The organism is Blautia sp. TF10-30 (assembly GCF_003481245.1).
In the GTDB taxonomy this organism is placed as follows: domain Bacteria; phylum Bacillota; class Clostridia; order Lachnospirales; family Lachnospiraceae; genus Fusicatenibacter; species Fusicatenibacter saccharivorans.
In genome coordinates, this window is sequence record NZ_QUKM01000006.1 from 1 (window position 1) to 57671 (window position 57671).

Genomic DNA, 57671 nt, shown 5'->3' on the forward strand with positions numbered 1-57671 from the left:
GTCAGTGTCGCTATCATCTGCGCTGTGTAGGGGATATGCTCGTCAAGCTGCAATTTCCCGCCGTTTTTCAGCGATTTTAAGTACAGCTTCAAGAGGATATTGGAGTATAAAATCCCGTCTTTCATATCTTCCAGCAGCACAATGGAGTCGCTGTCAAAAAAGTTCTCTTTCAGCTTGAGGTAGTAATACTTGCGGTTATCTGCCATTGTCCCTGTCCTCCTTTTTCCGGCGTTTGGAGTAGTAGTGGGGGCAGAGTATGATAACCGCCCGGAAGCTCTGCTTGCAGCTATGGGTACAGCCCCGGCAGAGGTCATTGTATGTGATACGATCGCAGGTGGAATTCCCGACTTTCACTTGCCGCAGGAAAAAAGACCATTCCAGCCGCCGTTTCTTGCTCATTCTTGGCATGGGTGCGCTCCTTTCTGCCGTTTCCGCTGGTGTGGCGGTATCGGCGGTAATTCTGTATCATCTCGGTATCATTTTCGGGTTTTTTCTGCCCTATAAGCCCGTTAAAAAATCCTTTGGTATTTGCGGATAGGGTACGGGGCAGCCCCCTTGTTCTGTATAGGTTCGGGTACATTTTGGGGCGGTTTTTATCGTTCCTGTTCCTGCCTTTTCACAGGCTTGCGCTCCCGGTGTAAAATCTGGTCGATATTGCCCTTGACAGTCTGTAAGCGGCGGTATTCCTCCCGTTTTGCCCGGTAATCGTTGTAGCCGCTGTTTTTCTCTTGGATAAGGGTTTCAATCTCTGCTTGCAGGGCTTTATAGCTCGGCAGCTTGGAAATGCCGTTTTCCCTGAAATAGCGGGCGGCTGCGTCTGCTATGATAAAGTCGCTTTCGTACTTCTGACGGTAGGCTGCTTTTGCTTTGGCGTTTTTCTGCTGTTTCAGCCCGTCCCGGACAGGGCGGGTCTTGGAATAGGCAAGCACCTGCCGTTGCAGCTCCTTTTTCCCGTTCAGCGTCTTTTCCATCTGCTTCAGCTCTGTAAGGCTTTCCCGCATGGCGGTATAGGCGGCAGAACAGGCTTCGTCCAGTTCCTCCGGGGAAGAAAAGCCGTACTGCTGATAGGCGGTAACGGTAGCTGCCATTTGCTTTAGGTTGTGCTTTGCCGCCCAGCGGTCATAGCCCACGCCCTTGCCCTCGGCTCGCTTGGCTTCCCGGTCAACCATGCGCTGCAAGGTGTTGTCTGCCGGGGTGGTTTTTGTGGTTTTTTCCCCTTGTGACAGCTTTTTAACCGCGGCAGGGTATTCGAGTATGGCTTTGCTCTGTTCGGCGGCTCTGTGGGCGTTCTGCGTAAGCAGGACAAGGACAGCAGCCTTGTCAAAATCGTCCCCCAGCTTCCGGGCTGTGATAGGCTTTGTCCTGTCCGGCGTGAGGTAGGAAAGCCGCCCCCGGCTCTCCTTGACGGTCACACCCTCCCGCAGCAAAAGGGAAGAAAATTCGTCAAAGCTGCCAGCTTGGGAAAGTGCCTGCCGTATCGTCCGGCGCAGCTTCGCCTTGTCCGTTTCAAACTTGGTGGGCTTGGTCGGCTGTCCTGCGGCTTCTCTGACAGCGTTCTCTTTATCAAGGGCAAGCTGTCCTTTCTTTGCCGCCCAGTATTCCCGTTCGGTTATCCGTTCCTTGCTGCCGCTTAGGAGGTCGATTTGGTAAAGCCCCTCCCGGTGGCACATCTCCATGACTTCACTCTTGAAATATTCCATAGCGGCGTTGGTGCAGCGGTGCTTGCAGCCCTCCCGTGTGTCGGCTGGTCTGTCCATGTAGGGCAGAAGCGGGACTTCATAAATCCGCAGGGAGTTGATGACGATATGCACATGGATATTGCCGCTGTGGTTATGCCCGTCCGGGTGGGTGCAGACTAAGGCTTGGTGTCCGGGGAAATGCTCTTTACAGAACTGCTCGCCCAGCTCCTGCGCCCGGTCTACGGTCAAGCCGTTGTCTGTCCCGTCCCGTGGGTCAAAGCTGATGATATAGTGGTGGCTTTTCACATCTTCCCGTTTTTGGTTTTTCTCATAGCGGAGATTAGCCCGCATACAGGCAACAGCGAAATCCTCGCCCCCACAGTTGAGGGAAGAAATGCGGTAATCCTCCCTCGGTATCAGCCGCCCGTTTTCATCAAGGGTGGGCTTCATGGTAAACTCGTCATGCTCAAATGTGAGATAGGCTTCCGCTGCGCCATAGTCCGCATTTTTAGAGCTGATATGTTTGAATGTTGCCAACAGCGTCACCCACTTTCTGCAAGACTTCAAACTTTAGGGCAGCAAGGTCGGAAACCGCCGCCCGTACCTCCCCGGCAAGCTGCGGGTAGGGGCTGTGCCACTCGTTCAGCGTCCGGGCTATCTGGTTTAAGTTGCCGCCGATCCTGCCGTATTCGGCGGTCAGCTTCCCGACAGCGGCAAGCAACTCGTCATTGACGGGGGAAACGGTTATGATGGGGCGTATGGCTGCCCCGGTTATGGCTTGCCGGATAAACTCGGCTTGGCTCATGTTGTAAGCAGAAAGCCTTTCCGCAAACTCGGCGTATTCTTCCTCGGTCATGCGTGTCTTGACTACCCGGCTGCGGTGCGGCGTGTTATATCGTTTTCGCATGGTAAAACCTCCTTCGGCTGTGCGTGGTGTCCTCTCACTAATAGGAGAAAAACAGGGTGTAAAGCGGAACTGTTTTTGAAAAATCCGAAAAATTATTTTGAGGGATTTTCCAGCGGCGTAAGCCGCATAAGCAGGGTTTGGGGAAGGCACTCCCCAACAAGATTCCCGCAGGGGCAAAATGAGCGATAAGCGAATTTTGGTACTGCGGTAGAATCTTGCTCTGAAAAACTCCGGCGTTCCCCGGCTTCCGTACTTTCCGCTAACAAGACGTTTCAAAAGGGCTTTGCTACCCGCTATTCCGGCATATCTTGAAAATTTTCCTTTCACTACCTACAACACCACGCAAAGCAAAATGGACGGAGATTTTTAGAATTTCCCCTTATTCCCTACAACACCACGCAAGCCGAAAAAGGCGGACAATGGCAGTATTTTTTTCTTTGATACCCTCCACGGATAAGTAAGGGATTTTGCCAACTGCGGCGGCAATTTTCCCTTTTGTTTTTTCATACTGGGGATTTTCAAAAATGCCAAACAGGAACGAAAAAAAGCAGCAAATCTGTTGAATAGATTTACTGCTTTCTGGTTGCCGGCGAAGCGGCGGTTATTCAGTTGTAGGCGGTAGGGCTATCTCCCAAAGCGGAACTTGAAAATAGCTGTGAGAAGCGTCTGGGTGATGTAGTCCTCTGTATCTTGGTCTACCCGTCCATTCACACGGGCGGCACATTGTATGCGGCGGCGGTAATACTGCAATACAGTTCCCACCGCTTCCGGCTCCCCGCTGGTGGCTTGGACGATTGTTTCATAGGGGAGAAGCCTATTATTTCTCATATGCCATTCCCTCCATTTCCGCTTGGAGCTGCCGTAGGACTTTTCGGATATGGTAGCCCGCTGTGCTGCGGCTGCGCCCGTACTGTCTGCCAATTTCGTGCTGTGGAATACGCTTGAAAAAGGACAGGTAAATCATTTCCCGCTCCCGTTCGTCCAGCCGTGACAGGGCTTCCGCAAGTAAGCCGCTGCTGAAAATGACCGTATCGCCGCAAAGGGTAAGTATGTATTCCTCGTCCGGCTCCGGGGCTTGGAAATATTCATCTGTCGTGCCTAAAGGGTAGTGCTTTTCGTCTGTGAGGTATTCAAGGGATATTTCTCTTTTGTGCTTCCTGCTCCGTGTCCTCGCTGCGTTGATCGTTGCATTTCGGATAACGACTTTGCAAAAGGCATGGAAAGTGTACTCGATATGTTCCCGATATTCTTCTGTACAGGTCATGGAAAATCCCCCTTTCCTCCCAAAAGGGCTGTGGCTGGTTAGTAGTTGCTTTTTATGATAGTAAGGGGCGGCAGCACTTTAGGCTGTCGCTCCTTGACTGCCTAACTGCAAAACCGGGCGGGGCTGTCAACGGCGGGCGAAGCCCGTTCATCTTGACCGTTGACTGGCTCGGCCAGGTTTGCTATTTATCCGGCAAACTTGAATTTATTTTAAGCTATCACGTTTTACCTTTTTAAGCCTTACTATCATTACCATAGGAATTTCTTTGTTGTTTTTGAAACATTCTTCATAAAATCCATCAATGACAAATCCAGCTCTAAAACAAAGGTTAAAAATATCTTGTATGGAACGATGATAATAAATCTGCTCCTCCGGTTGCCCTTCAATCGCTATACCATAGTAACTGTGCGGTGTCATATATTTTTCAGTCAACGTGATAAAACAAGGGTGTTGCGTTGCAAAGACAAAAATTCCGCTTTCCTCCAACAGTTCATAAACAGCCATAAGAAGTGGTTCAATATCCGTAATATCCATAATTGCCATATTAGAAACTGCTTTCGTAAAGGCTCGATTTCTTTTTAATTCTAATATACTTTCTCTATTGGTCGCATCCGCTACACAAAATTCAATTTGTTTTGCATATTGTGATTGCCGTCTTTTAGCCAATTCTATCATTTTTTTGCTGTAATCAAAAGCGACAATCGAAGCGCCTCTTTGTGCAAGATACGAAGAATAATTTCCATTGCCACACGCAATATCCAAAATGTAATCCGCAGGATTAGGAGATAGAAGTTCCGTTACTTTGGGACGCACTACCTCTCTGTGAAATTCATTAGATTTGTCACCCATTGCATTATCCCAAAATTGTGCGTTTTTCTCCCAGATTTTTTTACTTTCCTCTGTTCCCATGTTCTCTCCCACTCCCAAAATTTGCCTTTTTGCTTCCATTAAATCTTCCTTACTATATTCCATTGTTACCCTCCATAACTTCTGATTGTTGCCGTCTTGACTATTATGTATCTTTTCTTTCCAAAATGGTATAGGCTTTTATTTTTATAATGCTGCAAAACTTTTCTTCTGTAAGGTATTCAAAGGATATTTCCCTTTGCCGCCGCTATTGGAAAGCCAAAAGCAGCGGCTTTTTTACGCGATATGACCGAAAAGTCTAGAAAGCAGGATATGTCATCATTTGTCATTTCTTCTCAATGTAATAACTGCATGGCATATCAAGCCAAATACAAGAGAAAAACAGCCACCGCCAAATAGTGATGCTCCCCACCCTGCACCCGACATTGTCATAAAACCGCCAACAAAGAAAATACCAATGCCAAGAAATATCCCGACACCATAAAAAAGTCCAATTGCCATATCATACTTATTAAATTGTCGTTTCTCTTTTTTTTCACATGTTTCCATTTTTGTTATTACCTCCTTCGCAAAATCGTCCATGTGGACTCCAAAAAGAAAACAAATTTTTTTCAACGTATTTAAATCGGGTTCATTAACATCTCTCTCCCAATTCGATAGCGCCTGCCGGGTAACATTCAATTCCCCAGCCAGTTCTTCCTGTGTCATTCCCGATTGTGTTCGCAGATGACGTATTTGCTTTCCTGTTGTAATATCCGTCTGTTTCTGGTTCAAAATGGTTCCTCCTCTCTGATGCTGATTTTATCAATATACGATACATTTATGCAGACAACACCACGGATCGGCTTTTGGCTGGACAATTCCAATCAAACACCACAGCAGACAGCAGAAACCATTCTGAACACCAGGAAGCCGGTATGATTGTTACATATAAGGGGAAGAAAAATTTCTTTTAAGTACTTGCTTTCCTAAAACTGATGTGATATAATAGCTTCATTCCAGAAAAGGAGTAAAAAATATGCGGCAAGGTATTCTTAAATAAAACTATAATCAAATAGTGGGAACAAAGAATTATGATAGCTCCTTTTGTGGGGGCTTGGTTTTTTGTACCCAATTTAAGAATACTTTTGCCTTATCAATTTTGACATATTCAAAAAACAGCAATCACAAATAGGTGTATGCTGTATATGTGTATGTCCGCAAATTAGAATCCCCAGTGGTAAAAGTATTTTACTGCTGGGGATTTTTATGCCCTTTGGGGCTGTAAAGGGAGGACAATCACATGAAAATAATCAATATCGGCATTCTGGCCCATGTAGACGCAGGAAAAACTACATTGACAGAAAGTCTGCTATACACCAGTGGAGCGATTGCGGAACAGGGAAACGTGGATAAAGGGACCACAAGAACAGACACTATGATTTTGGAACGGCAACGGGGAATTACCATTCAGACAGCGGTTACTTCTTTTTATTGGAATGATTATAAAATCAATATCGTGGACACTCCCGGTCATATGGATTTTTTAACCGAAGCATACCGCTCTTTATCTGTCCTTGACGGAGCTGTTTTAGTCATTTCAGCAAAAGACGGCGTACAGGCACAAACCCGTATATTATTCCATGCGCTTCAGAAAATGGACATTCCGACAATTATCTTTATAAATAAGATAGACCAAAATGGGATCGACCTGCAGTGTGTTTACCAAAGCATTAAAGATAAACTTACCAGTGATATGATTGTCATGCAGGAGGTTTCCCTGTCGCCAAAGATAACCATGACCGATATTTCTGATTTAGACAAATGGGATATGATTATTTCCGGAAGCGATGAACTATTAGAACGATATGTTGCAGAGGATTCTTTGGATATACAGGAATTACAATATGAAAAGTGCAAAAGAACCAGATGCTGCTCTTTGTTTCCTGTTTATCATGGGAGTGCAAAAGACAATTTAGGAACAGAAAAACTGATTGAAGCGATTATAGAAACTTTCATTACAGAAACGGACGATATTCAGTCTGAATTATGTGGATATGTTTTTAAGGTTGAGTATACAGAGCGGAAAAAACGGCTTTCTTATTTACGCCTGTATCATGGGACGCTCCATTTACGGGATACCCTGCTGCTGTCAAAAAAGGAAAAAATAAAGATTACAGAAATGTGTATTCCGTCAAATGGTGAAATCGTCCCGGCTGACCATGCCTGTCCGGGAGAAATTGTTATTTTAGCTGATGATACTTTGAAACTGAACGATATCCTGGGAAATGAAAAACTCCTGCCTCACAAAACACGGATTGATAATCCCATGCCATTACTTCGGACAACGGTAGAGCCGCAAAAGCCGGAGCAAAGGGAAGCCCTGTTAAATGCCCTCGCAGAGATTGCTGATACAGACCCTCTTTTGCATTTTGACATTGATACTGTTACCCATGAGATTATGTTATCTTTTTTGGGAAAAGTACAGTTAGAAGTTATTTGTTCGCTATTAGAAGAAAAATATCATGTGGGCGTGGCTATGAAAGAGCCTTCGGTTATTTATCTGGAAAGACCGCAAAAAAAAGCGAGCTGCACGATTCATATTGAAGTGCCGCCGAATCCGTTTTGGGCATCTATTGGTTTGACTGTAACACCGCTTCCTGTTGGAAGCGGAACACAATATAAAAGCGAGGTATCTCTCGGCTATTTAAACCAAAGTTTTCAAAATGCCGTCATGGAGGGTGTGCGTTATGGAATGGAGCAGGGCTTATATGGCTGGGGAGTGACAGACTGCCAAATTTGTTTTGATTATGGAGTTTATTACAGCCCGGTCAGCACCCCCGCTGATTTTCGTTTTCTTGCGCCTGTCGTGTTGGAGCAGGCATTGAAAAAAGCAGGGACACAACTGTTGGAACCATACCTTTCCTTTACCCTTTTTGCACCGCAGGAATATCTTTCACGGGCTTATAATGATGCACCAAAGTATTGCGCAATCATTGAATCAACCAGACTTGAAAAAGATGAAGTTATTTTTAAGGGTGAAATCCCTGCCCGTTGTATCGGTGAATATAGGAATGATCTGAATTTTTATACAAATGGAAGAAGTGTCTGCATTACAGAATTAAAAGGGTATCAGGAAACTTCCGGCGAGCCTGTATTTCAGCCACGCCGCCCGAACAGCCGTTTAGACAAGATCCGGCATATGTTTCAGAAGATAATGTAACGTCTTGCGCAATGCAAGCGTTCATTGCTGGCTATTGCGAAATATCCCAGAAGGCCGGCTCCCAAGGAGGAAACGTCAATGATCCTGCCTTCAGTGATTATACCTCTATATTTTGTCTGGTGCATTAAGGAAACCTCAGACACGGTAAATATGTCCTATAACTTCTGATGGAGGGGGAACTCCTCCTTCCGTTATATCTATATAGATTTATTAGATTGGACTTTGTAACTATTAACCAGTAGTCGTTCTTGACTACACCATTATTATACTAGGAGAATGTAACTTCATGTTTGCTAAAAATTCAAAGGCATATTCTGTCTACCTGCTGTTCCGATTTGTCTGTTCCCTGGCGGTTTCTATGTCCACAGTGCTTTCCATCGTGTACCACCTGGAGGTGGTGCAGCTGGATGCTTTCCAGCTTGTCCTGGTAGGGACGGTTCTGGAGACCTCCTGCTTTCTGTTCGAGATACCCACCGGTGTGGTGGCGGATTTGTATAGCCGTCGGCGCTCGGTGCTGATTGGAATGTTCCTCTACGGCCTGGGCTTTCTGATGGAGGGTGCGCTACCGTGGTTCGCGCCGGTTCTGCTGGCCCAGGTTGTCTGGGGTTGCGGTGATACCTTCATCACCGGCGCTCTGGAGGCGTGGATTGCCTCGGAGGAAGAGGACAAACCCATAGACAAGGTGTTCCTGCGGGGCAGTCAAATGGGGCAAATCGGCGGCGTTCTGGGCGTGGTGCTGGGCACACTGCTGGGAAACATAAACCTGCAAATGCCTGTCATCTTGGGGGGCAGTTTGTGCTTGTTGTTGGGGCTGGTGATGGTTCGCATCATGCCAGAAACCAACTTCTCCCCTGCTATTGAGGAACGGCAGGGCTTGCTTAAAGACTTTGTCTGCCTGTTCAAGCTCAACCTGGGCTTTGTGAAAGGCGCACCTGTGTTGCTGGCGCTCTTAGCAATCACACTATGCGGGGGACTTGCCAGTGAAGGCTTTGACCGGCTCTCCACCGCTCATTTTCTGGATGACACGGTAATACCCGTTATCGGGCCGCTGAACAGCGTCACTTGGTTCGGTGTTATCAGTCTTATCGGCAACGGCTTAGGTATTCTGGCTTCTCAGTTGCTCATCGCCCGCATGGAGAAAAAAGGGACTGTCAGCCGAACCAGTGTGGTCATGTCCACCAGCGCCGGGTATATCCTGTGCCTGGTTCTCTTCGCGGTGGGGCGGAGCTTTTGGTTCATGTTGTTGGTGTTCCTGCTGGCGGGGCTTATGCGCACCATCAAGGAGCCTGTGCTGGCCGCCTGGATGAACGACCATGTGGATGAGAAAATGCGCGCCACAGTCTTTTCCACCAGCGGACAGCTGGACTCTTTCGGGCAGATCATCGGCGGGCCTATTGTGGGGCTGGTAGCCCAGCAGGTGTCCATACCCTGGGGGCTGGTCTGTACCGCTTTCCTGCTGTTGCCCGCGCTGTTCTTAGTGCCGGTGGCGGGAAAGAAGCGGGATTGATATGGCATAGTTAAGTTTACTGACGAGCGGGAGATTACTTCCGCTCGTCTTCATTTAGTAGCGCAAAATTTGAGGACTCTTTATTTCCTTATTCGGTATAGCGGAGGCGGCTGTCAATTCGACATAATTTTCTTGTGATACTTTACCGTACATGAGCATTATGTCGAGGATTGTAACGGGAGACGGTATTGATATTACGAGCAGCCAGGATGTAGAGGTGAAAAATTGCTTTATCCGTTCCACAGACGACAGTATCTGCATCAAATCCCAAAGATTGTTTGAAGATCCGTCAACGGTACGTGATGTAACAAAAGTGCGTGTTCACAATAACGTAATCTGGAATGCAGAACCCGGTAATGCCATAGAGCTTGGTTATGCCCTTCAGAGCGAAATCCACGACCTGGTATTTGAAGACTGTGACATCATACACTGCCAGTATGAAGGAAACATGGGTGGTGCGGCGATTTCCATCCATCAGGCAGATGGCGGTCATGTTCATGATATACATTATAAAAATATCAGAGTAGAGCAGGCAGAACAGAAACTGTTCGATATTAAGGTTTTGCTTTGCAAATATACGGAACAGCTTGCCAAAGGAGAGATTAATGATATCTATTTTGATAATATCCAGGTGCTGAACGGAGATATCCCGGTTTCCGTGATCCGGGGGTACCAGACACCGACAGAAGAAGTACGTGTTCATGATGTCCATTTTGATAACATTACTTTTATGGGGAACAAGTGTGAAACCTGGCAGGATATGCGGCTAGTCACAGAACTGGCAAATGATATTTACGTCAACGGTGTCAGAACATGCAGACAGATGAAATTCTGAGAATATTACCATATAGGGAAGATTCAACTTCTTAAATGAATATAGTTTTTTCAATTATATTGAAAAAGCAGAAAAACAGTTCAGGTGCAGAAATGCACTTGAACTGTTTTGACGTTAGGCGTATCAATGACTAATCCAGCCGACCTGAATGGATCAAGGAAACGTTTACACTTGTTGATTTACCGTTCTTTCTTCATCTCAAACACCAACGCAATCGGTGCTGAGCCTCTTCGGTATCCTGCCGGAACGGTGATGCAAAGTCCGCCTTCCACTTCTCTGAAAGCAACCGTTTCCCCATTCTCCACCATGCAGATCTCAGAAATCTTCTCTTCTGTATACGGCACGAAAATCTCAGCCTCTACCGATTCCTGCACCGTCGGATACAGCCGGAATACATACACGGAGTCACCCTTCTGTGTGAACGAAAGGTTTCCGCTCTGGTACGGTGCGCAGACGCGGGTTCCGTAGATGGCGTCGCCGTAGGTTTTCATCCACTGTCCAAAGCCGTTCAGGCTGTCCCAGGCGTCGACCGGGATACGGCCGTCTGGCTGCGGGCTGACGTTCAGTGCCATGTTGCCGCCTTTGGCAACGATGTTAACCAGCAGGCCGACGAGTTCACGCGGGGATTTGTAGTGATCGCCGTATTCGTACGTAAAGTCTACGCCGAGTGTCAGGCAGCTCTCCCACGGAACGTTCAGCGGCTCTTCCGGAATGCAGAGCTCCGGGGTAACGTAGTTCTCATAAGCGCCGCCGATCGTACGGTCAACGGAGAGAACCCATGGCTGAATCTTACGCGCTTCGTCAACGATCCCGCCAAGATCGATATCCTGTCCGTTATGCTCGCACACCCAGCCGGCATCGAACCAGAGAATATCCAGCTTGCCGTAATTCTCGCAGAGCTCCAGCACCTGATTCTTTGTATATTCTTTAAAACGGTTCCACACTTCCGGGTACTCCTTCGGATCGTAGGATGGTCCGCGGGATGTCATGCCGTCTTTTCTAAGCTCCTCATTCCAGTAGTCCGGGCAGTGCCAGTCTGCTTTGGAAAAGTAAGCGCCGATGCCGATGCCTTTCTTACGGAATGCATCAAACATGGATTTCACGATATCCGCATTTTTGTGCTCATGGAACGGGCAGTCCTCTGCGGTTGTCTTATAATCGGTATATTTCGTATCCCAGAGGCAGAATCCGTCGTGATGCTTTGTGGTCAGAATCAGATATCGGAACCCGCAGTCCTCTGCCATCTGTGCCCACTCCTCCGGCTGGAAGCGGACTGGGTTGAACGAACGGTTCAGATTAAAATACTGTTTTTTGAACGTTTCTCCGTCTGCCCAGTTTACCTGGTGGCGGGACCAGTCAGAATCCTTGTCACTTAATGCCCAGGAAGCAACCATACCCGGCTGGCAGTACAGACCGAAATGCATCATCAGTGCCAGTTTCTGGTCCTGGAACCACTCAAGCTGCTGCAGAATGGCCGGATCGGTCGGACGCACATACGTTTCAGCGGCGCTGTAGTTGTGAACACCCTGGGAAACAATTTCCTGTTCCGGATCAGCGGGTGCTTCATTGCTCCGGATATCGATGGTCGGTTCTGGTGTTCTGTTTTGATCTTCGTGTTCTAAGTTCTCTGTGCTCATAAGAGAGTCTCCTTCTCATCAAGATAAAATTCACACCAATACTCGAAAATACAGCCAGAACCCGTAAAGAACCGGTTTTGGCACTACAATTAAGAAAGAATCCTGCTTTATGGGATTCTTTGGCTGCAGCGGGTTGAAAAAGCGACATAATTCCTCGCTTCCGCAGTGCGATCCTGCCCGGAGGGCTTTTTTCTATAGAAAAAACCGCGGCGACCCGATGACGTGCAGGCGGCCGCGGATCGGACAGGAATCCTGTCCTCGAGATAGTGTGTGTACGGACTCCCGACACCGGGGTATCCGTCTGTGTTGTCTATAGAATACCATATAAATGTTAAAAAGTCACCCTTTAATTTTAAACAAAATGTTCATAAAAAATCGGTAAAAGTGAACAAAAAGGATCGCGGAAAAATCTGAAAAAATAACCCCCACGGGGGCTTGCAGGACGAATTTTAGCGTAGTAAAGTAAAAAAAGAAAAAAACAGAAAACGAAAAGGAGGAGAACATTATGCATATGGCTGATGCGCTGGTTGCGCCTGCAGTGGCTGCAACAATGTATGTCTGTTCCGGCGGAGCAGCTGGTTTTTCTGTAAAAAAAGTACGCCTGGAGAGCGACCCGAAAAAGATCCCAGTGATGGGAGTGATGGGTGCGTTTGTCTTTGCGGCGCAGATGATTAACTTTACAATTCCGGGCACAGGATCGAGTGGTCATCTCTGCGGAGGGATGATGCTGACTGCATTACTCGGACCGTACGCCGCATTTTTAACAATGATCGGTGTGCTGCTGATCCAGTGTCTGCTGTTTGCGGACGGCGGTCTTCTGGCGCTTGGGTGCAACATCTGGAATATGGCGTTTTATGGGTGCTTTCTCGGCTATTTCCTGTTCTGGTGTCCGATGATGAAAAAGGGAATGTCGCGCGGAAAGATTGTAGGTGCTTCCATCCTTGGGTGCGTGGTGACGCTGCAGCTTGGTGCTTTCAGTGTGGCGCTGGAAACACTTGCATCCGGTATTACGGATCTGCCGTTTTCTGTATTTGTGGCAACAATGCAGCCGATTCATCTCGCGATTGGTCTTGTAGAAGGCCTGATTACAGCGGCCGTTCTGCTGTTCGTCTATGAAGCGCGTCCGGAGATGCTTTCGTGCAGCGAAGAAAGGGCAAAGAGCCGCTTTTCTTTCAAGAAGACAATTGCGATTTTAGGCATCGCAGCACTGGTGATCGGCGGAGCTGTTTCTCTTGCGGCATCCTCCAATCCGGATGGACTTGAGTGGTCCATGGAGCGTCTGACTGGCTCGACGGAACTGGAAAACGACGGAACCGGCGCACATGCAGCGGCGGAAGAAATTCAGGAAAAAACGGCACTTCTGCCGGACTATGGATTTAAAAATTCGGATTCCACGTTTGGAACCAGCTTTTCCGGAATTGCGGGATCCGCAGTCGTTCTTATTGTCTGTGTCGGTGCATGCTATGCATTCCGTTTCTTTAAAAAGAAAAAGTCATAAGCTGCACGGAACAGGAGAAAGAAATGAATAAACTTGGCAATGCACTATATGAAATCCATCATATGGATATGCTTGCGGCGAAGGACCAGTGGGTGAACAGGCTTCATCCACTGGTTAAACTTGTTTTAACGATTGTTTTTCTGACCGTAACCATGTCCTTTCAAAAATACGATCTGACCGGCCTGCTGCGCATGGGAATTTATCCGATTGTACTCTTTATCGTCGGCGAAATTTCATTCCGCGACAGTATCCGGCGGCTTCGGATTGTCCTGCCACTTGTCTGCTTTGTGGGGCTGTTTAATCCGATTTTTGACCGTCAGGTAATCGGGTATATTGGTACCGTTCCGCTGACAGCAGGGATGCTTTCCATGGTGACGCTGATGATTAAAGGCATTTACAGCGTACTGGCGGCGTATCTTCTGATTGCGACAACATCCATCGAGAAAATCTGTTATGCACTGCGTCTGGTTCATATCCCTGCCATTCTGGTGACACAGGTGCTGCTGACGTACCGCTATGTCACGGTGCTTCTTGAAGAGGCAAACCGTATGACCCAGGCGTATAGTCTGCGCGCGCCGAATCAGAAGGGTGTTCATTTCAAGGTATGGGGAACACTGGCCGGCCAGCTGCTTCTGCGCAGCATGGACCGCGCAAATGAGGTGTATGAAAGCATGACTTTGCGTGGCTATCAGGGAGAATTTTACTATACAGCGAAGGAGCCGTGCAAAGCGAAGGACTGGCTGTATATGGGTGTGTGGCTTGTACTTTTTGCCGTACTGAAAGTAACGGGATGAAGCGCTGCGTGGGAAGACATCTATTTGCAACAAGTCGGAAGAAGTAGAAAAGCAACCTGGTGCAGTTGCCTGCACGCGGGAAGAGAAAAGAATTGTCGGGAGATATCAAAAATGAGCCATATTCACATCAATTTTGAACATGTTAATTATTCTTACGAAAAATCAGTCCCGATTCTGCAGGACATCACGTTTACTGCACACGAAAATGACAGCATCGGACTGATCGGCGCGAACGGTGTTGGAAAATCGACGCTGCTGAAACTTCTGGTGAGACTGAATCTGGACTACGAAGGCAGCATCCGTGTGGAGGAAATGCCGGTTGTAAAAGAGATGCTTCCCAAAGTGCGCGAAAAAATCGGCTATGTCTTCCAGGATTCCGACAGCCAGCTTTTCATGTCGACGGTATTTGAGGATGTTGCATTTGCTCCGCGAAATTACGGGCTGCCGGAGGAAGAGGTGGAAAAACGTGTAAACCATGCACTGAAACAGATTCACATCGAGCATCTGCGGGACAAACAAATTTACAAAATGTCGGGCGGAGAAAAAAAGATGGTATCGATCGCGACGATTCTCGCTATGACACCGGATATTATCCTGATGGACGAGCCATCGATTGCACTCGATCCCAGAAACCGCAGATCACTGATCCACATTCTGAACGATTTTGAACATCTGAAAATCATCGCATCGCACGATCTCGACATGATTCTGGAAACGTGCAGTCGCGTGATTCTGATGTCCGGCGGGTGCATTGTCTGCGATGGAGATGCAAAAGAAATTTTGACGAACCAGGAACTTCTCGAGGAAAATGGACTGGAACTGCCGTTCTGCCTGCAGAAGCCGGTGTGGTAGAAAAGGCCGAAAAAAACAAAAGAAAACAACACCCGGGGATATCTGAAATCAAAAAATCAGATATTCCCGGTTGTTGTTTTTAAAAAGAATCCGAAGGTCGAATCGGGATTCGGATTTCTGTTACAAATTTTTCTGGATCGCTTGTCATTCCGTTGTCAATTAAGGTGATTTCCTGCGATCGTCTGTCATAAAGATATCTCCAAAGAAAATTTATACAGCAGTACGAATCGGTTTCTTCTTTAAGTACCGAAACACCAGCAGGCAGAGGATAATAGAGGTCAGAGATCCACATGCCGTTGTAATGCCCATCGGGAACAGCGTGTCCGGGAACCAGATGGAAGTCAGATACACACCGGGGATTCTAACAAGCAGAATGGCAATGATATTGTGCAGGAAGGAAAATTCCGACCGTCCGCAGGCACAGAAATAGCCGCTGAAGGTGAAGTGGACTCCAGCAAAAATGCAGTCCCAGATATAACCGCGGATATACTGACCGCCGAGGCGTGCAACCTCCGCATCTGTTGTGAAAAGACCGACCACAGGAACGGAAATAAACTGAATCGTAATAGCGACGATCAGTCCGAAAACGACAGCAATCAGTGCAGCACACCACATGGTCTGTTCGGCACGCTTCTGCTTTCCAGCACCGATGTTCTGCGCGCCGAGCGCCGAAACAGTGGAAAGCATGGAAGATGGAATCAGGAACAGGAAGCTGATGATTTTCTCTACAATACCGACTGCAGCCGCTGCTTCCAGACCGCGCCGGTTAGCGATGATGGTAATGATGATAAAGGCGATCTGAATAAAACCATCCTGCAGGGCGATCGGAACACCGATTTTAAGAATCTGTCCCATCACAGCTGTCTGAGGGGAGAGATCCGACCGGGTAAGACGGATGCCGGTATCACGTTTGCGGATCGCAATCAGTGCCAGAATGACGCTGAGTGTCTGGGAAAGCGTGGTTCCAAGCGCGGCACCGGATGGACCAAGATGCAGGGCGCCCATAAAGAGATAGTCGAGTGCGATATTGGCCGCACATGCGACTGCGATGAAGTACATCGGGCTTTTCGAATCACCAAGTCCACGGAAGATGGAACTGATGATATTATACGCGGTGATGAATGGAATACCAATGAAACAGATCGTCAGATAAGCGACGGTGCCGGAAACGGCTTCGGATGGTGTGGACATCACAAGTACGATCGGCTTTACCAGAAGAAGCAGGATTACCATCAGCACGACGGAAACACCGAGAAATAAAGTGATGGTATTTCCTGTGCAGCGTGATGCCTGCTTTTTATCTTTTGCGCCGACGGCCTGCGCGATGCTGACAGTCGTTCCCATGGCAAGTCCCACGATGATAACGGTAATCATATGCATAACCTGACTGCCGATGGAAACGGCTGTTGTACCGGCCGCACCGTCAAACTGACCGATGATGAAAAGATCTGCCATGCCGTAGAGCGTCTGCAGAAAATACGATAAGAGATAAGGCAGCGAAAAATAGAAAATATTTTTCCAGATACTGCCGGTTGTTAAGTTTCGTTCCATGATAGGGAAACCTCCTGTTGTAGAATGTTACGATTATAGTAAACCCTACAATAATTATAGAGTCAAGAATATAATTTTCTGCACTTTATAAAAATACTTTAGATTTATAAGTTCGAACGTTTTCCGTGTACACTCCTTGACAAATGTTCAAAAAAGAACTATTATACAAAAAGTTCAAAATAGAACAAATAAGAATATCAAGTTAAAAAAGAAGGTGAAAAAGTATGTTTGATGAACAATGGCAATTTGCAGTGGAGGTAGAACGAAAATACGCCAAGTACCGAAAAAAGGTCATGGTGCGTTATGATCTGTCAGCTGCGGAAGTGGATGTTCTGCTGTTTCTTGCGAATAACAGCCAGTTTGATCTTGCAGTGGATATTGTGCGTGTGCGGAAAATGCAGAAATCGCATGTTTCACTGGCAGTGAACAAGCTGTGTGAAAAAGGATACATTCAAAAAGAAACAGATGCGGCGGATCGCAAGAAAGTGCATTTGAAGCTAGAAGAAAGTGCATCAGAAATTATCCGCTTTGGACAGGATTGCCAGAGAGCGTTTGGAGAATCGTTGTTTTCCGGAATTTCCAGAGAAGACAGGGAAGAATTTCTCAGATTATGCGAGCTGATTCGGAGGAACGTGACGGAAAAATAAAAACGCTGAAAGCCAGAGAGAAGAACATAATAGAAAAATAAGACAAAACAAAAACAGAAAGAGGAGGAAAACAGTCATCTGCCCCTAAATGGCAAAGTACAGGAAAAGTGCAACGGATCTAAGCGGATGACAGAAAAACTATGACAATAACACAACTTATCGTATGTATTGTGGCTGGTCTTGGCGCCGGCCTTGGCACGGGACTTGCGGGACTCTCCGCAGCGGCCGTTGTTTCACCGATGCTGATTACCTTTTTACACATGCCGGCTTATCAGGCGATTGGCATTGCGCTGGCATCGGATGTGCTGGCATCAGGAGTAAGTGCCTGGACTTATAAAAAGAATAAAAACATTGATATCCGCCATGGCGTGATTATGCTGATATCTGTTCTGATTTTTACACTGGTCGGCAGCTTCGTATCTTCGCTGGTGCCAAATGGAACCATGGGCGGATTTTCGAAAGTGATGACACTGTTTGTCGGACTGAAATTTATCATCCGTCCGATCATGACGACGAAAGAAGTACAGGCAAACAAATCAGAAAAACAGAAAATCCAGCAGTCGATTCTCTGCGGTGTTGTGATTGGATTTATCTGTGGATTTGTCGGAGCAGGCGGTGGCATGATGCTGCTTCTGGTGCTGACCAGCGTGCTCGGATATGAGCTGAAAACAGCAGTTGGAACGAGCGTCTTTATTATGACCTTTACAGCTCTGACCGGTGCAATCTCTCATTTTTATATCGGCGGCGCGCCGGACATTCCAATTCTGATTGCCTGTGTCATCAGTACCCTGGTCTTTGCACAGATTGGAGCGAAATGGGCTAACGGGGCAAATGTGAAAATGCTGAACCGCATGACGGGAATTTTGCTCTGTGCGCTGGGAGTGGTGATGCTGTTTTTCTAACTACGTCGACTGACACTTTAGAAGTTTTCAAATATGATTTAACCAAATCAAGGAAATCCCTTGCTTCCATGGTGAAAAACAATAAGCAGCGAATCGGATTGAGAATATCTGCTGCTATATAGGAAAAAATCCTGTGGGACATGAACTGCCTCCCAATCTTCAAAATGGAAAGCGGAAGATTGAGAGATAGTTTAACGTCTTGCAGGATTTTTTCTATCATAAAACTATAGATTTTACGCAGATAACCTCAAAATCAGAAAATGGTGTACAACTGGATGAAAAATAAATCAGGATCTCATCGCACCATCCACGGAAAGAATTTCTCCGGTTACATACGAAGCCATATCGCTTGCCAGGAAGAGGAATGCGTTTGCAATGTCTTCTGCCTCACCAATTCTTCGAAGAGGAATGCGGTTGATGAGTGGATCGATCATTTCTTTTGGAAGTGCGGCAACCATATCGGTACGGGTGATGCCAGGTGCAACCGCGTTTACACGGATATGGAAAGGACCAAGTTCCCGTGCGAGGGACCAGGTCAGACCGTTGACCGCATATTTACTGGATGGATAGGCAACGCCGCCCGGCTGGCCGCAGATGCTGACCATTGAGCTGGTATTTAAAATACAGCCGCCGCCCTGTTCTTTCATAATAGCAACGGTTGGAAGGATGCCGTTCATCATGGCGTTGACATTTAGATCCATGACACTGGCAAAGCGCTCTGCGGTATACTTGTCAATTGGCGTACTGTCTGAGACACCGGCGTTGTTCACAAGAATATCGATTTTGCCGTATTTTTCTTTGACTTTGTTGATCTCATCTACCATGGCAGCTGCATCGGTCAGCTTTGGCCATGCACCGGAAACTTCCCAGTCCGGGTTTTCTTCTTTTAAAGATGCAACCGCTTTTGCAACGGTCTCTTCCCGGGATCCGAACAGGACGACTTTCGCGCCGTTCTGCAGAAATTTGTGCACAATGGCATAGCCGATGCCTCTGGTTCCGCCGGTAACAATTGCAACTTTATCTTTTAACATCATACCATTCACCCGATCCCGTTTTTTCGTATCAATGAAAACTGATTATGCAGGCTGTAGTTTTTATTTTTTTAACGATTCGGAGAAAAATGAATTTTGCATGAAAAATCATTTGACTTTGAATGATGATTCGTTTTGGAGAATACAAAAAACGGGATATTTCCTTTCTCTTAAATTTTGTTGCAAATCCTTTCCTTTACTATACGGGATATCGTTGGTGGACAGTCAATGCAAATTTTTTCAGAAATAAACAGCATTCTTTTCTCAAAAGCAGAAGATTTCTATGGAAAAAGAGAATTGTTACGTGGCTTTTTGAGGGAAAACAGGATATAATAGGAAACAAAAGTATACACCAGGTGTATGCTTTTATAAAATCAAAACGAAAAAAGCGGAAAAACAGAAAGAAAAAGAGTGAAAAAAAGAGAAACAGTCAGAATGCGGGGGAATGACTGGACAAAAGGAAAAACGGGGTGCAACAATGAGAATTCAGGAAGTAATCAAAAAAACAGGATTGTCCAGGAGGACAGTTTATTATTATATCGATCAGAAGATGATCTCGCCTGTTGTTGATGAACATAACGGTTACCATGATTTTTCAGAAGCAGATATTCAAAAACTTTTTATCATCCGCAAGCTGCGCGAGGCAGGACTTTCACTGGCGGATATCCGCGCGATTCTTCACAAGCCGCGCACAACACCATTTTATCTGCATAAACAGCTGAATGCACTCCAGTCGCAGATGCTTACCATTCAGCAGACGATCAGCGAAATGGATCGTCTGAGCGGACAGCTTCCTGTGTGCCAGTCGCTTGAACAGCTTGCGGGGATGCTTGCAGATACCGATTTTTGCCCGGAGGATCCTACCCGGAATCAGATGGAATCCCGGGATGCCCGGCTGCTGGCACAGTATTTGTGGATGGCATATCTGGATACGCCGGTTACGGAATATCAGCAGTTTTTGTGGCAGAAAATCACACAGCATACGATTGAGCACGCAGGTACGGATTTGAAAATGATGTCCCGTTATTTACAGTACATTTCTCCGGAGCAGATTGATGCGACGAATATCAACCAGTATCTGCGCAATCAGAAAATTATCTCTCTGACGGAGGAAGATTATCCGGGTTTTATGGAAGAGCTGAAAGTTTCTTTGCTTGCGTTTGCGGTAGATCCAGTACAGCAGGAAAAATGGCGTCTTCTTTATCAGCCGGTGATCCATCCGACGGCGTTGTTCTGTGTATCCGTGAGCGGATGGATGCGGAAATTTCATCCGGCATACCGCCGCTATTATGAAAACACGCACACCTGCTGCCGGATGCTGAAAGATTTTATGGACAGTGATGAGGGAGCAGCGCTGAATGCGACACTGCGGGAGGCGTTCCAGGGAAATTGTGATGTGCGTACAGGATATTACGGAGAACTGGAAGTGGCGGCAACATTCCATAAAAGTATTTATGCATTGCTGCCGCCAGAGAAGATCCGAAAATTTCTGGAAGAAAATTCAGATGAAAAATGATCTGGTTTTAGGATTCTGTTTTTATCATTCGAAGCGAGGATGCCCGGGGAACAAGTGTCACCGGCAGTACAATTTTTTCCGGTTCCGCCGCAGGGTTTTCCAGTGTGGAAAGGAGAATCCGGCTGGCTTCCCGTCCGATGCTTTCAAAGTCCTGATGAATAGAGGTAATTTCAAGACTCCGGCTGAGACTCGTGTCATCAAAACCACAGAGGCAGAGATCTTCCGGAATCCTAAGGCCAATGGTACGGCAGGCGAGAAAGATGAGTTCGGCAACCTGGTCATTTTCTGCGAGAAGTGCAGTAATTCCATTTTGCCGCAGGGTAAGGAGCTGCTGTTGAAAAGGTGTGATTTCTGTTGAAAGGGCATCTTCTGTAGAAAGTGCATGTGGCCAGGTGATAAGCTGCCGGGAATCGGGCATGATTCCGGCGGCTTTTATTTCGTGCAAAAATCCGCCGAAACGATCACGGACCGACGAGGTTTCGGAAAGGGGAGCTGTTGTGAAAAAGGCGATGTTGCGATGCCCTTGTTCCAGAAGGTGGCGGGTGAGCTGCCGTCCGCCATCGTAATTGTCGCAGACAACATTGTTTAAATACGGACAGTCGGTCTGCTTGTCGATGATGACAACCGGGCGGTTTGCAAACAGGAAATCGTTTAACTGTTCCAGGTGGATATTGTCACGCTTGGGATAGTAGACAAGTCCGGCGATATTCTGAGAACGGAGCAGTTCCAGTGTGGCACGTTCCTTCGGAGAGGAAGAGCCGGTGATATGAATGCTTAAAAAGTATCCTTTTTCCGCCAGTGCGGCACTTAAGGAACCAATCGTTTCCGAAATGTTTCCCTGTGTTGTGGCAAAGGGAAGCAGCAGGGAAACCATTTTTGATTTGCTGTCGGTTTCTGATGCGGAGGAGGAAACCGGTGGGATTTTCTGCGAGACAAAGCTTCCAACGCCGCGTTTTCGATACAGGATTCCCTGCTGTTCCAGATCTTCAATCGCCCGCTTTGCTGTGATGCGGCTTACCTCATATTGCTCCGAGAGCATTTTTTCCGTGCAGAACACGGCATCGGAAGAAAACTGTCCGGTGCGGATGCGCTCTAAAAGAGCTTCTTTGATGATTTCATATTTGGGTTTCGTTATTCTTTTATTTCTATCCATGTCTGTAAAATTCCTCAAATAGTATGATTGGTGACAACTGTATTTGTAAAAGTGTGATATCGACTTGCTTTGTATTATAATCTCGGGAAAAAGATAAGTCAAACTAAAAATAATATATCAAATAAAAAGAAAATGATATAAAATCATGGAAAAACGTAGAAATACTTGACAGAAGCATTGCGTTTTTTTATGATATGATATATCAAATCAACACGGCAATACAGGAACAAGACTTAATATAGAAAGAGTTTTAAGTTTGAAAATCATTTTTATAACAGGAGGAAACACATCATGAAAACAACTGTTCATATTATTTCCCATTCCCACTGGGACAGAGAGTGGTATCAGTCTTTTGAAAAACACAGAATGAAACTGATTGAGCTGGTAGACAATATTTTGGAAAAAGCAGAGAACGATCCGGAATTTGGCGGATTTTTCCTGGATGGACAGACGATTGCCCTGGACGATTACCTGGAAGTGCGCCCGGAAAAACGCGAGCAGGTGGAAAAATGCGTCCGTGAAGGAAAAATCCAGACTGGCCCGTGGTACATTCTGCAGGATGAGTTTCTGACCAGCGGTGAGGCATGTGTCCGCAATCTTCAGGTCGGCATGCAGGAAGCAGCGCGTTACGGAGCGATCGGAAATGTCGGTTATTTCCCGGATGCATTCGGAAATGCGGGACAGATGCCGCAGGTGCTGAAGCAGGCGGGCATGGATGCGGTTGTGTTCGGACGCGGCGTAAAACCGATCGGACCGAATAATGAGGTAACCGGAGGACAGTATGAGTCCACGTATTCCGAAATGATGTGGGCATCCCCGGACGGAACGAAACTGCCGGGTATTTTGTTTGCAAACTGGTATAACAACGGAGTGGAGATTCCGGTGGATGAGGCAGAAGCAAAAGTTTACTGGGACAAAAAACTGGCCGATGCGAGAAGATTTGCGGCAACACATCAGCTTCTGATGATGAACGGATGCGACCATCAGCCATTGCAGAAGGACATTACCGAGGCAATCCGTGTCGCACGGAAACTGTACCCGGACATTGAATTTATTCATTCGGATTTCAAAACCTATGTAAAGGCAATGGAAAAAGAAATTTCCGAGAATTTCTCTACGGTAAAGGGCGAGCTGACAAGCCAGGAAACAGACGGAAGATGGACCCTGGCAAACACCGCTTCTTCCTGGATGGGACTGAAAGTGGACAACCGTGCCGGCGAAACAGCGCTGGAGCGGAAAGCAGAACCGGCGGCAGCCATGGCAGAGGTGCTTGGCAAAGCATACCCGGAAGACCAGATGATTTACAGCTGGAAAAAGCTGATGCAGAATCATCCGCATGACAGCATCTGCGGCTGCAGCGTCGATGAAGTAAATGAAGAAATGAAAACCCGCTTTGCGAAGAGCAGACAGGTGGCGGATGCGATTTACGATGAGAGTGTAGAATATCTGACCGATCAGGTGAATACCGCGGCACTTCCTGGAAACAGCGAAAAGATTCCGTTCGTTGTATGGAATACTTCTGGTACCGCGAAAAAACAGGTCATTGCAAAAGAACTGCACCTGTTCCGCGATTACAATCTGTTTGTATGGGATGGTTATGAGGCGGCGGAGGCGGTAGAAATGCCAAATCTGGTGCTTCGCGATGCAAACGGAAATGCAGTTCCGGCAAAAATCGAAAATGCAGGAATTTCCTTCGGATATGATCTGCCGGATGACCGGTTCCGTCAGCCATATATGGCAAAGAAGGTGCTGGTAACGTTTGAGGCAGAAGTTCCGGCGATGGGATATGCAACATATTATCTGGAGCAGGCAGAGCCGGATCAGAACCAGGAAACCTCTGCAGATTTTGCGAATGAGCGCGTTCTGGAAAATGAAAACCTGAAAGTTACGGTCAATGAGGACGGTTCCTACCAGATTTTGAATAAGGAAACCGGAAGAACGTATGAAAATCTGGGATTCTATGAAGATACCGGAGATATGGGAAATGAATATATTTATATTCAGGACTCTGGAAAACAGACAGTCACAACGAAAGGCATGAAAGCTGAGATTCGCTGTGTGGAGAAAAATGCATTCCGCACGGTAGTTGAGATCTGTCACGAAATGATGATTCCGTCCGGTATGGGAGAGGAACTGCAGAGACAGCGTGAGATGTGTATTGACCCATATACGCGTGTGGCAAACCGTTCGAAGGAACTGGTTCCGATGGAAGTAAAGACGGTTCTGACACTGGAAAAATCGGGAAAAGGTCTGCGTGTCGCAACAACGATCTGCAATCAGGCAAAGGATCACAGAGTCCGCGTTGTAATGCCGACGGGTCTGAATACGTCTACGCATCTGGCAGATTCTGCCTTTGAGGTTGTAAAGAGAAATAACCGTCATAATGATACCTGGACGAATCCCTGCGGATGTGAAAGACAGCAGTGTTTTGCTGCAATGGAAGATGAGACAAATGGTCTTCTTGTGGCAAACCGCGGATTGTATGAATATGAGGTTCTGGCGGATGAGGAGAATGCGATTGCGGTAACGCTGCTTCGCTCCGTTGCGGAGATGGGTGACTGGGGTTATTTCCCGACGCCAAAGGCGCAGCAGATCGGAACGTTTACCCTGGAGTTTGAAGTTGTGCCGTATGCAGCCGGTAAGACGGGCGAGGCATTTACCGAGGGTTACGCATTCCAGCAGGATCTGACAGCAGCACAGGCCGGTCTTTCGAAAGCATGGCTCAGAAAGCCGGGTCAGGTAAAACCGGAACTCGTATCGGGCGAGATGCCGCTGGAAATGAGCTTCCTCCGCTTTGAAGGGGAAGGAATTCATCTGACGGCGTTTAAGAAGGGACTTGAGAAGAACGATCTGTTTGTGCGGTTTGTGAACAATATGCCGCAGGATGAGGTGCTTTCCTTCCGAAAGGAGAGCTGGATGAAAGAGGTTTACCGCAGTAATGTAGTGGAAGAGAAGGGTGAGGTACTTTGCCCGGATGAGAACGGGGTGTATCATGTGACACTCCGGGAGTTTGAGATTGCGACGTTTGGGGTTGTGAAATAACGGCTGGCGCGTGAGCTGGGAGTGAGAACGGGAGGAAAGTCTGGATCCGCCTGAAGGGCGGATCGGCGCAAGATGGTTGAAAAGAATAGGATGGAAAAAGCAAGAATGTGCTGGACTTTAGAGGGGACAAGTTATATGCTGGAAATATGAGAAAAATTTCCAAAGGAGGGTTTTTAAGATGCAGAAATGGACGAGCAGGATTGAGACCCCGATCAAGGCAGAGCTGATTTGTTATGATGTGAATGGAATTCATATTGTGTTTGGGGTGACGGAAGAGAATCAGCTGAAGCTGTTTCATTTTTCACATGCACCGTTTGACGCGGAGAATCTTTGCCGGAAGCCGGATGGAGTGTGGATGATGGAAGGAATGCGGGAAGCTCAGATTAAGGAGAGCTTCCAGCTGGTGCAGGTGAATTTTTCGGGGTATAACCGGCCGTATGAGAAGCATGGAAATAAGTATATTGTGACGGCTCCGGGCTTTATGCTGAAGTTTGATTCGATTTCGGAGGAGAGAAATGAGAACGGGGATCTGCTTCGGATTGTGCAGTCGGACGATGTGACGGGCGCGAAGGTGGAGTCTGTGATGCAGTTTTTTGATGGGATTCCGGTTGCGAGAATGTACAATACAGTGACGAACGAAGGAAAGGAAGACCAGACACTGGAGTACATCTCGAGTTTTAGTTACTGGGGTATTGAGAAGGAACAGAAAGAGGGAATTCCAGAGCTTGTCAGCTCGGATGACAAGATGTCGATGGTTGTGGTTCACAATGGATGGCAGAAGGAGCTGACGGTGAAGAAGTACCGGTTTGCAGATCTTGGCATGGCGCAGACGCAGCCGCATAATTATCAGAGAACTTCGAAGACGATTGAGATTACGAATACGGGCAACTGGTCGGCGAAGGAATATGTGCCGATGGGATATATTGGAAACAGTGCGGCAGATTCGAGTCTGTTTTTTGAAATTGACCACAGTGGTTCCTGGCATTATGAGATCGGAGATCAGAACTGCCATTTTTATCTGGCGGTGAGCGGTCCGACAGAGATTCAGTCACACTGGTCGAAGAACCTGAAGCCGGGAGATTCCTTTACAACGGTTCCGGTGGCTGTCGGCGTAGGTCATGATGATTTCGAGGAAGCGATTGGTACTTTGACGAAGTACCGCAGAAAGATCCGCCGTCCGAACAAAGATAATGAAAATCTGCCGGTTATTTTCAATGATTATATGAATTGTCTGTTTGGAGATCCGACCACAGAAAAAGAGTTCCCGCTGGTGGATGCGGCAGAGAAGGCCGGATGTGAGTATTTTGTCATTGATGCCGGCTGGTATGCGGACGGCAACTGGTGGGACAGTGTCGGTGAGTGGCAGGAGAGTAAAAAGCGCTTTCCGAATGGAGTGCGTGAGGTGACGGATTATATTCGTTCGAAGGGCATGATTCCTGGTGTCTGGCTGGAGCTGGAGGTTATGGGTATCAACTGTAAGAAGGCTTCCATTCTGCCGGATGAGTGCTTCTTCCTGCGCCACGGCAAGCGTGTGTATGACAGAAGCCGTTATCAGCTGGATTTCCGTCATCCGCTTGTGATTGAGCATGTGACCGAAGTCATCGACCGTGTGGTACGGGACTACGGTGTCGGCTATATCAAGATGGACTACAATATTGAGCCTGGTATTGGTACGGAAGTGGATGCAGACAGTTTTGGAGACGGTCTTCTGGAGCATGAGAGAGCGTATCTGGAATGGCTGGATGGCATCTACAAAAAGTATCCGGATCTTGTCATTGAGAACTGCTCGAGCGGCGGTCTTCGGATGGACTATGCGATGCTGGCGCGAAACAGCATTCAGTCGACGAGCGATCAGGAGGATTACCGCAATTATGCGACGATCTCGGCGAATGCAGCCATCGGCGTGACGCCGGAGCAGGCGGCGATCTGGTCATATCCGCTGCGGGACGGCACAAAAGAGGAAGTTATTTTCAATATGGTTAATGCGCTGCTGCTTCGTATTCACCAAAGCGGCCATCTCGCAGAAATTTCGCCGGAGCGGTTTGAACTTGTAAAAGAGGGAATTGACTGCTACAAAGAGATCCGCAGCGGCATCAAGGACGGCGTTCCGTTCTGGCCGATGGGATGGGCAGACAATGAAGAAAAACACCTCGCAGCCGGAATCCGTGTGCCGGGAGATGTAATTTATCTTGGTGTGTGGAGACGCGGCGGAGAGGCCGGTTTTGAGGTTCCGCTTGACCGTGCATTCCCGGGAAAAGAGCTGGAGGTTTCCTGCATTTACCCGAAAGCATGCGGTGATGTGTTCCATTACGATGACTACAGCAAGACGCTGCAGATTCACTTCCCGGAGACGTATATGGCGCGTCTGTTTCAGATTAAAGTGAAATAAAATTACATAAATCCCCGCCCGCGGAATAAATTGTATCGGAGTGTATCTGATAGGATTTTTCTGGGGAGGGGATTTTTTGCGTTTTCTTTCGGCGCTTTCAGATCTGATGGTTCCCGTGCTGATTTTTTACGTGGTCGGACTGGGGCTTTTGATGAAACAGGATGTGTTCGGCGATTTTCTGAACGGGGCGAAGGACGGCATGCGGACGGTGATCGGAATTGTGCCGACCTTAATCGGGCTGATGGCGGCGGTCGGCGTGCTGCGGTCATCGGGATTTCTGGAGGATTTTGGAAAGCTGCTCGGAACGGTGCTGGAACCGGCGGGGATTCCATCTGCCCTGGTGCCGCTTGGCATTGTGCGTCTCTTTTCCAACAGTGCGGCGGTGAGTTTGCTGCTGGATCTCTACAAAGAGGCGGGGTGTGATTCCTTCGCCGGACGGGCGGCTTCGATTATGATGTCGTGCACGGAGACGGTTTTTTATACGATGGCGGTCTATTTCGGAGCGGTCCACATCAAAAAAACGCGGTACACACTGGCGGGTGCATTGTTCTCTTCCCTGGTCGGAATGGCGGTCAGTATTGCGCTTGCAGGTCTGCTCTAACCATCTTTTCTGATCATATCAGTGAAATGTGTTGACATTTTAAAACGATTGGAATAAGATGGAAACAACTTAAAACATACAAACTCAATAGGAAATAGGGAAATAGAGAAAAAGCGAGCAAAAGTAAGGAGGAAATCAACGATGGCAAAGGTATATGACAGCATTCTGGATCTTGTAGGAAAAACTCCGCTGGTAGAACTGAAACGAATTGAAGAAAAAGAAGGACTGCAGGCGAAACTGATCGCAAAAGTAGAATCCTTCAATCCGGCAGGAAGCGTCAAAGACCGTATTGCAAAAGCGATGATTGAGGATGCTGAAGCAAAAGGTCTCTTAAAAGAAGGTTCCGTTATCATCGAGCCGACTTCCGGAAACACCGGAATCGGACTGGCAGCGGCAGCTACCGTAAAAGGGTATCGTATGATCCTTACGATGCCGGAAACCATGAGCGTAGAGCGCCGCAACATTGTAAAGGCATACGGCGCAGAGGTTGTTCTGACGGACGGAACAAAGGGTATGAAGGGTGCGATCGAGAAAGCCGATGAGCTTGCAAAAGAGATCCCGAACAGCTTCATCGCAGGCCAGTTCGTGAACCCGGCAAACCCGGCAACCCACAAAAAGACAACAGGTCCGGAGATCTGGGAAGATACCGATGGAGAGGTTGACATCTTCGTTGCTGGTGTCGGCACTGGCGGAACGATCACCGGAACGGGTGAGTATTTAAAAGAGAAAAAACCGGAAGTAAAAATTGTAGCAGTAGAGCCGGCATCCTCACCGGTACTGTCTGAGGGTGTTTCCGGACCGCATAAAATCCAGGGAATCGGCGCAGGTTTCGTGCCGGAGACTCTGAATACCAGCATTTACGATGAAATCATCAAGGTAGAAAATGAGGATGCTTTCGAGACCGGAAAATATCTGGCAGCCGAGGAAGCGATTCTCGCAGGAATTTCCTCCGGAGCAGCTCTGTATGCAGCAATCCAGCTTGCAAAACGAGAGGAAAATAAAGGCAAAACCATCGTTGTGCTCCTGCCGGATAACGGAGACAGATACTATTCCACAGCCCTGTTTGCCAAATAAAAGGGAACAGCTTCAGATTTTAAAATAATAGATATCAGCGAACACTGCCATCCGCGGCATTTTCTCTCCACCGCGAATGGCAGTTTCGCATATTAATTTATACCAGAAAGGGAACTTTACTTATGACACTACAACAGCTTCGCTACGTAATTCAGGCCGCAGACTCCAGATCCATGAATGAGGCGGCAAAGGCACTCTATATTTCACAGCCGAGTCTCTCTGAAGCAATCAAGGAGCTGGAAAAAGAGATCGGAATTGAGCTGTTCAAGCGCAGCAGCCACGGAACAGTACTGACCCCGGAGGGAGAGGAGTTTCTGGGTTACGCACGTCAGGTCACAGACCAGTATCAGCTTCTCGAAAACCGCTATATTTATCGCACCAAGGGAAAGAAAAAATTCAGCGTGTCGATGCAGCATTACAGTTTTGCCGTAAAGGCGTTTGTGGAGCTAGTGAAGCAGTTTGGTATGGATGAGTACGAGTTTGCGGTTTATGAGACGAGAACGTATGATGTGCTGATGGATGTAAAGAACTTCAAGAGCGAGCTTGGGATCTTATATCGGAATGACTTTAATGCGAAGGTGCTGAACAAGCTGCTGAAGGACAATAACCTTGAGTTCCACGACCTGTTTTCCTGTGGAACGTACGTCTATCTCTGGAAGGATCATCCGCTTGCAGATCAGGCAGAGATCACTATGGAGGAGCTAAAGGAATATCCGTGCCTGTCCTTTGATCAGGGAAGCAACAATTCGTTCTTCCTGGCAGAGGAAGTGCTTTCGACGTATGAATATAAGAGAATCATTAAGGCAAATGACCGTGCGACCATGCTGAATCTGATGGTCGGACTGAATGGCTATACGCTCTGCTCCGGCATTATCTGTGAGGAATTAAACGGCAGTGATTACCGCGCGGTGCCGCTTCATGCAGAGGAAAACATGATGATCGGTTATGTTTCCAGGAAGGGTATGTCGATCAGCGCACTGGGACAGCAGTATTTGGAAGAAATTCGGAAATATAAGGAGCTTGTGCTGTAAGAAAAGGGAGAAACAAGAAGACTTTAACCGAATCAAGTAAGTCCCCTGCTTCCATTGCGAAAAGCAATAAGCAGTGGGTGGGGACTTGCTTGTATCAGGAGTGGTACAAGCCACTCCTGATAAGCTGCGAAGCAGCTATTCGGTTATGAGCAAGCTGCGAGTCCCAGCCTGTGGGAGATGAATTGCGTTTGTTACCTTGTTTTATGCAGCGTGATTGGATATAGGAATTTTAGAAGAAAAAAGAGTAGAGATAAAGAATGGTTATAGGAAAAACCTATAACTGGCCATCAATTTTCTATATTGGACAAAGCAGAAGACTGTCGCTATAATAATCCTTGTAAACAGATAGGAAATATCACAAAAACGAGAGGAAGCGAAGGAAATGAGAGCAGTTTTCGCAGAGAATCGAATCGTGATCTATGATGTCATGTGTTGCAGCGTAAGCAGATAAAACCGAAAGAAAACGGAGCCGCATTGCAGCATGGACAGAACAGGATGACAACCGGTTCCGATAGATAATAGAAAATCGAACATGAAAAGAAATAGAAAAACGAAAAACAGAACAGGAGAATACAATCATGAGCAAAAAAACAAGAGCAGAAAGAAATCTTAAATTTGAAACCTTACAGCTTCACGTAGGACAGGAAAATCCGGATCCGGCAACCGGAGCAAGAGCAGTTCCGATCTATCAGACCTCTTCTTTCGTATTCAATAACTCCGATCACGCGGCAGCAAGATTCGGACTTCAGGATGCAGGAAACATCTACGGTCGTCTGACTAATCCGACAGAGGACGTCTTCGAGCAGAGAATGGCAGCACTGGAGGGCGGCGTTGCGGCACTTGCAGTAGCTTCCGGAGCAGCAGCCATCAACTACACCATCATCAACCTGGCACAGAAGGGCGACCATATTGTATCCGCAAAGAACATCTACGGCGGTTCCTACAACCTGCTGGCACACACCCTTCCGCAGTACGGCATCAGCACCACATTTGTTGATGTATTTGATCTGGATGAGGTTCGCGCAGCCGTTCAGGAGAACACAAAAGCCATCTACATCGAGACCCTCGGAAATCCGAACTCTGATGTTGTCGATATCGAAGCACTTGCAAAAATTGCGCATGAGAACAAAATTCCGCTGGTTGTCGATAATACCTTCGCAACTCCATACCTCGTTCGTCCGATCGAGTACGGCGCAGACATCGTTGTTCATTCCGCAACTAAATTTATCGGCGGTCACGGAACTACCCTTGGTGGTGTGATCGTAGACAGCGGTAAATTCGACTGGGAGGGATCCGGCAAATTCGCATCCCTGACCGAGCCAAACCCGAGCTACCACGGCATCAGCTTTACAAAAGCAGTTGGACCTGCTGCATTCGTTACAAAAGTACGTGCGATCCTTCTTCGTGATACCGGAGCTACGCTTTCTCCGTTCAATTCCTTCCTGCTTCTGCAGGGACTTGAGACACTGTCTCTCCGTGTAGAGCGTCATGTAGAGAACGCGCTGAAGGTTGTAAAATATCTGGAGAGCCAGCCGCAGGTAGAAAAAGTACATCATCCGTCTGTATCCGAAGATCCAACACAGCAGGCACTGTACGCAAAATACTTCCCGAACGGCGGCGGTTCCATCTTCACCTTCGAAATCAAAGGCGATGCACAGAAAGCAAAAGATTTCATCGACAATCTGGAGCTGTTCTCCCTGCTGGCTAACGTTGCCGACGTAAAATCTCTGGTGATCCATCCGGCAACCACTACACACAGCCAGTGCACCGAGGAAGAACTGCTGGATCAGGGAATCAAACCAAACACCATCCGTCTTTCCATCGGTACCGAGAACATCGACGATATCATCGAGGATCTGGATGAGGCATTTGAGGCAGTTCAGTAAAAAGGATACAAAGTAAAAGAGAATATAAAAAAGCATACAAAAAAAAGAAGCGTGTTTGAAAAAACAAACATGCTTCTTTTTTGGGTTTAGATAAACCGCATGGGAAATTATGATGCCAGAGCGTATTATGAATCGAATGCCAGTGCCAGTACATGACGCTGTTCGCACCGGAGGCAAGATGGCTGTAAGCCTGCTGGCGGAGCTGGCCCTTGTATGGCGTCCATCCTGGAAATCCCTGTGCCTCGGTTTCCATAACAAGATAGTTGTCGTTTTTCAGAGAACGAATCATATCACCGCCAAACGCGATTTCCGCACCGGTCAGATCATCCTGGGTCGGATGGTAAATATCGGTTCCGGCGATCGTCAGACATTTTACCAGCTATTTTTGTTTTTGCCTGCTATTAACCATAGGTCTGTCTCATGCTGCGGCAGCGTTACGCCGCTGGCATGTTTGAAAGCACCAGAAGCGTGTTTTTATACGGGATTTTGAATAAAAAAGACAAATGATTTCAGCGTCTGTGCAGAGATATTTCCCGGCTTTTTTGATGCTTTCATTTTGAGCGGATACGCGGCACCGATCACAAGAGGCGGTGCGTCGCGCAGAGGAACGGCGGTGACGTTTGGGTGGTGGAACAATGCAAAGTTACTCCCGGCAAACAGGCTTAAGGCTTCGCCGACTTCCACGGAGCTTATCATGGATTCCAGGCGGGCGGTGCGCAGGATGTGCGGTTTTTGGTCTGCCTTTTCAAATAGTTGCATACAGAGCTGATAAATCGAGGTATAGGGATGCATAAGAATCAGAGGTTCTCTGGCAATGTCAGCGATTGTCAGGGAAGATTTTTCTGCAAGCGGATGATCGATGGGGAGCATCACACAGAGACGATCCTTTGCGAGAGGTACAAAGTGATATTTCTGCGGTGAAATCATGGAATCCCGTGCAATGACAAGATCAAAACGACCGGACTGCAGACCGTCCATCAGCTCGTTTTCTTCACACTCTTCCAGCATCAGTTCAACCTCCGGATGCGTATGTGCGAAAGCGCGGATGCGGGAGGTGAGATGATACTGCGTCAGAAACGGAAGAGAGCCGACGCGGAGCGGCTGGCGTTCCGACTCTTTAAAGTGGCGCATTTTCTGCAGCATCTGATGATACTGGCGGGAGAGCTCTGAGGCTTCCTGGCAGAACAGCTCGCCGGCCGGAGTCAGAACCGCCTGGCGGCGGGTGCGGTCGAAGAGGGTGAGATTCAGTTCGGATTCCAGCTTCTGGATCTGCTTCGAGAGCGTGGACTGTGCGATATGAAGATTTTCTGCAGCTTCTAAAAAAGTGTCGCATCGGACGGTCATCAGAAAAAAGTCGATCTGTTCCATGGTCATAAGAGAGAACCTCCTTTTGAAAATCATTCCATTTCATTCATTCCATTCTGGAAACAATTGTACCACAGATCGAATTGATTCCACAAAGGTTTCTTTTTAAAATAAAAAAGGATAAAACATGCAGCAGGGAAAGTGGATGGAGAGGATCCGATGGATTTGCTGGCTGAATGGAGTACAAAAAAGAACATTCTATGAGACAGTTTTGATTTGGGGAATAAGGAGAATGATTATGGCTGAAAAAGTAAGAGATCTGCGCAGTGCGCTGGAACGATTGAAAAATATGCCGGGACAGCTTGCCGAGACGGATGTTGCAGTTGATCCGATGGCGGAGCTTGCCGGAGTTTACCGCTATGTCGGCGCGGGCGGAACGGTAAAACGTCCGACGAAAGAAGGACCGGCAATGATTTTCCGCAATATCAAAGGCCACCCGGACGCAAGTGTTGCGATCGGTGTCCTGGCGAGCCGGAAGCGTGTGGCTGCACTTCTGGACTGTGAGCCGGAGAATCTTGGGAAAATGCTGTATCACAGCGTGGAAAAGCCGGTTGCACCGGTGGAATTTCAGGGTGCGCCGCCGTGTCAGGAGGTTGTGCATCTGGCGACGGATCCCGATTTTGATCTGAACCGCCTCGTCCCGGCACCGACCAACACGCCGGATGACGCAGGCCCGTACATCACGCTTGGCATGTGTTACGCTTCCCACCCGGATACCGGGCTGCACGATGTGACGATTCACCGTCTCTGTATTCAGGGAAAAGACGAACTTTCGATTTTCTTCACGCCGGGTGCACGCCATATCGGCGCGATGGCAGACCGTGCGGAGGAGCTTGGCCAGAAACTGCCGATTTCCATCAGCATCGGCGTCGATCCTGCGATTGAGATCGGTTCCTGCTTTGAGCCGCCGACAACACCGCTTGGTTACGATGAGCTTTCGGTTGCAGGTGCGCTGCGGAAAGAGCCGGTGGAACTGTGCCATTGCGTTTCGGTAAATGAGATGGCAATTGCGAATGCAGAGTATGTGATCGAGGGCGAGGTTATCCCGGGCGTGCGTGTGCAGGAAGATCAGAACAGCCACACCGGTTACGCCATGCCGGAATTTCCGGGTTATACCGGTCCGGCGAGCGATCAGTGCCGCCTGATTAAAGTAAAAGCGGTAACACACCGGCGAAATCCGATCATGCAGACCTGCATCGGACCAAGCGAGGAACATGTTTCCATGGCGGGCATTCCGACGGAAGCGAGTATCTATGGCATGGTAGAAAAAGCAATGCCGGGACGACTCCGGAATGTGTACTGTGGTTCTGCGGGCGGCGGAAAATATATGGCTGTTCTTCAATTTAAAAAGCTTGGTCCAAGTGATGAGGGAAGACAGCGTCAGGCGGCGCTGCTGGCTTTTTCTGCATTCAGTGAACTGAAACATGTATTTCTCGTGGATGAGGACGTGGACTGCTTCGATATGAACGATGTCCTTTGGGCAATGAACACACGATTCCAGGGCGATGCGGATATCATCACGATCCCAGGTGTCCGGTGTCATCCGCTCGATCCGTCAAACGATCCGACGTGTTCGCCATCGATCCGCGATCACGGAATTGCATGCAAGACAATTTTTGACTGTACCGTGCCGTATGATCAGAAGAAAAGATTTGTGCGGGCGAGGTTTCTGGAAGTTGATTCGAAACACTGGCTGGACGAGGAATAAAAGCATGTTTTGCAAAAAAATGTTATATTGTGTTCTAAAAAGTATATTTTGTCAAAAAAGGAGAGTAGCCTGGTATGCTGAAATTTGAGAAAAACGATTATACAATAGAAGAAGTAACACTGTGTGGCGAGACGATCCGGTTTCGGGCGTTCCGCGACCTGATTTATGTGGAAAAACCGGTTAATGAAGAGTTTCAGAAGATGAATCTTTTTGTGCCGGAATGCTATTATGAGGGAGCATCCCTGCATGGCTATGATTTAGGAAGCGCGCCGGTTTTCATGCCGAATACGGTCGGCGGCTACATGCCGGGTCCGGCGGATGAGCCTGGAACGAATCCATTTTTACAGGGCAGACCCAACACGATTTTTCGTGCACTGCAGCACGGCTATGTTGTGGCATCCCCGGCAATCCGCGGCAGAGTGCAGAAGGGGGCAGATGGCCGGTACAACGGAAAAGCACCATCCTGCGTGGTTGATTATAAAGCAGCCGTGCGATATCTCCACTTCTTCGCGGATGAGTTGCCTGGCGATGCGAGCAAAATTATCACCAATGGAACGAGTGCCGGAGGTGCGCTGTCATCCCTGATGGGAAGCACGGGAAATCACCCGGACTATGAGCCGTATCTGCAGGCACTTGGCGCGGCGGATGCCGGAGATAACGTGTTTGCGGCTTCCTGCTACTGCCCGATCACAAACCTTGAACACGCAGACATGGCGTATGAATGGGAATTTTGCGGAGTAAATGATTTTCACCGTGCCAACATGAAAATGGATGAGGGCGGCCGCCCGGTTTTCACACCAGTGGATGGCGAGATGACGAAAGAACAGATCCTTGTTTCAGCAGAGGAAAAAGCAATGTTTCCGGCATATGTAAACAGCCTTGGATTGAAGGATGAAAACGGAGATCCACTGACACTTGATGCAGACGGAGAAGGATCCCTGAAGGAATATGTAAAACGCGTTGTGATGGAATCTGCGCAGAGAGCATCTGACCAGGGTGTGGATTTATCAGATAAACCATGGCTGATCGTCGAGAACGGCAAAGTGCAGGGCATGGATTTTACCGCTTATGTCAAAGACATCACCCGGATGAAAACGGCACCTGCTTTTGATGCGCTGGATCTGGAAAGCCCGGAGAATGATCTGTTTGGAAACGAGACGACAAACTGCCGCCACTTCACGGAATACAGCACAGCACACACGAAAGCACAGGGCGCGTGTGCGGAAGCAGAAGTTGTGAAAATGATGAATCCAATGGAATACATTATGGACGAAAAAGCAGAAAAAGCACAGCATTTCCGCATCCGCCACGGCGAGTGCGACCGCGACACCTCTTTGGTGATCTCGGCAATGCTGACGGCAAAACTGCGCGAGGCGGGCTGTGAGGTTGATTACCATTCCCCATGGAATACGCCGCATGCAGGCGACTACGACCTCGACGAGTTATTCGCATGGATCGATGGAATCTGTGGATAAAAGGAAGGAACGAGACGGATGGCTGTGGAAAAACGGATTGTAGTTGGCGCTTCCGGGGCGAGTGGAATGCCGCTGCTGATGAAGTGCCTTGAAATTCTGCGGGATAGTGAGGAATACCGTTCCCTTCTGGTGATGAGCCGCAGTGCAAAGCTGACGCTGGAACAGGAGACAGACTGGAGTGTTTCGCAGGTGGAAGCGCTGGCAGATGAAGTGCTCGAGCAGGACAACATCGGTGCAGGCCCGGCGAGCGGGTCGTACCGGACAGAAGGCATGGTGATTGTGCCGTGCAGCATGAAAACAGCGGCAGGAATTGTAAGCGGATACACCGACAATCTGCTGCTGCGTGCGGCGGATGTGACGATCAAGGAGAAACGCCCGCTTGTACTGGCAGCACGGGAGACACCGATGAGTGAAATTCATCTGCGGAATCTGTACGAACTGTCGAGATTGTCAAATGTATGGATTGTTCCGCCGATGATGACCTTTTATCAGAAACCGGAGTCCATCGACGATATGGTGACACATCTTGCGGCCAAACTGCTTTTGCCGTTCGGCGTGGAAGTAAAGGAGTACCGGAGATGGAAAGGATGCTGACAAAAAAGACAACAGCCGCAGGATGCACGATGGAAGTGACGGTAATGAAGATCGGTGAAGATTTTCAGATCTGTCTCGCCGGAGGAGAAAAGCCGCATATCGGCTGTGTGGTGCAGGCCGTACCACGGGAATCGCTGACCGGAGACGGGAGCTGGAGTGCGACTTCCTCGGTATGGAACCGCACCGGACATAAAGATGAGGTACTGTGCCGGATGCTGGCGGAAAAAATCTGTTGTGCCTGCCGTACCGTGACCGTCTGCACCGGTGGCGTGCATATCGATGGAATTACCGGAGAGCAGATCCGGGAGATTGTGGATGCGGTAGAGAAGATGGGAGAAGAGATTGCGCAGGATTTGAGATGATAAGTAAGCATGGAAAGCGGATAAAAAGTTATTGCATTTTTCGGACATGCTTTGGGTTTGTGTTATATTTCCTATTGAATATGTAGAGAATATGGAATAAAATAAAAGAAGGTATTTTTATCATGACATATATTCGGAGGAAATAAAATGAAAGTTTCGACAAGAGGACGGTATGCGCTTCGTCTGATGCTGGATCTGGCACTCAACAATACCGGCGAACCGGTGCGATTGAAAGATGTGGCAAAGCGGCAGGAGATTTCGGAAAAATATCTGGAACAGATCATCTCGATTTTGAATAAAGCTGGTTTCGTAAAAAGTGTGCGCGGCCCGGCGGGCGGTTATTCCCTGAAACGAAAGCCGGAAGAATATACCGTGGGCATGATCCTGCGTCTGACCGAGGGCAGCCTTGCGCCGGTGGACTGTGTAGAAGACGGCGCCGACTGCGGCAGGGAAGATCAGTGCGTTACGGTGATGCTCTGGAAAAAACTGAACGATGCCATCAACAGTGTGGTGGACAATATTACGCTGGCAGATCTGGTGGAATGGCAGATGCAGAAGTCGAATGAGTATGTAATCTGACGGCAGACAGAATAAGCGATAACGTCCAATGAGGGAACAGAAGAGGGAAAATGGTGAAAACATCATTTTCCTTTTTTTTACCGGTAAAAATCTGGGAGCACGGCATTTACAAGCAAAAAAAAATTTGTTAAGATAAAAAACAGGGCGCATTTGGAGAAGAAAAAAATCAGGATGCGCAAAAGTGAAGAAAATAAAAGATAAGGAGTTTCCCCTTATGAAAAAACAACAGGAAAGCCTTAAAAATATGGTATATCAGGCCATTTTGAACGGCATTTTTACCGATGAATATAAACCCAATCAAATTATCAACGAGCAGGAGCTGGTACAGAAATTCGGCTGCAGCAAGACACCGATCCGTGAAGCCCTTGTGACGCTCTGCAATGAGGGAATCCTCCGCAGCTTCCCGCGCTTCGGCTACCAGGTTGTCAGCGTGTCCCGCGAAGAGGCACAGAATATTCTGGATTTCCGCCTTGTTCTCGAGGGCGGATATCTTCGTCAGTCGATCGGACATATCACCGAAGAAAATCTGGCGGAGCTTGCCGAGATTGATGAGAGATGCAAACAGAGCACCGACAGCGTATGGGATCACTGGGAGGCAAATACAGCATTCCATCTGAAGCTGATTTCCTTCTCCGGCAACGCTTACGCATATCAGGAGCTTGAACGCACCATGAACGTCTTAAAACGCGCTTACGCCCAGTTTTACTGGCAGACCTGGTCCAACGTAAACCCGGCACTGGACATTGCGCATCATAACGATATTATGCAGAGTATCCGGGAGAAAGATCTGGAGAAGACGCAGAACTATCTGAAAGAGGATCTGGCGGATTTTTGTGGGTAAGAAATGAGACAGAGTGTATGGAAACGAAGAATTCCAATACACTCTGTTTTTTTGTGCGCTGGAGACCTTTTCCAGGCACGCTCCAGGGCTCGTGATTATCCATGAAAATGCTTCTCCCGATACTGCTGCGGTGTCACTCCACTGCTTTTCTTGAACTGCCGGTAAAAGTAGGAAACGTTTGCGATTCCGATCTGGTCACAGATTTGCTGGGGGGAGAAGCTGGTGGTGGCAAGCAGACGTTTTGCGGTTGTCATACGTTCGTCCATGATGTAGCTACTGAGCGACGCTCCTGTTTTCGTACTGAAAATGTGGGACAGGTAGTCCGGGTTCATGTGGATTTTCTCGGCGATGGAGGTGCGGCCCAGTTCAGGATCGGAAAGATGCGAACGGATATAGTCCTTGATGACGCTGATCGGGTCCGAGGCATCGGTGGAGAGGTGCTCTTCCATATTCAGCCGCTCTTTCTCATACCATGCATTTTTTTTTACCTCCTGCACAGCCGCCGCCAGCTTTTCCATAAGCTGATCCGGGTCGATTGGTTTTAACAGGTAGGAGAAAATATGTAAATTCAGCGCTTCCTGCGCATAATCAAATCGCTGATGGCCGGTCAGAACGAGTACGATGGGATGAAAATTGTTCTCATGCAGCCATTCCACTAACTGCAGACCGGTTTCGCGCGGCATTTCGATGTCAGTCAAAAGAATATCAATATCCTGGGAACCCTCAAAAATTCGTTTTGCCTGGCTGGCACTGTAGGCAGGAAACGCCTGCTCAATCCCGAGCGCCGACCAGTCTGTCGTTTCGATAATGTTTTTCACAATATAATATTCATCATCCACTACTAAAATGTTCATTGTAAAAGCCCTGTTCCTTTCTTCCGTTTCGCATGGATTTGAATCGTTACAAAAAGCAAGCCGAAAGCCTTTTTCAAACAAGCTTTAGCTCTCGTTTCTTTTGCCGGGGACCTGAGGTGTGTCGGAAGCATGTGAAAAAAGAGGTTCCGATGTTTCAATTTTGTTTTCCGGCGGATTGCCATCCTCCCGGTATGGAATGTATGGAATCGTAACCTCTGATCTTGCACCCCATCCGGGTTCGTTGGAAAAATGCGCATGGGCTTTTTCTCCATAAACAAGATAAAGCCGTTTGAGCAGATTGTAGGTTCCGATTTTTTTTCCATCAAAGTCATGAACCTGCTGGGAAACTGGCCGGTTCAGGTATTCCAGATCCTCTTTAAAATAACCACTGCCGGAGTCGAGATGAGTGAGAACCACATATTTTTCACCATTGCGCTCCACAAGGCTGCCGGTGATACGGACACGGAGCTCTTCGCCCATGATCATGTTGTGCTTGATGGTATTTTCTGTAAACATCAGCAGAATGATCGGAAAAACAGAAGCATTCCTGCATTTCTCATCCACATGGATTTCCCAGTTCAGACAGCCTGGAAACCGCAGTTCTGTCATCTCCAGAAAATTTTCTACGTATTTCAGTTCTTCTTTCAAAGGAACGGCTGTCTTATCCTGCAGGGTGTACCGCAAATGATTCGAAAGTGTGCGGACGAATTCATTTGTGAGCCGCCTTCCTTCTTCCGTGAATGGCATTGATGCGATTGCGGAGAGACAGTTGATCAGAGAGTGCGGCGCTACCTGGGATTTCAGATACTGAATCTCCAGTGCCTTCAGATTTAATTTATCCTCATAAACATTGATTTTTAACTTCTCAATTCGATTCATCAGCTTATTCAGTGTTTCACCGATTTCCAGAACCTCCTCACACCGCTCATTGGAAAGATCCGGGTGCGGCACCTGTTGTTCCTCTTTGACCTGTGATGCCATTTTCCGGATCAGATCAAGAGGCTTTGAAATCAGGTGTTCATAGGAAACGGTCCATAAAAGAGAAACCACGAAAATCAGCAGAGCACCCCCGAGCAGAAGCTTGAGCATATTGTAAATAGGAGTGTTGACTTCTTCGGAGGGGATGAGTGCATTTAAGGAGCAGGTAGAAGAAGGAAGCTTTTCAGCGACCTGTAAATATTGTATACCGTCCTTTCCGCGGATCCGATGAGGTTTCTGGGTAGAAAAGTCGGTAGACAGTTTAAAATCGGACCAGCTTTCGTTGTCGTATGGAATACCATTTTCATCAGCAAACAGAAAAATGGTATTTGAATCATCAAATGGAGCATTCAGTTCATCCAGACGGATCCAGGCACCAAGATAGCCATGGAGATCATTGATAATTCGGATCAGATAGGTATGGCGTTCCAGCTCTATATAATACCAACTCTTGAAGTTGAGAGCGGAGGCGTCCTCTCCCGACTGACGTAAAAGCTTTTTCATGTAGGAACTACAGTCATTGGAGCCCCCATTTTTATAGCGGCAGACAAAATGGTCGTTTGCTTTTCCATAAACAAACATACCGTCAATGTCTGTCATGTAACTTAAAGTATTATCCAAAAGCCTGGAGGCTTTAATCTGGGAAATCACTGCGTTTGGGTTGTTTTTGGAAGTGATCGTATCGACAACATCAGTATTGTTATTAGCGAATTCCCAGAGACAGTTTTCAGCAGTTTCCATACTCTTATTTAACTGCTGGACATAAAGATCCATTGTCTGATGAATTCCCTGGTAGGTTTCATGCTGAAGCTGTTTGGAAATATAAAAAATTAAAAACAGCAATAAAATACTGAACATTATTAAAATACGCATCCAATACCAAAATGCTTTTTTCTTTAGGGAATATATTTTGTGTTTGTGCATAGTGTGGTCAAAAAAATTGAAGTTTAGTGAAAAAGTACGATGTTTTGATGAATTCAAGAAGGATGCCTCCGTAATTATATATAATTTGCACATAGATTCTAAGAAAAGTGCAATAAAACCTAAGCAATGTGAATTGCTAAAAAGTTTATTAAAATTATATAATAACAACAGTTGATAGTCAAAGCAATTTTGTTCGAACATACTTGCAACGACAAAAAAACGAGAAAACAAAGAGGAAACGAGGAGGAAAAACATGGCATCTTTAAAAAAAGCCCATGCATCATCCGGGAGCAGCCACAGCAAAGCAGCAAAATTCAAACGATACCTTCCGCTGTATCTGATGTTCCTTCCAGGCGCGATCTATCTGCTCATTAACAATTATATTCCGATGGCAGGCATTATCGTAGCATTTAAGAAGTACAATGCCCGTTTGGGAATCTGGAAGAGCCCGTTCTGCGGACTGGCGAACTTTGAATTTCTGTTTGCATCATCGGATGCATGGACTATTACAAGAAATACGTTACTTTACAATCTGGCGTTTATTGTTCTGAACACGGTAGTCGGAATTATTTTTGCAATCTTTATCTGCGATACGTTTAATAAAAAATTAAAGAAAATTTATCAGAGTGCAATCTTGTTTCCATATCTGATGTCGGCTGTTATTCTTGGCTACATTGTATATGCATTTTTAAGTCAGAGTACAGGTATTGTAAACAATTCGATTTTAAGTGCACTTGGAAAAGATGCTGTGAACTGGTATGCAGAACCGAAATACTGGCCGTTCATTCTGATTTTTGTAAATACCTGGAAGGGTGTAGGATATGGATGTCTGATATACATATCTACCATCAATGGCATTGATCCGTCTCTGTATGAGGCAGCTTCTCTGGATGGCGCAACCAAATGGCAGCAGATCAAAAACATTACGCTTCCATTCCTGAAACCAACCGTAATCACCCTGACATTGATGAGTGTCGGCCGTATCTTCTATTCCGATTTCGGTCTGTTCTATCAGGTACCACGTGATTCAGGACTTCTGTACTCGGCAACCAATGTTATTGATACCTACGTATACCGCGGCCTGATGAAATCCGGAAATGTCGGAATGTCTGCAGCAGCCGGCTTCTATCAGTCCATCATCGGATTTATCATTGTCCTTACCGCAAACGGAATCGTACGTAAAGTCAGCAAAGAAAACGCAATGTTCTAAGGAGATCACGTATGAAAGAAAAACCATTTTCCAAATATCAGATTTTAGCAAACGCTGTCATGATTATCTGGACGCTTGCCATTATCTTACCGTTTATTCTGTTATTTATGTCTTCTATTACAGATGAAAACACACTGGTAGCGAATGGATACTCCTTCTTTCCGAAGAAGTTCTCCCTCGCGTCCTATTCCTACATCATCAAATCCGGAGGTCAGATTTTGAAGGCCTATGGAGTAAGTATTGGTGTCACGGTAGTCGGAACTCTGTTGAATGTCCTTCTGTCTGCTCTGATGGCCTATCCTTTGTCAGTAAAAAATCTTCCGGGCAGAAATGTGATGATGTTCTTCGTGTTCTTTACCATGCTGTTCAACGGCGGTATCGTTCCATCTTACATTATGTGGACAGGTACCTTCCATATCAAAGATACGATTTTTGCACAGCTGCTTCCAAACTTCCTGCTTTCTGCATGGAATGTTATGATGATTCGAACTTATTTTACCACAAGCATTCCGGATGGATTATACGAGGCGGCAGAGATTGACGGTGCAAGCCAGTTTACCATCTTCTGGAAAATCGTACTTCCGCTTGGAAAACCGATCTTGGTAACAATGGGCACCTTTGCAGGCCTTGCTTACTGGAATGACTGGACCAATGGTCTGTACTATATCGTTAAGAATACAGGTCTGTACAACGTACAGAACCTTCTGAACCAGATGGTACAGAATATTCAGTTCCTGACACAGAGCTCCAACTCGAATGTGACAGCAGCTGCATCGACCATTCCGGCAACGGGAATCCAGATGGCAATTGCATTCGTAGCAATTCTGCCGATTATGCTGATTTTCCCGTCTTTCCAGAAATATTATGCAAAAGGTATCGCTCTTGGCGCAGTCAAAGGCTGATACAGATGGAATGAATCATTAGCAGCGAAAAGGGCTGCTTCGTGATAAACTTATTTTAAGGAGGAATTTTCATATGAAAAGAAAAATGCTTGCTGCTTTTCTGGCAGCGACAATGGTGGGCGGCCTGCTTGTCGGCTGCGGAAACAGTGGAGACACTTCCGGCTCATCCAAGAGCTCTTCTGGAACAACATCAACAGCATCGGCATCTGGCGAGGTAGATGCTTCCGTAACAAAAACAGAGCTTGGTGAGTACACGGAAGAAAATCCTTATCATCTCGTGTTTGCCTTCGTCGAGTTCTACGAGCAGGATGACGCAGCACGTACCGCAGTGCAGGATGCATTGAATGAATACATGATTCCGAAATATCATATTGAAGTGGAATTTCTTCCATTGCAGTATGCAGAATATCAGCAGACGATTCAGCTGATGATTTCCGGTGGTGATGAGCTGGATGTTATGCCAATTTATTACAGCAATGCTTCCAGTTGGATTGCAATGAATGGTATTGTCGATATGAACCAGTATATGGATACTCCGGAGGGACAGGCTATTAAAGATGTGCTTGGTGAAGCAAATGCAACGGTAGGTTCCATGAATGGTATTCTGTTCGGTTTTCCGGCACAGAAGGAATCGGTTGAACTTGGTGGTCTGACTATGAGAGCAGATATCTGTGATGAACTTGGTATCGCAGAGGAATACGGACTGGAGCTGAATCAGGATGAATACACCGGAAAAGTGTATGACTGGTCTGTTGCAACTGAAATTTTCAAGAAAGTAAAAGAAGCACATCCGGAAATGACACCTCTGTATCTGCAGGGAAGTGCAAGCCCGATGAGACGTCTTGCATTTTTCGACGAGTTAGCGGATCAGTTCGGTGTTCTGGATTGGGAGGCTGATCATGACTCCACAACCGTAGTGAACGAGTTTGAAACCGATACTTACAAAGAAGCAGTAACCCAGCTGGCGGAATGGTTTGATGCAGGATACATTTATCCGGATGCGTTGACGGATACACAGGGAGCTGCAGTTATGATGAAGGCTGGAAATACGTTCTCTTATATGTCAGCAATTAAGCCGGGCTATCTTGTTGAGGCAAAGGCATCTACAGGAACAGACTGCTATGCAATGTATTTTGGACAGGATGTAGAAGGTGGATATTCAACTACAAACGTAAGTTTTTATGATACTGGCATCGCAACCAACAGTGCGGATCCGGAAATGGCCTTTAAGTTTATCTCCGCGCTGTATACAGATCCGGAGGTTATGAATCTGTGGCAGAATGGTATTCAGGATGTAAACTATAAAGTTTTGGATGATGGTACTGCTTATTATGTAGATGGTGAAGATGCTTCTAACTTTAAATATCATCAGAATACAGGATGGTTTATGGGCAATCAGTTTAACACATACGTATGGAATGATGGTTCCAAGGATGCAAATTACTGGGATAAACTGCAGCACCATAACGACTGGGCACAGTATTCACCGGCATACGGATTTATGTGGGATTCTTCTGAATACTCTACACAGATCACAGCTCTGCAGAATGCACTGAATACGTATCGTCCAGCACTTGAGACAGGCTCTGTCGGAGTTGCTGGTGTAGAAGAAACACTCCAGAAACTGAATGATGCGCTGTATGCAGCCGGACTGCAGACTGTTATGGATGCAAAACAGGAGCAGCTGGATAAATGGCTGGATGAAAACGGAGGAGCTACAGAAACTCCGCAGTCTAACCTTGATACGATTGCAGCAGCAAAAGAAGCAAACTAACGAAAGATCAACATTAGGTATAATTAGATCTAAGGCAAATCCGCCCGGAAACCGTAAAGCTGTGCGGTCTTCGGGCGGATTGCTTTGTATGTTTTTGGCTTTTACAGCAGAAAGGATTTACTATGAAAAAAATGAATTACACATTTTCCGTGCCGGACAACAAACGCGTGCGTATGATTGTCAGCACAGACTGCAAAAATGAGGCGGACGACCAGTTCGCACTGGCACATCACCTGATGACACCGATGTTTATTCTGAAAGGCATCGTTCCGTGTCACTTCAACATGTTCTCCCGCGATTACGGCGATGGCCACACGGCACAGGCGAGCATGGACGAGGTCAATAAAGTGCTGGATCTGATGGATCGGCAGGGCGTATGCCCGGTCTGCAAAGGATCGGAATTTCCGATGAAGGACGAGCAGACTCCGGCCGTGTCGGATGGCGCAAAGCTGATCGCCGAAGAAGCCATGAAAGATGATCCGCATCCGCTGTTCATCGCCTGCCAGGGAGCACTGACCGACGTTGCCTCCGCACTTCTGATGAAACCGGAAATCGCAGACCGCATGACCGCCATCTGGATCGGCGGAGCACCGTATCCGGAAGGGGGAGAAGAGTTCAACCTCCGCCAGGATATCGCAGCTGCAAACGTTGTGATGAAATCCGGCATGAAGGTATGGCAGGTTCCGTCTACCGTATACAAGAAAGTAACAGTTTCTCTTGCCGAGCTGCAGCTTAATGTTCAGCCATGTGGAGAAATTGGAAATTATCTGTATCAGCAGATGGTAGACTTTAACAACACCTTCTATCAGTTCCAGGAATGGCCGCACGGCGAAATCTGGGGTCTCGGCGATTCTCCGACAGTTGGGTTGCTGCTGGCAGAGGTACAGCGTACCGACCTCTATGAAATGGTAGAAGCGCCGGAAATCAGCTATGAGGACATGAGCTATCACTTCACCGGAAAGAACCGCAAAATTCGCGTTTACCATGATCCGAATGCGGAGCTGACGTTGAGAGACTTTTTTGCGAAACTGAAATTGAATTATGGGATGTGACAGGGACTGCTAATCAAAATCAGAGCCTGTTTGAAAAAAGCTTTCCACAAGATGTGTGTCACAATTTATCGGAAATTTTGTTCGACAGAGGGCGTCGCAGCGGGTTTTTGTATGGACAGAAAGAGCAATATAAAAACAGCCATCTGTGCAAGTTTGTCCAGATGGCTGTCTATCGTAATACTTTCGTTATTTACACACTTCGTCAATATCCACACGGTCGATCATAATATTCAGGATTTCCGTATCGGTATCTTTCATGCCGACTCTTCCGATGTATCCCATACTCTTGATCGTATCCTCGACATCTTCCCGCACGATACCTTCGCCCGGCTGGAAACTTCTGTGATGCTGGCCCATGTAGTGGGCGAGAATAGCAGCGTCAACAGCGGATGCAATTTTCGCCGCACAGGAGGATTTTGCGCCGTCGCAGACAATACCGCCGACGTTTCCAATGGTGTTGACGATCGTCAGACTGACATCTTCATAAGTTCCGCCAGAAAGATAGGTAATGGCGGCACCGGCTCCACAGCCTGCGCTGACGGCGCCGCAGTAAGCGGAAAGACTTCCAATATATTTTTTCTGATGAACCGCAATCAGGTTGCTGACAACGAGTGCGCGGTACAGTTTTTCCTGGGAAACGTTCCATTCTTTTGCAAACTCAATGACAGGAAGGGAAACGGTCATGCCCTGGTTTCCGCTGCCGGAATTGATGACGACCGGAAGAGAGCAGCCGCTCATACGCGCATCGGAGCCTGCCGCTGCACGGGCGCGGGCGCGGATTTTTACGTCATTGCCGTATTCATTCAGCAGCGTGCGGCCAACCTGTGCACCGTATGGATGACGGAGACCTTCATCGGAAATGGCAGAGTTCATGGTGATCTGACGGTCAAGAATTTCTTTGATGTCTTCGATCTTCACAGTATCGGCAAATTCAAGAATATCCTTGACGTTCAGCACACTTTTATCAACGTATTCAGGGGAATCCTCATGAGCCGCAATCTGATAAAGTATCTCACCATCTTTTACGATGCGTGAAATCAGGGTATGACGGTTTACAATCGTTACCTCCGCGCTGTGCTCTCCGGCAATGACTTTTGCAACAATGTAGAGATTCTCTACGCCTTCTTTTAAAGTACAGGTACAGAATCCCTGCTGTACCAGTTCTTTTGTCTTTTCAATATCTGCCTCGGTCACATCTTCAAGTACTTCAAGTTCACGTTCGGCACAGCCTCCGACGACGCCAAGCGTTGCCGCAACATCAATGCCCTTCAGACCGTTGGAATTTGGAACTTTAACACCCTTTACGTTTTTGATGATGTTTCCACTGCAGCAAAGCTCGATCGATTCCGGCATCTGTCCGAGTACTTCGCGTGCTTTTGCTGCCGCATATGCAATGGCAATCGGCTCTGTACAGCCAAGCGCCGGAACAAGCTCGTTTTTTAAAATCTTTACATAACTGTCATATAATTTCTGATCCATGAAAATTCTCCTGTATAGTTTTTTATGCGTTATCAACTGGTAAATCTTGCATTTCTTTCTGATTATACTATTGATATATCACTGATAATATCAGATGTCAAGTAGAGAATTGCAATTTGTGAATTAACATCATGCATTGACGCAGAAAAGAAAAGATGATACGATAAAAACAGTAAAATACTGAAATCGGAGGTAATCATTGGAGAATAGCAAAACTGTAACATTTTCACTTGGTGGAATGATTTTCGAATATGATGAGAAAAAGAATAAAATTAATATAGAAAAACATGGAATTTCATTTAAAAGTGCTGCCCGTGTATTTTTTGATTATGATCGAATAGAATATTATGATGAGGAAAATAGTAATGTTGAAGATCGATATGATATCATAGGTGATTTATCTGCAGGGACAGCGCAAATAGAGCGTAATACAGAGATTATGATCGGAAATATAAAAAGTGATGATGTTTTGTTTGTAGTGTATACGGAAAGAATACGGAAAAATGAAAATGGGGCAGAAATAGATGTGACAAGATTAATCTCCGCAAGATATGCAACCAATTTTGAAAGGGGGCTTTATTATGGTAAATACTAAAGAAATGACAGAAAGCCTGATAAAAGAACTCGCTTTTTCAGAAGAAGAATTAAGGGAACTAAAAGCAGCAAAAGAAAAACCTATTGTATTTGATGAAGATTGTCCGGAAACGACTCCAGAACGGGCGCTAAAATTTCGACGGGTAAATCCGCCGAGGGGAGCAGGCAAAAAAAGAGCATAAAAATTTGTGATCTCCGTAAAACCAGAAAATCCTAGTTTTACGGAGATCTTTTCAGAATAAATTGTATTTTCCTTTAAAGTGTCCTATACTGAAAAGTAGCAAAAATACACACCACCCTTTCATTTGGAGGATTTTTATGCAGAAGATTACGTTTCGAAAATTAGCTGGAGAAAAATATATTTACCCGGAACTGCAGGGACACTTTATCGAGTTTCTTGGCTCCTGTATTTATGATGGAATCTGGGTTGGAGAGGATTCGGAAATTCCGAATTATCATGGAATCCGAAAAGACCTTGTGGATGCATTTCAGAAGCTGCACCCGCCGGTGATCCGCTGGCCGGGCGGATGCTTTGCGGATGTGTATCACTGGCGGAATGGTATTGGCCCGCGGGAGCAGCGGCCGGTTACATACAATGAAAACTTCGGTACTTTCGAGACGGATCCCAATCAGTTCGGTACACACGAGATGATGGAATTCTGCGAGATGATCGGCGCGAAGCCATGGTTTAATATCAATATGATGACCGGCTCTCCATCCGAGATGCGAGAGTGGATGGAGTACTGTAACCGCAAAGAGCCGACGGCACTTTCGCAGGAACGAAAAACAAACGGCCATGAAAAACCGTTCGAGATTGAATACTGGGGTATCGGAAATGAAGTATGGGACGGCGGTGGAAAAATGACGCCGCAGATGTATGCGAACGAATACCGGAAATTCAGTTCCTCCTGTCCGTCGTTTGGAGGCGGCGATCAGGCATTTTCCATGAAATGCATCGCCAGCGGCCCGGATGGAAATAAGCCGAAAGAACGTGCTGCGTGGACAAAAGATTTCTTTAAGGAAATGGGAAAATACCGGATGCCGTCTCTCTATGGCTACGATCTCCATTTTTACAACTGGAATCTGAAGCAGCTTCAGACCGAGAAGAAATTTGATGAGAAACAGTGGTATGATGTGATCAATGGATGCAAAGAGCTGGAAAATGTCATTCACGAGCAGCGCCGCCTGATAGACGCTGGTCTTGAGGCACTTCCGAAACCGGAGGGTCCGTTCCAGGCGGCACCGAGAAAATGTGAACTGATTGTCGGTGAGTGGGGCAACTGGCACAGCAGTGCATTTAATGCGCGCCCGGCGCTGTATCAGCAGTGTACGATGCGCGATGCCGTTACAACCGCACTGACGCTCGACATCTTCCACCGCAATACCGGGGATGTGCGCATGGCATGTGTGGCACAGTCTGTCAATGTCCTGAATTCCCTGTTCCTGACGGATGGTGAGCATTGTATTCTGACACCAAACTACGATGTGTTCGATATGTATCAGGTGCATCAGGGTGCGTATACGCTTGGCTTTGAGGAAAAGAACAAAGATCCTGAGGTCTGCATTTTTGCCTCGATCAAAAATGATGATATCTACGTCAACCTCGTAAATACAAGTTACAGCGAATCAAAGAAAATCGAATTGAAATTCAAACAGTGTCCGGAATTTGTTGAGGCCAAAACACTGTACTCCCAAGATCCGCAGAACTACAACGATGCGAAACATCCGAACCGCGTCCGCTGCAAAGAAGGAAAAGCACCTGCACGGGAAAAAGACTCCTTCCAGATTGCACTGCCGGCGGCTTCGGTCAGTGTTTATCATTTCAGAAAAACAGAAACAGAAAAGTAATACATACAAAACGGGCCGCCCCGGGGAAAAGGATTGTTCCCACAGGGCGGCTCATTTCTATTACAAAAACAATTCAATCACAAACACCACGGCACAGCATGCCACCGAAACCTGAAACAGGCTTGCACCAAACCATGCGGCTGCGATGCCGACGACAAGCGCGAGTGCGCCGGAAACAGGGCTCTGTGTTGCATGGACAATCGCCGGGAAGGTCATGACTGACAGCGTCACGTATGGAACGTAGTACAGAAACGACTGAATAAACTGATTTTTAATCGGCTTCCGAATCAGCGTCAGCGGCAGAATCCGGATTGTGTAGGAAACCAGAGCCATGACAGCGATATAGATATAATTATTGTACATCAGCATTTTCCTCCTCTGTCTTTACCGGGAACAGGATAGCTCCGGCGCAGGAAATCAGAACGGTGAGCAGAATCGTTCTGGTTCCGTCGGAGAGAGTGGAGATGCCCGGGAGATAGCTGCAGATAAAGCTTAAGAAAAAGCTGACGGCAACAAGACCCGCTACCACACGGCTCTTTCTCGCCGGGGGAATGATGATTGCAAGGAACATGCCGTACAGCGCCACGCTTAAGGCACTGACAGCGCGCAGCGGCAGCAGATTTCCGGCAATAATGCCAAGAGCCGTGCCGATCGACCACGCGGGAGCAGCGACGAGAATGGCACCGTATGTATAATATGGATTCAGCCAGCCCGGGCGCGCGATTGTGATGCCAAACAGTTCATCCGTTACATCGTAACCAATGAGAAAACGGTGGAAAAACGGCGTGTCCGGCGAAAAGCGCTGGGCAAGCGCACAGCTCATCAGAAGATACCGCGCATTGGCGATGAGTGTAATGATAGCGACCTGCAGATAGCCTGCGTTGGCAGCAATCAGTGTAAAGGCAGCGTATTCTCCGGCGGAAGCATTGTTGAAAAGACTGGCGAGAAAGCCCTGAAAAGGACTAAGACCTGCCTTACGCGCTGCAATGCCGAGCGAAAACGAGACCGCAAAATAGCCAAGCCCGATCGGAATGCCATCGCGGATTCCGTTGACCAGAACCTGGCGGGAAAATGAATAAGATCTTTGTGAACTCATAAAAAGCTACTTCCTTTTCCTTCGCAGAAGCTAGAGCATGTCTGAAAAAATCATTTCCGTAATCTGAGATTCGCAGCTTACGAAAAGTTTTTTTCAGACATGCTCTGACATCTGGCAAAAATGTTGGGGTCAAGAGATCAAAAATCCTCTTGCAAGCGAGCTTGCACCGGCTTTTTGATCTTTTGCCCTGATATCTGATGAAAATTATAGCAAGTTTCGACAGGTTCGTAAACTCTTATTTTGTTCTTGTTCGTTTCACGCAGCCACTGCTTACGCCTGCGTTTCTAAGTCTGTTGAACTGAATTGTATAAAATTATGTACAAAAACAGAAGATAACGCTTGAAAATAGAAGAAAAATCCATTAATATCTATGTATACAAAAAACATTACCGAAGGTGGTGCCTACGATGAAACTGCGTGCGCTTGCAAAAATAAATCTTGGTCTTGATGTGACCAGAAAAAGAGAGGATGGTTACCATGAAGTCCGCATGGTAATGCAGACGATCCAGATGTACGATCAGCTGGAAATAAAGGAGAGAAAAGAACCTGGCATAAGGCTGACAACCAATCTGCCGTTCCTTCCGTGTAATGACGGAAATCTCGTATACAAAGCGGCAAAGATTCTGATGGATGAATTCGATATCCGTCAGGGTGTCGATATGAACTTGACAAAATTTATCCCGGTAGCGGCCGGCATGGCGGGCGGAAGCTCGGATGCGGCAGCGGCACTGGTAGGAATTAACCGCATGTTTCAGCTTGGTCTGACAAAACGCCAGCTGATGGAGCGGGGTGTGCAGATCGGAGCGGATGTTCCGTACTGTGTGATGCGCGGTACGGCGCTGGCAGAAGGAATCGGCGAAAAGCTGACATCCCTTCCCGGCGTACCGATGTGCTACGTGCTGATCGGAAAACCGGGCATCAATGTTTCGACGAAATTTGTCTATGGAAACCTGCATCTTGATGAGGTGACAGATCATCCTGATATCGACGGCATGGTACAGGCGATCCGGAATCACGATCTGTACGGCATCACGGACCGCATGGGAAATGTGCTGGAATCCGTGACGTGTCCGGCGTATCCGGTGATCGATGAGATCAAGGCACAGATGATGAAAAACGGTGCGGTCAATGCGATGATGAGCGGCAGCGGCCCGACCGTATTCGGCATTTTCGACGATCCGGACAAGGCAGAATTTGCCCGCGCTCAGTTAAAAATAAGCGGACTGTCGAAACAGACATTCCTGACTACAGTATCAAAACCGGGAGGTACAAAGTATGGCAAAAAATGAGTTAGACCTGCAGATGGAGGATTATCAGTACCTTCCGCTCCGCGATGTCGTGTTCCGCACGCTGCGCCAGGCGATTCTGCGCGGGGAGTTAAAGCCGGGTGAACGGCTGATGGAGATCCGGCTGGCAAATCAGCTTGGCGTTTCACGTACGCCGATCCGTGAAGCGATTCGCATGCTGGAATTGGATGGCCTTGTAATCATGGTGCCGCGAAAGGGTGCACAGGTGGCGCAGATCACGGAAAAAGATCTGAACGATGTGCTGGAGGTGCGGCTCGGACTCGAGGAGCTGGCGGTAAAACTGGCGTGTCAGCGGATTACAGAGAGCGAACTGCAGAAGCTTTATCAGGCATCGCGCAGCTTTGAACAAATGCTGGAGACAACAGAGACGGATGATCTGCAGAAGCTTGCAAAGGCAGATGTGGCATTCCATGATGTGATTTATCAGGCGACGAACAACGAGCGCCTGATTCAGCTGCTGAACAATCTGCGGGAGCAAATGTACCGTTACCGGATTGAATATTTAAAGGATGTAAAATCCCGACGTTCCCTGGTCGAGGAGCACGATGCCCTCTATGAACGTATGAAAAATCGGGATCTTGCAGGCGCACAGAAGATGATCCGCGAGCATATCGAGCGACAGCAGGAGAGTATTATGCAGACCGTACATCACCAGAGCATGACGGGTGTAGAAGAAAAATAAAAGCGTATAAAATTTCGAAAAAGGAACATTCTGTTACAGAGTAAAAAAATCGTGACAGAATGTTTTTTTATGAAATTTTGCAGAGTATATTTCTCCAGATGGTTTTTCGGAAGCTTTCAAAAGGAGGAGAAGGAGGGACGCAGGCATGGAAAAAGAGAAGACGCAGATTTCACTCACACTGGCGGAAAATGAAAGCGTGATCCGTACATGGTGTGAAAAATGCGATGATATTCAGATCCGCCCGATGAAACTCGGCAAAACGGGCGGAACCGGTGCGCTGCTGATCTACGTAGAAGTGGCGGTGAGCTGCGTTATGTTGAAGGATTCCGTGATCGGGAAGCTGTTGAACCGTCTGATGGAGGTTCCCGAGGCAGATATCCCGGGGGTTCTCTCGGAAAATCAGCTCGGAATTTCGGACGCAGTGGAATTTGATACCATGGAAGCTGCGTTCGCTTCCATGCTTGCGGGAAATGCAATTCTTTTTGTGGATCATTATGACCGTGCAGTCAAGATCGGATCGAAGGGTTATCCCAATTTAGGAGTGCAAAAAGCGGAGTCCGAAAAAGTGCTGCGCGGCTCAAACGAAGGTTTTTCCGACTCTGTCAAAACCAACACGGCACTCGTCCGCAAGCGTCTGCGGACCATCGATCTGAAAGTGGAGGAGATACATTTTGGTGCGCGTTCTGATACGGTTCTGGCTCTGGTGTATGAGAAAGAGTTGATTTATCCGAAATTTCTGGAAGAGGTAAAACAGCAGATTGCCGGCTGGGAAGTGGACGGCGTTTTTGACAGCGGCATGGTCGAGCAGCTCTGCGAACCGCAGTGGAAATCGCCGTTCCCGCGCTTCGAGACGACCGAACGGCCGGACCGCGCGGCGATGGAGATTCTGGACGGAAGAATCCTGCTTTTATGTGATAATTCCCCGGTCGGGATTCTCTTCCCGGCATCATTTGACAGCTTTTTAAAGGTCAGTGAGGACCGGTATCATCATTTTCTGATCGTCTCATTTGAGCGGCTGCTGCGGTATGCGGCGGTCTTTCTCGCCCTGTGGATTTCGGGCGGATACCTGGCTGTCACGGGCTTTCACACGCAGGTGCTTCCGACCAAACTCCTGCTGGCGTTCGCCGAAGCGCGGAAAGGCGTTCCTTTCCCCGGCATTCTGGAAATTCTTCTGATGGAATTTGCTTTTGAACTGATCCGCGAGGCCGGTGTGCGCATGCCGGGGCCGCTTGGCGGGACGATCGGAATTGTGGGCGGACTGATCATCGGAGATGCAGCGGTTTCCGCCAATCTGGTGAGCCCGATGACCGTCGTTGTGGTTGCGGTTTCGGCGCTCTGTTCGCTGGCGATTCCGAACGAAGAGTTCGGTGCGCCGTTCCGGCTGCTGAAATTCGGCTTCATTTTGCTCGGCGGATGGCTCGGCATTTTCGGCATGGTGCTCGGCACGTTTCTTCTCGCGGGTCATCTCGCCGGGCTTACGAGTTTTGGCATTCCCTATCTGATGCCGTTCGTCGGGAAAGGACTTGCGGGCTACCATGCGCCGAAGGATTCCGTATGGCGGCCGCCGCTGCATCAGATGCGGGAGCGGCCGGTCTTTACAAAGCGCGATCAGAGAGTGCGGCTGCGGAAAAACAGAAAAGCTGCGGAGCCGGAAGAAAAGCAGGAAAGGGGAGAGTGACGCATGTTTTCGGAAAATGACAGAATTTCACAGCGCCAGATGGAACGCCAGATCGTGCTCGTTCTGCTCTGCCCGGCGTTCTGGCAGCTCGCGGCGTACGGCGCATCGGACGGCCTGCCCGGTATGGCAGGGATTTTCGTTGGATATGGGCTGCTGGCGGTGTGGTGCATTTATCTCGTGCGCCTTGGCGGGCTTTACTGCCGCCTGGAAAGCGTGATGGGAAAGGCTGGGAAACTCCTTCTGGCAGTGATGTATCTGTGTTATCTGCTTTTCCTCGGCGGAACACTGCTTCGCAGAATGGCGGAGCTTGCCGCCGCGTATCTGACAGCGGGTGTACCGCAGGAGCTCTGCGGACTGTTTCTGCTCGCGGCGGCCGGGTTTGGTGTCGGCAGTGAAGTACAGAAAAGAGGACGGCTGGCGGAAGCACTCTATCCGTGGATTGTGGGCGGGATTTTGATTCTGCTTCTGCTGACGGTTCCGCAGATGCATTTTTCCTCGTTTGAGGATGCCTGGGAGACAGCAAAGTCTGTTGAAATTGTGGATAACGGAATACTTTTTGGGTGGAATGTGTGGAGAACACTGGAAAATGGAACACCGATTGCGCTGCTGCCGTTTTTACTGGGGCATGTGCAGAAAGAGCACAGGAGTGTCATTCTTCCGGTGACGCAGAGTATCTGGAAAACGGGGCTTCTTGTAATTGCAGGAAGCATGGCGCTGCTCGGCGTTTTCGGCCGGCGCGGCACGGCTGCGGCGCAGGACCCGCTCTTACTGTTAATGGCAGGAACGAGCCTGCCGGGTGGATTTCTGGAGCGGTTTGATATTCTGTGGATGGCATTTCTTTTGATGGGACTGCTGTTCACACTGGGAAGTCTGCTGTTTTACGTATCGCTGATCGGAGAGAAGACGGGACTGTGGAAACCGCAGAATCTCTATGTACGGATCGGTACAGTGCTTTTTATATGGCTGCTGTCATGCGCGGAAAGCGGCTGGTCGGTCCGATACGGTTACTTTCCGTTTTTCCTTGCCATCACGGTGCTGCTCGGCTTCTGCCAGAAGCATATGAAAAAACTGCGGCTTGTGTGTCTGGCGCTGGGCAGTATGATTTTCCTGTCATCCTGCGGGGCAGTAGAGCCGGAAAAGCGGCTGTATCCACTGGCGGTTGCCTTTGATTATGTGTCGGAAGAGGCGACTGCGCCGGAAAACAGTGAAACTGGGGAAGAAACCGGGACGGCGGTCAGTGAGAGCGGCGGAGAAAAGAAGACGGCTGGCGGTAAATGGCGCGTCTGGTATGCGCCTGCGAATCTTGCGGTGGTGACCGGCCAGGGAAAGGATGAGCAGGAGGAGGGAACCGACGAGGACCCCGCATCGCTGTTCTTTGAAGCGGAGACGTTTGAGGAGATTGCGCAGCAATATGACAGCACAGAGGAATATGATCTCGACACCGGACACGTCCAGGCGATTGTATTTTCCGATGCACTGCTCAGTGACCGGGGACGGATGGAAGAACTGTTGAAGTACCTGGAACAGGACCGTGCGCTTGGGCACAGTGCCTATCTGTTTCACGCAGAAAAACCAGAAGATATCATGGAGCAGAACGGAAAACAGGTGGAGTCTGTCGGTGAGTACCTGTGCGGAATTTATGACAACCGGGTGAAAAGAAAAGAGGCGGTGACACTGGCGGACTTGTGCTATGCGTGGGAAAACGAAAGGAGCATTCTGTGGATTCCGAAAGCGCCGTAAAAGGTTTAAAGTGTATGGAATATCGGAGCGGGCAGTGAGTGTCTGTGTATAAAAGTTTTGAAATCCGGCAAAACTGGAAAAAACAGGAGGCAGCATATGAATGAGAAAAAAGTACAGAGCCGGAAACGGAATCAAAATCAGACACAGAAGAAATCCAGGGACAGGCAGGCGCAGCCCCGAAATACATTTGGGAACCAGCATAGAAGTCAATTCCAGGCGGCATTTCAAATTTTCTGCCGCCGCTGGCTCCCCGTCTGCATTGCGGCGCTGATCCTTTCCGGAACCGCCAATCTTCTCCGCGAGTCTCGTCTGCAGCAGGAAGTCGCTGCAAAGATCGTGCGCTTTCACGTAAGAGCCAACAGCGACTGCGCCTCCGACCAGCAGATCAAGCTTCAGGTACGCGATGCCGTTGCCGAAGAACTGCAGACGATCCTGCACGGAGCCGAAACAAAAGCAGAAACCGAAGAAATCCTGCGTGAAAACGAGCCCTCCATCCGTGCCGCCGCCCTTCAGACGCTGCGCGCAGGAGGCAGTACTGACGATATCACCGTAACGTACGGAAAAGCCAGTTTTGAGGAAAAAGAAACGGGCAATTATATTCTCCCCGCCGGAACGTACGACGCTCTTCAGATCAACATCGGCAGAGCCAAAGGGCACAACTGGTGGTGCATGCTGTACCCGTCCATCTGCTTTTCGGATGCCCTGCGCCCCGTAAACGAGGACGGCGAAAGTGCAGAAAAAGTCGAAAAAAGCCGGATTCCGCT

52 protein-coding genes and 1 pseudogene (1 of these 53 running past the window's edge) are annotated in these 57671 nt (G+C 47.8%); 33 read left to right on the plus strand and 20 right to left on the minus strand.

What is annotated here, in order from left to right; translation table 11 throughout:
* The 8 genes from DXD02_RS07150 to DXD02_RS07190 all read right to left on the minus strand — a co-directional run.
* Positions 1 to 206, minus strand: a 206-nt coding sequence (locus DXD02_RS07150) for a phage replisome organizer N-terminal domain-containing protein (protein WP_181975821.1), incomplete at its 3' end; no start/stop codon positions are given.
* Entirely contained in the window at positions 196 to 408 is a 213-nt protein-coding gene (locus tag DXD02_RS07155; protein ID WP_002569236.1) for a hypothetical protein, read from the minus strand. The genes DXD02_RS07155 and DXD02_RS07150, both read right to left, overlap by 11 nt.
* Positions 409 to 593: 185 nt before the next feature.
* Positions 594 to 2216, minus strand: coding sequence for a relaxase/mobilization nuclease domain-containing protein (locus DXD02_RS07165; protein ID WP_002569237.1), 1623 nt, complete (start codon positions 2214 to 2216; stop codon positions 594 to 596).
* The gene (locus DXD02_RS07170; RefSeq protein WP_002569238.1) at positions 2188 to 2586 is read right to left on the minus strand and encodes a plasmid mobilization protein; all 399 of its coding nucleotides are present in this window, start codon (positions 2584 to 2586) and stop codon (positions 2188 to 2190) included. The genes DXD02_RS07165 and DXD02_RS07170 overlap by 29 nt, the downstream gene beginning before the upstream one ends.
* A 624-nt stretch (positions 2587 to 3210) precedes the next feature.
* Positions 3211 to 3414: a helix-turn-helix domain-containing protein gene (locus tag DXD02_RS07175; RefSeq protein WP_003505336.1), complete on the minus strand. Its 204-nt coding sequence runs from the start codon at positions 3412 to 3414 to the stop codon at positions 3211 to 3213.
* Positions 3404 to 3850 (minus strand): RNA polymerase sigma factor, encoded by a 447-nt coding sequence (locus tag DXD02_RS07180; RefSeq protein ID WP_003505338.1) that lies wholly within the window; start codon positions 3848 to 3850, stop codon positions 3404 to 3406. The genes DXD02_RS07175 and DXD02_RS07180 overlap by 11 nt, the downstream gene beginning before the upstream one ends.
* A 204-nt stretch (positions 3851 to 4054) precedes the next feature.
* Positions 4055 to 4822: a class I SAM-dependent methyltransferase gene (locus DXD02_RS07185; protein WP_003505400.1), complete on the minus strand. Its 768-nt coding sequence runs from the start codon at positions 4820 to 4822 to the stop codon at positions 4055 to 4057.
* A 213-nt stretch (positions 4823 to 5035) separates the two neighbouring features.
* A complete protein-coding gene (locus tag DXD02_RS07190) occupies positions 5036 to 5491 on the minus strand; it encodes an XRE family transcriptional regulator (protein ID WP_003505401.1) in 456 nt (151 codons plus the stop codon).
* Positions 5492 to 5999: 508 nt separating this feature from the next.
* Here DXD02_RS07190 and tet(32) point away from each other — a divergent pair.
* From tet(32) to DXD02_RS07210, 3 genes are all read left to right on the plus strand, one after another.
* Positions 6000 to 7919, plus strand: coding sequence for a tetracycline resistance ribosomal protection protein Tet(32) (tet(32), locus tag DXD02_RS07200; protein WP_003505402.1), 1920 nt, complete (start codon positions 6000 to 6002; stop codon positions 7917 to 7919).
* A 286-nt stretch (positions 7920 to 8205) separates the two neighbouring features.
* Positions 8206 to 9426 (plus strand): tetracycline efflux MFS transporter Tet(40), encoded by a 1221-nt coding sequence (gene tet(40) / locus DXD02_RS07205; protein ID WP_024407615.1) that lies wholly within the window; start codon positions 8206 to 8208, stop codon positions 9424 to 9426.
* Between the two features lie 160 nt (positions 9427 to 9586).
* Positions 9587 to 10261, plus strand: coding sequence for a glycosyl hydrolase family 28 protein (locus DXD02_RS07210; protein WP_158580139.1), 675 nt, complete (start codon positions 9587 to 9589; stop codon positions 10259 to 10261).
* Between the two features lie 179 nt (positions 10262 to 10440).
* Here DXD02_RS07210 and DXD02_RS07215 read toward each other — a convergent pair whose 3' ends face one another.
* A complete protein-coding gene (locus DXD02_RS07215; protein ID WP_118666629.1) occupies positions 10441 to 11898 on the minus strand; it encodes an alpha-L-fucosidase in 1458 nt (485 codons plus the stop codon).
* Positions 11899 to 12403: 505 nt separating this feature from the next.
* Between DXD02_RS07215 and DXD02_RS07220 the strand changes: the two genes are divergently transcribed.
* The 3 genes from DXD02_RS07220 (at position 12404) to DXD02_RS07230 (ending at position 15042) form a co-directional block, all read left to right on the plus strand.
* Positions 12404 to 13396 carry an energy-coupling factor ABC transporter permease gene (locus DXD02_RS07220; RefSeq protein ID WP_118666630.1) on the plus strand — a complete coding sequence of 331 codons (993 nt, stop codon included), beginning with the start codon at positions 12404 to 12406 and terminating at the stop codon, positions 13394 to 13396.
* A gap of 23 nt (positions 13397 to 13419) precedes the next feature.
* Positions 13420 to 14190: a cobalt ECF transporter T component CbiQ gene (gene cbiQ / locus DXD02_RS07225; protein ID WP_118666631.1), complete on the plus strand. Its 771-nt coding sequence runs from the start codon at positions 13420 to 13422 to the stop codon at positions 14188 to 14190.
* A gap of 111 nt (positions 14191 to 14301) precedes the next feature.
* Positions 14302 to 15042, plus strand: a complete 741-nt coding sequence (locus tag DXD02_RS07230; RefSeq protein ID WP_118666632.1) for an energy-coupling factor ABC transporter ATP-binding protein — start codon at positions 14302 to 14304, stop codon at positions 15040 to 15042.
* Between the two features lie 210 nt (positions 15043 to 15252).
* Here the strand turns inward: DXD02_RS07230 and DXD02_RS07235 are convergent, their stop codons facing one another.
* A complete protein-coding gene (locus DXD02_RS07235; RefSeq protein WP_117804471.1) occupies positions 15253 to 16593 on the minus strand; it encodes an MATE family efflux transporter in 1341 nt (446 codons plus the stop codon).
* Between the two features lie 224 nt (positions 16594 to 16817).
* On the opposite strand from DXD02_RS07235, the gene DXD02_RS07240 reads away from it, so the two are divergent.
* Positions 16818 to 17240, plus strand: a complete 423-nt coding sequence (locus tag DXD02_RS07240) for a MarR family winged helix-turn-helix transcriptional regulator (RefSeq protein WP_117801822.1) — start codon at positions 16818 to 16820, stop codon at positions 17238 to 17240.
* Positions 17241 to 17380: 140 nt separating this feature from the next.
* Positions 17381 to 18142 (plus strand): sulfite exporter TauE/SafE family protein, encoded by a 762-nt coding sequence (locus DXD02_RS07245; RefSeq protein ID WP_118666633.1) that lies wholly within the window; start codon positions 17381 to 17383, stop codon positions 18140 to 18142.
* Positions 18143 to 18429: 287 nt separating this feature from the next.
* On the opposite strand, the gene DXD02_RS07250 is transcribed toward DXD02_RS07245, so the two are convergent.
* Positions 18430 to 19176 carry an SDR family NAD(P)-dependent oxidoreductase gene (locus DXD02_RS07250; RefSeq protein ID WP_199596439.1) on the minus strand — a complete coding sequence of 249 codons (747 nt, stop codon included), beginning with the start codon at positions 19174 to 19176 and terminating at the stop codon, positions 18430 to 18432.
* 475 nt (positions 19177 to 19651) lie between these two features.
* Between DXD02_RS07250 and DXD02_RS07260 the strand changes: the two genes are divergently transcribed.
* Positions 19652 to 20689 carry a helix-turn-helix domain-containing protein gene (locus DXD02_RS07260; RefSeq protein WP_158579808.1) on the plus strand — a complete coding sequence of 346 codons (1038 nt, stop codon included), beginning with the start codon at positions 19652 to 19654 and terminating at the stop codon, positions 20687 to 20689.
* A 7-nt stretch (positions 20690 to 20696) separates the two neighbouring features.
* Here DXD02_RS07260 and DXD02_RS07265 read toward each other — a convergent pair whose 3' ends face one another.
* Positions 20697 to 21842: a substrate-binding domain-containing protein gene (locus DXD02_RS07265; protein ID WP_055226181.1), complete on the minus strand. Its 1146-nt coding sequence runs from the start codon at positions 21840 to 21842 to the stop codon at positions 20697 to 20699.
* A gap of 291 nt (positions 21843 to 22133) precedes the next feature.
* On the opposite strand from DXD02_RS07265, the gene DXD02_RS07270 reads away from it, so the two are divergent.
* The 6 genes from DXD02_RS07270 (at position 22134) to DXD02_RS07295 (ending at position 31865) form a co-directional block, all read left to right on the plus strand.
* Positions 22134 to 24884 carry an alpha-mannosidase gene (locus tag DXD02_RS07270; RefSeq protein WP_118666636.1) on the plus strand — a complete coding sequence of 917 codons (2751 nt, stop codon included), beginning with the start codon at positions 22134 to 22136 and terminating at the stop codon, positions 24882 to 24884.
* A gap of 178 nt (positions 24885 to 25062) precedes the next feature.
* Positions 25063 to 27273 carry a glycoside hydrolase family 36 protein gene (locus DXD02_RS07275; RefSeq protein ID WP_118666637.1) on the plus strand — a complete coding sequence of 737 codons (2211 nt, stop codon included), beginning with the start codon at positions 25063 to 25065 and terminating at the stop codon, positions 27271 to 27273.
* 76 nt (positions 27274 to 27349) lie between these two features.
* Complete coding sequence (locus tag DXD02_RS07280) at positions 27350 to 27874, plus strand: spore maturation protein (protein ID WP_118595241.1); 525 nt, start codon at positions 27350 to 27352, stop codon at positions 27872 to 27874.
* 141 nt (positions 27875 to 28015) lie between these two features.
* A complete protein-coding gene (gene cysK / locus DXD02_RS07285) occupies positions 28016 to 28948 on the plus strand; it encodes a cysteine synthase A (RefSeq protein WP_055226189.1) in 933 nt (310 codons plus the stop codon).
* A 122-nt stretch (positions 28949 to 29070) separates the two neighbouring features.
* Entirely contained in the window at positions 29071 to 29979 is a 909-nt protein-coding gene (locus DXD02_RS07290; protein ID WP_118595242.1) for a LysR family transcriptional regulator, read from the plus strand.
* A gap of 578 nt (positions 29980 to 30557) precedes the next feature.
* Entirely contained in the window at positions 30558 to 31865 is a 1308-nt protein-coding gene (locus tag DXD02_RS07295; RefSeq protein ID WP_118595243.1) for an O-acetylhomoserine aminocarboxypropyltransferase/cysteine synthase family protein, read from the plus strand.
* Between the two features lie 118 nt (positions 31866 to 31983).
* Here DXD02_RS07295 and DXD02_RS16230 read toward each other — a convergent pair.
* Together DXD02_RS16230 and DXD02_RS07305 are read right to left on the minus strand one after the other, a co-directional pair.
* Positions 31984 to 32238: pseudogene (locus DXD02_RS16230) on the minus strand (beta-galactosidase); the annotation flags it as partial.
* 101 nt (positions 32239 to 32339) lie between these two features.
* Entirely contained in the window at positions 32340 to 33239 is a 900-nt protein-coding gene (locus DXD02_RS07305) for a LysR family transcriptional regulator (RefSeq protein WP_158568341.1), read from the minus strand.
* 229 nt (positions 33240 to 33468) lie between these two features.
* Between DXD02_RS07305 and DXD02_RS07310 the strand changes: the two genes are divergently transcribed.
* The 6 genes from DXD02_RS07310 (at position 33469) to DXD02_RS07335 (ending at position 38789) form a co-directional block, all read left to right on the plus strand.
* Entirely contained in the window at positions 33469 to 34938 is a 1470-nt protein-coding gene (locus DXD02_RS07310) for a UbiD family decarboxylase (RefSeq protein WP_118666638.1), read from the plus strand.
* Positions 34939 to 35012: 74 nt separating this feature from the next.
* Positions 35013 to 36413, plus strand: coding sequence for a subtype B tannase (locus DXD02_RS07315; RefSeq protein ID WP_055226202.1), 1401 nt, complete (start codon positions 35013 to 35015; stop codon positions 36411 to 36413).
* Between the two features lie 18 nt (positions 36414 to 36431).
* Entirely contained in the window at positions 36432 to 37007 is a 576-nt protein-coding gene (locus DXD02_RS07320) for a UbiX family flavin prenyltransferase (RefSeq protein WP_055226203.1), read from the plus strand.
* On the plus strand, positions 37001 to 37369 hold the full coding sequence (locus DXD02_RS07325; protein ID WP_243106462.1) for a prenylated flavin chaperone LpdD: 369 nt from the start codon (positions 37001 to 37003) through the stop codon (positions 37367 to 37369). The genes DXD02_RS07320 and DXD02_RS07325 overlap by 7 nt, the downstream gene beginning before the upstream one ends.
* Before the next feature lie 147 nt (positions 37370 to 37516).
* Positions 37517 to 37948 carry an RrF2 family transcriptional regulator gene (locus DXD02_RS07330; RefSeq protein ID WP_055226207.1) on the plus strand — a complete coding sequence of 144 codons (432 nt, stop codon included), beginning with the start codon at positions 37517 to 37519 and terminating at the stop codon, positions 37946 to 37948.
* 214 nt (positions 37949 to 38162) lie between these two features.
* Positions 38163 to 38789, plus strand: coding sequence for a GntR family transcriptional regulator (locus DXD02_RS07335; RefSeq protein ID WP_055226212.1), 627 nt, complete (start codon positions 38163 to 38165; stop codon positions 38787 to 38789).
* Between the two features lie 95 nt (positions 38790 to 38884).
* On the opposite strand, the gene DXD02_RS07340 is transcribed toward DXD02_RS07335, so the two are convergent.
* Positions 38885 to 39643, minus strand: a complete 759-nt coding sequence (locus tag DXD02_RS07340; RefSeq protein ID WP_055226214.1) for a response regulator transcription factor — start codon at positions 39641 to 39643, stop codon at positions 38885 to 38887.
* Between the two features lie 84 nt (positions 39644 to 39727).
* Positions 39728 to 41395, minus strand: a complete 1668-nt coding sequence (locus DXD02_RS07345) for a sensor histidine kinase (RefSeq protein ID WP_158580133.1) — start codon at positions 41393 to 41395, stop codon at positions 39728 to 39730.
* Positions 41396 to 41798: 403 nt separating this feature from the next.
* On the opposite strand from DXD02_RS07345, the gene DXD02_RS07350 reads away from it, so the two are divergent.
* The 4 genes from DXD02_RS07350 (at position 41799) to DXD02_RS07365 (ending at position 46483) form a co-directional block, all read left to right on the plus strand.
* The gene (locus tag DXD02_RS07350; RefSeq protein WP_055267163.1) at positions 41799 to 42755 is read left to right on the plus strand and encodes an ABC transporter permease; all 957 of its coding nucleotides are present in this window, start codon (positions 41799 to 41801) and stop codon (positions 42753 to 42755) included.
* A gap of 11 nt (positions 42756 to 42766) precedes the next feature.
* Positions 42767 to 43657, plus strand: a complete 891-nt coding sequence (locus DXD02_RS07355) for a carbohydrate ABC transporter permease (protein WP_055226220.1) — start codon at positions 42767 to 42769, stop codon at positions 43655 to 43657.
* A 73-nt stretch (positions 43658 to 43730) separates the two neighbouring features.
* A complete protein-coding gene (locus tag DXD02_RS07360; RefSeq protein WP_117801836.1) occupies positions 43731 to 45431 on the plus strand; it encodes an ABC transporter substrate-binding protein in 1701 nt (566 codons plus the stop codon).
* A gap of 122 nt (positions 45432 to 45553) precedes the next feature.
* Positions 45554 to 46483 carry a nucleoside hydrolase gene (locus tag DXD02_RS07365; RefSeq protein ID WP_070103170.1) on the plus strand — a complete coding sequence of 310 codons (930 nt, stop codon included), beginning with the start codon at positions 45554 to 45556 and terminating at the stop codon, positions 46481 to 46483.
* A gap of 9 nt (positions 46484 to 46492) precedes the next feature.
* On the opposite strand, the gene DXD02_RS16365 is transcribed toward DXD02_RS07365, so the two are convergent.
* Together DXD02_RS16365 and DXD02_RS07370 are read right to left on the minus strand one after the other, a co-directional pair.
* Positions 46493 to 46612: a DUF6783 domain-containing protein gene (locus DXD02_RS16365; protein ID WP_368250375.1), complete on the minus strand. Its 120-nt coding sequence runs from the start codon at positions 46610 to 46612 to the stop codon at positions 46493 to 46495.
* A gap of 57 nt (positions 46613 to 46669) precedes the next feature.
* Entirely contained in the window at positions 46670 to 47962 is a 1293-nt protein-coding gene (locus tag DXD02_RS07370) for an L-cysteine desulfidase family protein (protein WP_055226223.1), read from the minus strand.
* Between the two features lie 199 nt (positions 47963 to 48161).
* Here DXD02_RS07370 and DXD02_RS07375 point away from each other — a divergent pair, with 199 nt between their 5' ends.
* The 3 genes from DXD02_RS07375 to DXD02_RS07385 all read left to right on the plus strand — a co-directional run bounded on the left by DXD02_RS07375 (position 48162) and on the right by DXD02_RS07385 (position 50404).
* On the plus strand, positions 48162 to 48557 hold the full coding sequence (locus DXD02_RS07375) for a BrnT family toxin (RefSeq protein WP_330377069.1): 396 nt from the start codon (positions 48162 to 48164) through the stop codon (positions 48555 to 48557).
* Entirely contained in the window at positions 48544 to 48738 is a 195-nt protein-coding gene (locus DXD02_RS07380) for a hypothetical protein (RefSeq protein WP_055226225.1), read from the plus strand. Before DXD02_RS07375 ends, DXD02_RS07380 begins: the two co-directional genes overlap by 14 nt.
* A 136-nt stretch (positions 48739 to 48874) precedes the next feature.
* On the plus strand, positions 48875 to 50404 hold the full coding sequence (locus tag DXD02_RS07385) for an alpha-N-arabinofuranosidase (RefSeq protein WP_118666641.1): 1530 nt from the start codon (positions 48875 to 48877) through the stop codon (positions 50402 to 50404).
* A gap of 60 nt (positions 50405 to 50464) precedes the next feature.
* Here DXD02_RS07385 and DXD02_RS07390 read toward each other — a convergent pair whose 3' ends face one another.
* Together DXD02_RS07390 and DXD02_RS07395 are read right to left on the minus strand one after the other, a co-directional pair.
* Positions 50465 to 50767 (minus strand): AzlD domain-containing protein, encoded by a 303-nt coding sequence (locus DXD02_RS07390; RefSeq protein ID WP_330410127.1) that lies wholly within the window; start codon positions 50765 to 50767, stop codon positions 50465 to 50467.
* Positions 50757 to 51500, minus strand: a complete 744-nt coding sequence (locus DXD02_RS07395; protein WP_022462149.1) for an AzlC family ABC transporter permease — start codon at positions 51498 to 51500, stop codon at positions 50757 to 50759. Before DXD02_RS07395 ends, DXD02_RS07390 begins: the two co-directional genes overlap by 11 nt.
* Before the next feature lie 407 nt (positions 51501 to 51907).
* On the opposite strand from DXD02_RS07395, the gene ispE reads away from it, so the two are divergent.
* The 5 genes from ispE to spoIIR all read left to right on the plus strand — a co-directional run.
* Positions 51908 to 52789 carry a 4-(cytidine 5'-diphospho)-2-C-methyl-D-erythritol kinase gene (ispE, locus tag DXD02_RS07400; protein WP_118666642.1) on the plus strand — a complete coding sequence of 294 codons (882 nt, stop codon included), beginning with the start codon at positions 51908 to 51910 and terminating at the stop codon, positions 52787 to 52789.
* Positions 52776 to 53489, plus strand: coding sequence for a GntR family transcriptional regulator (locus DXD02_RS07405; protein WP_243033842.1), 714 nt, complete (start codon positions 52776 to 52778; stop codon positions 53487 to 53489). Before ispE ends, DXD02_RS07405 begins: the two co-directional genes overlap by 14 nt.
* A gap of 145 nt (positions 53490 to 53634) precedes the next feature.
* Positions 53635 to 55167, plus strand: coding sequence for a spore germination protein (locus tag DXD02_RS07410; protein WP_118666643.1), 1533 nt, complete (start codon positions 53635 to 53637; stop codon positions 55165 to 55167).
* A 3-nt stretch (positions 55168 to 55170) separates the two neighbouring features.
* Positions 55171 to 56907: a GerAB/ArcD/ProY family transporter gene (locus DXD02_RS07415; RefSeq protein ID WP_117801839.1), complete on the plus strand. Its 1737-nt coding sequence runs from the start codon at positions 55171 to 55173 to the stop codon at positions 56905 to 56907.
* A 96-nt stretch (positions 56908 to 57003) separates the two neighbouring features.
* On the plus strand, positions 57004 to 57671 hold the 5' portion of the coding sequence (gene spoIIR, locus DXD02_RS07420) for a stage II sporulation protein R (RefSeq protein ID WP_117510034.1). Its footprint extends 79 nt past the window's final position; 668 of the gene's 747 nt are visible here — the first part of the coding sequence; the start codon lies at positions 57004 to 57006; the stop codon falls past the right edge of the window.

Excerpts from the sequence above, each read along its gene's own strand:
- DXD02_RS07345 (WP_158580133.1), bottom strand. The coding sequence starts at position 41,395 with ATGGATCTTTATGTCCAGCAGTTAAATAAGAGTATGGAAACTGCTGAA.
- DXD02_RS07315 (WP_055226202.1), top strand. The coding sequence starts at position 35,013 with ATGCTGAAATTTGAGAAAAACGATTATACAATAGAAGAAGTAACACTG.
- DXD02_RS07250 (WP_199596439.1), bottom strand. The coding sequence starts at position 19,176 with ATGATGTTAAAAGATAAAGTTGCAATTGTTACCGGCGGAACCAGAGGC.
- DXD02_RS07380 (WP_055226225.1), top strand. The coding sequence starts at position 48,544 with ATGGTAAATACTAAAGAAATGACAGAAAGCCTGATAAAAGAACTCGCT.
- DXD02_RS07320 (WP_055226203.1), top strand. The coding sequence starts at position 36,432 with ATGGCTGTGGAAAAACGGATTGTAGTTGGCGCTTCCGGGGCGAGTGGA.
- DXD02_RS07310 (WP_118666638.1), top strand. The coding sequence starts at position 33,469 with ATGGCTGAAAAAGTAAGAGATCTGCGCAGTGCGCTGGAACGATTGAAA.
- DXD02_RS07230 (WP_118666632.1), top strand. The coding sequence starts at position 14,302 with ATGAGCCATATTCACATCAATTTTGAACATGTTAATTATTCTTACGAA.
- cysK (WP_055226189.1), top strand. The coding sequence starts at position 28,016 with ATGGCAAAGGTATATGACAGCATTCTGGATCTTGTAGGAAAAACTCCG.
- DXD02_RS07245 (WP_118666633.1), top strand. The coding sequence starts at position 17,381 with ATGACAATAACACAACTTATCGTATGTATTGTGGCTGGTCTTGGCGCC.
- DXD02_RS07270 (WP_118666636.1), top strand. The coding sequence starts at position 22,134 with ATGAAAACAACTGTTCATATTATTTCCCATTCCCACTGGGACAGAGAG.
- DXD02_RS07360 (WP_117801836.1), top strand. The coding sequence starts at position 43,731 with ATGAAAAGAAAAATGCTTGCTGCTTTTCTGGCAGCGACAATGGTGGGC.
- DXD02_RS07385 (WP_118666641.1), top strand. The coding sequence starts at position 48,875 with ATGCAGAAGATTACGTTTCGAAAATTAGCTGGAGAAAAATATATTTAC.
- DXD02_RS07170 (WP_002569238.1), bottom strand. The coding sequence starts at position 2,586 with ATGCGAAAACGATATAACACGCCGCACCGCAGCCGGGTAGTCAAGACA.
- DXD02_RS07410 (WP_118666643.1), top strand. The coding sequence starts at position 53,635 with ATGGAAAAAGAGAAGACGCAGATTTCACTCACACTGGCGGAAAATGAA.
- DXD02_RS07295 (WP_118595243.1), top strand. The coding sequence starts at position 30,558 with ATGAGCAAAAAAACAAGAGCAGAAAGAAATCTTAAATTTGAAACCTTA.
- DXD02_RS07390 (WP_330410127.1), bottom strand. The coding sequence starts at position 50,767 with ATGTACAATAATTATATCTATATCGCTGTCATGGCTCTGGTTTCCTAC.
- DXD02_RS07325 (WP_243106462.1), top strand. The coding sequence starts at position 37,001 with ATGCTGACAAAAAAGACAACAGCCGCAGGATGCACGATGGAAGTGACG.
- DXD02_RS07395 (WP_022462149.1), bottom strand. The coding sequence starts at position 51,500 with ATGAGTTCACAAAGATCTTATTCATTTTCCCGCCAGGTTCTGGTCAAC.
- ispE (WP_118666642.1), top strand. The coding sequence starts at position 51,908 with ATGAAACTGCGTGCGCTTGCAAAAATAAATCTTGGTCTTGATGTGACC.
- DXD02_RS07330 (WP_055226207.1), top strand. The coding sequence starts at position 37,517 with ATGAAAGTTTCGACAAGAGGACGGTATGCGCTTCGTCTGATGCTGGAT.
- DXD02_RS07275 (WP_118666637.1), top strand. The coding sequence starts at position 25,063 with ATGCAGAAATGGACGAGCAGGATTGAGACCCCGATCAAGGCAGAGCTG.
- DXD02_RS07215 (WP_118666629.1), bottom strand. The coding sequence starts at position 11,898 with ATGAGCACAGAGAACTTAGAACACGAAGATCAAAACAGAACACCAGAA.
- DXD02_RS07405 (WP_243033842.1), top strand. The coding sequence starts at position 52,776 with ATGGCAAAAAATGAGTTAGACCTGCAGATGGAGGATTATCAGTACCTT.
- DXD02_RS07175 (WP_003505336.1), bottom strand. The coding sequence starts at position 3,414 with ATGAGAAATAATAGGCTTCTCCCCTATGAAACAATCGTCCAAGCCACC.
- DXD02_RS07305 (WP_158568341.1), bottom strand. The coding sequence starts at position 33,239 with ATGACCATGGAACAGATCGACTTTTTTCTGATGACCGTCCGATGCGAC.
- DXD02_RS07260 (WP_158579808.1), top strand. The coding sequence starts at position 19,652 with ATGAGAATTCAGGAAGTAATCAAAAAAACAGGATTGTCCAGGAGGACA.
- DXD02_RS07210 (WP_158580139.1), top strand. The coding sequence starts at position 9,587 with ATGTCGAGGATTGTAACGGGAGACGGTATTGATATTACGAGCAGCCAG.
- DXD02_RS07265 (WP_055226181.1), bottom strand. The coding sequence starts at position 21,842 with ATGGATAGAAATAAAAGAATAACGAAACCCAAATATGAAATCATCAAA.
- DXD02_RS07415 (WP_117801839.1), top strand. The coding sequence starts at position 55,171 with ATGTTTTCGGAAAATGACAGAATTTCACAGCGCCAGATGGAACGCCAG.
- cbiQ (WP_118666631.1), top strand. The coding sequence starts at position 13,420 with ATGAATAAACTTGGCAATGCACTATATGAAATCCATCATATGGATATG.
- DXD02_RS07240 (WP_117801822.1), top strand. The coding sequence starts at position 16,818 with ATGTTTGATGAACAATGGCAATTTGCAGTGGAGGTAGAACGAAAATAC.
- DXD02_RS07185 (WP_003505400.1), bottom strand. The coding sequence starts at position 4,822 with ATGGAATATAGTAAGGAAGATTTAATGGAAGCAAAAAGGCAAATTTTG.
- DXD02_RS07335 (WP_055226212.1), top strand. The coding sequence starts at position 38,163 with ATGAAAAAACAACAGGAAAGCCTTAAAAATATGGTATATCAGGCCATT.
- DXD02_RS07340 (WP_055226214.1), bottom strand. The coding sequence starts at position 39,643 with ATGAACATTTTAGTAGTGGATGATGAATATTATATTGTGAAAAACATT.
- DXD02_RS07355 (WP_055226220.1), top strand. The coding sequence starts at position 42,767 with ATGAAAGAAAAACCATTTTCCAAATATCAGATTTTAGCAAACGCTGTC.
- DXD02_RS07290 (WP_118595242.1), top strand. The coding sequence starts at position 29,071 with ATGACACTACAACAGCTTCGCTACGTAATTCAGGCCGCAGACTCCAGA.
- DXD02_RS07220 (WP_118666630.1), top strand. The coding sequence starts at position 12,404 with ATGCATATGGCTGATGCGCTGGTTGCGCCTGCAGTGGCTGCAACAATG.
- DXD02_RS07370 (WP_055226223.1), bottom strand. The coding sequence starts at position 47,962 with ATGGATCAGAAATTATATGACAGTTATGTAAAGATTTTAAAAAACGAG.
- DXD02_RS07235 (WP_117804471.1), bottom strand. The coding sequence starts at position 16,593 with ATGGAACGAAACTTAACAACCGGCAGTATCTGGAAAAATATTTTCTAT.
- DXD02_RS07155 (WP_002569236.1), bottom strand. The coding sequence starts at position 408 with ATGCCAAGAATGAGCAAGAAACGGCGGCTGGAATGGTCTTTTTTCCTG.
- DXD02_RS07365 (WP_070103170.1), top strand. The coding sequence starts at position 45,554 with ATGAAAAAAATGAATTACACATTTTCCGTGCCGGACAACAAACGCGTG.
- DXD02_RS07350 (WP_055267163.1), top strand. The coding sequence starts at position 41,799 with ATGGCATCTTTAAAAAAAGCCCATGCATCATCCGGGAGCAGCCACAGC.
- DXD02_RS07180 (WP_003505338.1), bottom strand. The coding sequence starts at position 3,850 with ATGACCTGTACAGAAGAATATCGGGAACATATCGAGTACACTTTCCAT.